55 protein-coding genes and 10 pseudogenes (2 of these 65 only partly in view) are annotated in these 54,929 nt (G+C 69.0%); 33 read left to right on the plus strand and 32 right to left on the minus strand.

Annotated elements, in window-relative coordinates; all coding sequences use genetic code 11:
• On the minus strand, positions 1-944 hold the 5' portion of the coding sequence (locus AB0H86_RS08650; protein WP_362434649.1) for a family 43 glycosylhydrolase. It extends 379 nt beyond the left edge of the window; the window shows 944 of its 1,323 coding nt (coding positions 1-944); its start codon is at positions 942-944; its stop codon lies beyond the left edge, outside the window.
• 294 nt (positions 945-1,238) lie between these two features.
• Here AB0H86_RS08650 and AB0H86_RS08655 point away from each other — a divergent pair, with 294 nt between their 5' ends.
• The 6 genes from AB0H86_RS08655 (at position 1,239) to AB0H86_RS08680 (ending at position 7,774) form a co-directional block, all read left to right on the plus strand.
• On the plus strand, positions 1,239-2,480 hold the full coding sequence (locus AB0H86_RS08655; protein WP_362435253.1) for an ROK family transcriptional regulator: 1,242 nt from the start codon (positions 1,239-1,241) through the stop codon (positions 2,478-2,480).
• A 19-nt stretch (positions 2,481-2,499) separates the two neighbouring features.
• Positions 2,500-3,315: an ABC transporter permease gene (locus AB0H86_RS08660; protein WP_362434651.1), complete on the plus strand. Its 816-nt coding sequence runs from the start codon at positions 2,500-2,502 to the stop codon at positions 3,313-3,315.
• Positions 3,312-4,091 (plus strand): ABC transporter ATP-binding protein, encoded by a 780-nt coding sequence (locus AB0H86_RS08665; RefSeq protein ID WP_362434653.1) that lies wholly within the window; start codon positions 3,312-3,314, stop codon positions 4,089-4,091. The genes AB0H86_RS08660 and AB0H86_RS08665 overlap by 4 nt, the downstream gene beginning before the upstream one ends.
• 56 nt (positions 4,092-4,147) lie before the next feature.
• A complete protein-coding gene (locus AB0H86_RS08670; protein ID WP_362434655.1) occupies positions 4,148-5,131 on the plus strand; it encodes an aliphatic sulfonate ABC transporter substrate-binding protein in 984 nt (327 codons plus the stop codon).
• A gap of 94 nt (positions 5,132-5,225) precedes the next feature.
• A complete protein-coding gene (locus tag AB0H86_RS08675; protein ID WP_362435256.1) occupies positions 5,226-6,764 on the plus strand; it encodes a sulfatase-like hydrolase/transferase in 1,539 nt (512 codons plus the stop codon).
• Positions 6,761-7,774 carry a formylglycine-generating enzyme family protein gene (locus tag AB0H86_RS08680; RefSeq protein ID WP_362434657.1) on the plus strand — a complete coding sequence of 338 codons (1,014 nt, stop codon included), beginning with the start codon at positions 6,761-6,763 and terminating at the stop codon, positions 7,772-7,774. Before AB0H86_RS08675 ends, AB0H86_RS08680 begins: the two co-directional genes overlap by 4 nt.
• A 428-nt stretch (positions 7,775-8,202) precedes the next feature.
• On the opposite strand, the gene AB0H86_RS08685 is transcribed toward AB0H86_RS08680, so the two are convergent.
• The gene (locus tag AB0H86_RS08685) at positions 8,203-8,637 is read right to left on the minus strand and encodes a transposase (RefSeq protein WP_362434659.1); all 435 of its coding nucleotides are present in this window, start codon (positions 8,635-8,637) and stop codon (positions 8,203-8,205) included.
• Between the two features lie 373 nt (positions 8,638-9,010).
• Here AB0H86_RS08685 and AB0H86_RS08690 point away from each other — a divergent pair, with 373 nt between their 5' ends.
• The 7 genes and pseudogenes from AB0H86_RS08690 to AB0H86_RS08720 all read left to right on the plus strand — a co-directional run bounded on the left by AB0H86_RS08690 (position 9,011) and on the right by AB0H86_RS08720 (position 15,736).
• Positions 9,011-10,351, plus strand: a complete 1,341-nt coding sequence (locus AB0H86_RS08690) for a sugar ABC transporter substrate-binding protein (protein WP_362434661.1) — start codon at positions 9,011-9,013, stop codon at positions 10,349-10,351.
• Positions 10,352-10,433: 82 nt separating this feature from the next.
• Positions 10,434-11,393, plus strand: a complete 960-nt coding sequence (locus AB0H86_RS08695; protein ID WP_362434664.1) for a sugar ABC transporter permease — start codon at positions 10,434-10,436, stop codon at positions 11,391-11,393.
• A complete protein-coding gene (locus AB0H86_RS08700) occupies positions 11,390-12,271 on the plus strand; it encodes a carbohydrate ABC transporter permease (protein WP_362434666.1) in 882 nt (293 codons plus the stop codon). The genes AB0H86_RS08695 and AB0H86_RS08700 overlap by 4 nt, the downstream gene beginning before the upstream one ends.
• Positions 12,268-13,003 (plus strand): annotated as a pseudogene (locus AB0H86_RS08705) (alcohol dehydrogenase catalytic domain-containing protein). Before AB0H86_RS08700 ends, AB0H86_RS08705 begins: the two are co-directional and overlap by 4 nt.
• A 29-nt stretch (positions 13,004-13,032) precedes the next feature.
• Positions 13,033-14,067 (plus strand): alcohol dehydrogenase catalytic domain-containing protein, encoded by a 1,035-nt coding sequence (locus AB0H86_RS08710; protein ID WP_362434668.1) that lies wholly within the window; start codon positions 13,033-13,035, stop codon positions 14,065-14,067.
• Positions 14,068-14,195: 128 nt separating this feature from the next.
• A complete protein-coding gene (locus AB0H86_RS08715; RefSeq protein WP_362434671.1) occupies positions 14,196-15,002 on the plus strand; it encodes a DeoR/GlpR family DNA-binding transcription regulator in 807 nt (268 codons plus the stop codon).
• Complete coding sequence (locus AB0H86_RS08720) at positions 14,999-15,736, plus strand: HAD-IA family hydrolase (RefSeq protein WP_362434673.1); 738 nt, start codon at positions 14,999-15,001, stop codon at positions 15,734-15,736. The genes AB0H86_RS08715 and AB0H86_RS08720 overlap by 4 nt, the downstream gene beginning before the upstream one ends.
• Before the next feature lie 201 nt (positions 15,737-15,937).
• On the opposite strand, the gene AB0H86_RS08725 is transcribed toward AB0H86_RS08720, so the two are convergent.
• From AB0H86_RS08725 to AB0H86_RS08740, 4 genes are all read right to left on the minus strand, one after another.
• Positions 15,938-16,411, minus strand: a complete 474-nt coding sequence (locus AB0H86_RS08725) for a hypothetical protein (protein WP_362434675.1) — start codon at positions 16,409-16,411, stop codon at positions 15,938-15,940.
• 628 nt (positions 16,412-17,039) lie between these two features.
• Positions 17,040-17,456: a hypothetical protein gene (locus AB0H86_RS08730; protein ID WP_362434677.1), complete on the minus strand. Its 417-nt coding sequence runs from the start codon at positions 17,454-17,456 to the stop codon at positions 17,040-17,042.
• 36 nt (positions 17,457-17,492) lie between these two features.
• Complete coding sequence (locus tag AB0H86_RS08735) at positions 17,493-18,368, minus strand: TNT domain-containing protein (protein WP_362434679.1); 876 nt, start codon at positions 18,366-18,368, stop codon at positions 17,493-17,495.
• Positions 18,369-18,826: 458 nt separating this feature from the next.
• A complete protein-coding gene (locus AB0H86_RS08740) occupies positions 18,827-20,242 on the minus strand; it encodes an MFS transporter (protein WP_362434682.1) in 1,416 nt (471 codons plus the stop codon).
• Between the two features lie 339 nt (positions 20,243-20,581).
• Here AB0H86_RS08740 and AB0H86_RS08745 point away from each other — a divergent pair, with 339 nt between their 5' ends.
• Positions 20,582-20,722: a hypothetical protein gene (locus AB0H86_RS08745; protein ID WP_362434684.1), complete on the plus strand. Its 141-nt coding sequence runs from the start codon at positions 20,582-20,584 to the stop codon at positions 20,720-20,722.
• A gap of 184 nt (positions 20,723-20,906) precedes the next feature.
• Positions 20,907-22,796 carry a propionyl-CoA synthetase gene (locus AB0H86_RS08750; protein WP_362434686.1) on the plus strand — a complete coding sequence of 630 codons (1,890 nt, stop codon included), beginning with the start codon at positions 20,907-20,909 and terminating at the stop codon, positions 22,794-22,796.
• A 172-nt stretch (positions 22,797-22,968) separates the two neighbouring features.
• On the opposite strand, the gene AB0H86_RS08755 is transcribed toward AB0H86_RS08750, so the two are convergent.
• Positions 22,969-23,463, minus strand: coding sequence for a PaaI family thioesterase (locus AB0H86_RS08755; protein WP_362434689.1), 495 nt, complete (start codon positions 23,461-23,463; stop codon positions 22,969-22,971).
• A 93-nt stretch (positions 23,464-23,556) separates the two neighbouring features.
• Between AB0H86_RS08755 and AB0H86_RS08760 the strand changes: the two genes are divergently transcribed.
• Complete coding sequence (locus tag AB0H86_RS08760; protein ID WP_362434692.1) at positions 23,557-24,024, plus strand: helix-turn-helix domain-containing protein; 468 nt, start codon at positions 23,557-23,559, stop codon at positions 24,022-24,024.
• Positions 24,025-24,058: 34 nt separating this feature from the next.
• On the opposite strand, the gene AB0H86_RS08765 is transcribed toward AB0H86_RS08760, so the two are convergent.
• The 3 genes from AB0H86_RS08765 to AB0H86_RS08775 are packed head-to-tail and all read right to left on the minus strand — an operon-like array spanning position 24,059 to position 26,469.
• Positions 24,059-25,132, minus strand: coding sequence for an NAD(+)/NADH kinase (locus tag AB0H86_RS08765; protein ID WP_362434694.1), 1,074 nt, complete (start codon positions 25,130-25,132; stop codon positions 24,059-24,061).
• 22 nt (positions 25,133-25,154) lie between these two features.
• On the minus strand, positions 25,155-25,538 hold the full coding sequence (locus AB0H86_RS08770) for a nuclear transport factor 2 family protein (protein ID WP_362434697.1): 384 nt from the start codon (positions 25,536-25,538) through the stop codon (positions 25,155-25,157).
• A complete protein-coding gene (locus tag AB0H86_RS08775; protein WP_362434700.1) occupies positions 25,495-26,469 on the minus strand; it encodes an aldo/keto reductase in 975 nt (324 codons plus the stop codon). The genes AB0H86_RS08770 and AB0H86_RS08775 overlap by 44 nt, the downstream gene beginning before the upstream one ends.
• Before the next feature lie 258 nt (positions 26,470-26,727).
• Here AB0H86_RS08775 and AB0H86_RS08780 point away from each other — a divergent pair.
• Together AB0H86_RS08780 and AB0H86_RS08785 are read left to right on the plus strand one after the other, a co-directional pair.
• Positions 26,728-26,868: pseudogene (locus AB0H86_RS08780) on the plus strand (transcriptional regulator); the annotation flags it as partial.
• Between the two features lie 48 nt (positions 26,869-26,916).
• Positions 26,917-27,324 (plus strand): alpha/beta hydrolase, encoded by a 408-nt coding sequence (locus AB0H86_RS08785; protein ID WP_362434703.1) that lies wholly within the window; start codon positions 26,917-26,919, stop codon positions 27,322-27,324.
• 118 nt (positions 27,325-27,442) lie between these two features.
• Here AB0H86_RS08785 and AB0H86_RS08790 read toward each other — a convergent pair whose 3' ends face one another.
• From AB0H86_RS08790 to AB0H86_RS08805, 4 genes and pseudogenes are all read right to left on the minus strand, one after another.
• Positions 27,443-29,707 carry an FUSC family protein gene (locus AB0H86_RS08790; RefSeq protein ID WP_362434706.1) on the minus strand — a complete coding sequence of 755 codons (2,265 nt, stop codon included), beginning with the start codon at positions 29,705-29,707 and terminating at the stop codon, positions 27,443-27,445.
• Between the two features lie 44 nt (positions 29,708-29,751).
• Complete coding sequence (locus AB0H86_RS08795; protein ID WP_362434708.1) at positions 29,752-30,078, minus strand: hypothetical protein; 327 nt, start codon at positions 30,076-30,078, stop codon at positions 29,752-29,754.
• A 37-nt stretch (positions 30,079-30,115) separates the two neighbouring features.
• Positions 30,116-30,295: pseudogene (locus tag AB0H86_RS08800) on the minus strand (aldo/keto reductase); the annotation flags it as partial.
• 58 nt (positions 30,296-30,353) lie between these two features.
• Positions 30,354-31,214: an SDR family NAD(P)-dependent oxidoreductase gene (locus AB0H86_RS08805; protein ID WP_362434711.1), complete on the minus strand. Its 861-nt coding sequence runs from the start codon at positions 31,212-31,214 to the stop codon at positions 30,354-30,356.
• 179 nt (positions 31,215-31,393) lie between these two features.
• Here AB0H86_RS08805 and AB0H86_RS08810 point away from each other — a divergent pair, with 179 nt between their 5' ends.
• On the plus strand, positions 31,394-32,263 hold the full coding sequence (locus tag AB0H86_RS08810) for a helix-turn-helix transcriptional regulator (RefSeq protein WP_362434713.1): 870 nt from the start codon (positions 31,394-31,396) through the stop codon (positions 32,261-32,263).
• Between the two features lie 88 nt (positions 32,264-32,351).
• Here AB0H86_RS08810 and AB0H86_RS08815 read toward each other — a convergent pair whose 3' ends face one another.
• On the minus strand, positions 32,352-33,008 hold the full coding sequence (locus tag AB0H86_RS08815; protein ID WP_362435259.1) for an N-acetylmuramoyl-L-alanine amidase: 657 nt from the start codon (positions 33,006-33,008) through the stop codon (positions 32,352-32,354).
• Between the two features lie 220 nt (positions 33,009-33,228).
• The gene (locus AB0H86_RS08820; RefSeq protein ID WP_362434715.1) at positions 33,229-33,609 is read right to left on the minus strand and encodes a peptidoglycan-binding protein; all 381 of its coding nucleotides are present in this window, start codon (positions 33,607-33,609) and stop codon (positions 33,229-33,231) included.
• A gap of 385 nt (positions 33,610-33,994) precedes the next feature.
• Here AB0H86_RS08820 and AB0H86_RS08825 point away from each other — a divergent pair, with 385 nt between their 5' ends.
• Entirely contained in the window at positions 33,995-34,393 is a 399-nt protein-coding gene (locus AB0H86_RS08825) for a hypothetical protein (RefSeq protein ID WP_362434717.1), read from the plus strand.
• A 94-nt stretch (positions 34,394-34,487) separates the two neighbouring features.
• Here AB0H86_RS08825 and AB0H86_RS08830 read toward each other — a convergent pair whose 3' ends face one another.
• From AB0H86_RS08830 to AB0H86_RS08840, 3 genes are all read right to left on the minus strand, one after another.
• Positions 34,488-35,492 carry a helix-turn-helix domain-containing protein gene (locus AB0H86_RS08830; protein ID WP_362434719.1) on the minus strand — a complete coding sequence of 335 codons (1,005 nt, stop codon included), beginning with the start codon at positions 35,490-35,492 and terminating at the stop codon, positions 34,488-34,490.
• A gap of 159 nt (positions 35,493-35,651) precedes the next feature.
• On the minus strand, positions 35,652-36,275 hold the full coding sequence (locus AB0H86_RS08835) for an NAD(P)-binding oxidoreductase (RefSeq protein WP_362434721.1): 624 nt from the start codon (positions 36,273-36,275) through the stop codon (positions 35,652-35,654).
• 55 nt (positions 36,276-36,330) lie between these two features.
• Positions 36,331-37,173 carry an inositol monophosphatase family protein gene (locus AB0H86_RS08840; protein ID WP_362434724.1) on the minus strand — a complete coding sequence of 281 codons (843 nt, stop codon included), beginning with the start codon at positions 37,171-37,173 and terminating at the stop codon, positions 36,331-36,333.
• Positions 37,174-37,287: 114 nt separating this feature from the next.
• On the opposite strand from AB0H86_RS08840, the gene AB0H86_RS08845 reads away from it, so the two are divergent.
• On the plus strand, positions 37,288-38,223 hold the full coding sequence (locus AB0H86_RS08845; protein WP_362434727.1) for a LysR family transcriptional regulator: 936 nt from the start codon (positions 37,288-37,290) through the stop codon (positions 38,221-38,223).
• A 118-nt stretch (positions 38,224-38,341) separates the two neighbouring features.
• Here AB0H86_RS08845 and AB0H86_RS08850 read toward each other — a convergent pair.
• Positions 38,342-39,178, minus strand: a pseudogene (locus AB0H86_RS08850) (EamA family transporter); the annotation flags it as partial.
• Positions 39,179-39,218: 40 nt separating this feature from the next.
• Here AB0H86_RS08850 and AB0H86_RS08855 point away from each other — a divergent pair.
• A complete protein-coding gene (locus AB0H86_RS08855; RefSeq protein WP_362434729.1) occupies positions 39,219-39,743 on the plus strand; it encodes a MarR family transcriptional regulator in 525 nt (174 codons plus the stop codon).
• A 111-nt stretch (positions 39,744-39,854) separates the two neighbouring features.
• Positions 39,855-40,388, plus strand: coding sequence for a GNAT family N-acetyltransferase (locus tag AB0H86_RS08860; RefSeq protein ID WP_362434731.1), 534 nt, complete (start codon positions 39,855-39,857; stop codon positions 40,386-40,388).
• Between the two features lie 408 nt (positions 40,389-40,796).
• On the opposite strand, the gene AB0H86_RS08865 is transcribed toward AB0H86_RS08860, so the two are convergent.
• Together AB0H86_RS08865 and AB0H86_RS08870 are read right to left on the minus strand one after the other, a co-directional pair.
• Entirely contained in the window at positions 40,797-41,114 is a 318-nt protein-coding gene (locus tag AB0H86_RS08865) for a hypothetical protein (protein ID WP_362434734.1), read from the minus strand.
• A 388-nt stretch (positions 41,115-41,502) separates the two neighbouring features.
• The gene (locus AB0H86_RS08870) at positions 41,503-42,096 is read right to left on the minus strand and encodes a GNAT family protein (protein WP_362434737.1); all 594 of its coding nucleotides are present in this window, start codon (positions 42,094-42,096) and stop codon (positions 41,503-41,505) included.
• 196 nt (positions 42,097-42,292) lie between these two features.
• Here AB0H86_RS08870 and AB0H86_RS08875 point away from each other — a divergent pair, with 196 nt between their 5' ends.
• The 3 genes and pseudogenes from AB0H86_RS08875 to AB0H86_RS08885 all read left to right on the plus strand — a co-directional run.
• Positions 42,293-42,484 carry a hypothetical protein gene (locus AB0H86_RS08875; protein ID WP_362434740.1) on the plus strand — a complete coding sequence of 64 codons (192 nt, stop codon included), beginning with the start codon at positions 42,293-42,295 and terminating at the stop codon, positions 42,482-42,484.
• Positions 42,485-42,601: 117 nt separating this feature from the next.
• Positions 42,602-43,243, plus strand: coding sequence for a DUF6461 domain-containing protein (locus tag AB0H86_RS08880; RefSeq protein ID WP_362434743.1), 642 nt, complete (start codon positions 42,602-42,604; stop codon positions 43,241-43,243).
• Positions 43,244-43,269: 26 nt separating this feature from the next.
• A pseudogene (locus tag AB0H86_RS08885) lies at positions 43,270-43,415 on the plus strand (HXXEE domain-containing protein); the annotation flags it as partial.
• 115 nt (positions 43,416-43,530) lie between these two features.
• Here AB0H86_RS08885 and AB0H86_RS08890 read toward each other — a convergent pair.
• Together AB0H86_RS08890 and AB0H86_RS08895 are read right to left on the minus strand one after the other, a co-directional pair.
• Positions 43,531-43,677: pseudogene (locus tag AB0H86_RS08890) on the minus strand (MFS transporter); the annotation flags it as partial.
• 41 nt (positions 43,678-43,718) lie between these two features.
• Positions 43,719-43,874, minus strand: a pseudogene (locus tag AB0H86_RS08895) (MurR/RpiR family transcriptional regulator); the annotation flags it as partial.
• A gap of 60 nt (positions 43,875-43,934) precedes the next feature.
• Between AB0H86_RS08895 and AB0H86_RS08900 the strand changes: the two are divergent.
• Both AB0H86_RS08900 and AB0H86_RS08905 read left to right on the plus strand, forming a co-directional pair.
• Positions 43,935-44,180 (plus strand): aromatic amino acid lyase, encoded by a 246-nt coding sequence (locus AB0H86_RS08900; protein WP_362434746.1) that lies wholly within the window; start codon positions 43,935-43,937, stop codon positions 44,178-44,180.
• A gap of 49 nt (positions 44,181-44,229) precedes the next feature.
• Complete coding sequence (locus AB0H86_RS08905; protein WP_362434748.1) at positions 44,230-44,775, plus strand: hypothetical protein; 546 nt, start codon at positions 44,230-44,232, stop codon at positions 44,773-44,775.
• Positions 44,776-44,781: 6 nt separating this feature from the next.
• Here AB0H86_RS08905 and AB0H86_RS08910 read toward each other — a convergent pair whose 3' ends face one another.
• The 3 genes and pseudogenes from AB0H86_RS08910 to AB0H86_RS08920 form a co-directional block, all read right to left on the minus strand.
• Positions 44,782-45,156 carry a hypothetical protein gene (locus AB0H86_RS08910; RefSeq protein WP_362434751.1) on the minus strand — a complete coding sequence of 125 codons (375 nt, stop codon included), beginning with the start codon at positions 45,154-45,156 and terminating at the stop codon, positions 44,782-44,784.
• A gap of 89 nt (positions 45,157-45,245) precedes the next feature.
• Positions 45,246-45,413 (minus strand): hypothetical protein, encoded by a 168-nt coding sequence (locus tag AB0H86_RS08915; RefSeq protein WP_362434753.1) that lies wholly within the window; start codon positions 45,411-45,413, stop codon positions 45,246-45,248.
• Positions 45,403-46,282: pseudogene (locus AB0H86_RS08920) on the minus strand (sulfite oxidase); the annotation flags it as partial. The pseudogene AB0H86_RS08920 and the gene AB0H86_RS08915, both read right to left, overlap by 11 nt.
• Before the next feature lie 34 nt (positions 46,283-46,316).
• Here AB0H86_RS08920 and AB0H86_RS08925 point away from each other — a divergent pair.
• Positions 46,317-46,919: pseudogene (locus AB0H86_RS08925) on the plus strand (zinc-binding dehydrogenase); the annotation flags it as partial.
• 36 nt (positions 46,920-46,955) lie between these two features.
• Here the strand turns inward: AB0H86_RS08925 and AB0H86_RS08930 are convergent.
• Positions 46,956-47,108 (minus strand): annotated as a pseudogene (locus AB0H86_RS08930) (GNAT family N-acetyltransferase); the annotation flags it as partial.
• 147 nt (positions 47,109-47,255) lie between these two features.
• Positions 47,256-48,392, minus strand: a complete 1,137-nt coding sequence (locus AB0H86_RS08935) for an LLM class flavin-dependent oxidoreductase (protein WP_362434755.1) — start codon at positions 48,390-48,392, stop codon at positions 47,256-47,258.
• A gap of 757 nt (positions 48,393-49,149) precedes the next feature.
• Between AB0H86_RS08935 and AB0H86_RS08940 the strand changes: the two genes are divergently transcribed.
• From AB0H86_RS08940 to AB0H86_RS08950, 3 genes are all read left to right on the plus strand, one after another.
• Positions 49,150-49,719 (plus strand): winged helix-turn-helix domain-containing protein, encoded by a 570-nt coding sequence (locus tag AB0H86_RS08940; protein ID WP_362434757.1) that lies wholly within the window; start codon positions 49,150-49,152, stop codon positions 49,717-49,719.
• Positions 49,720-49,732: 13 nt separating this feature from the next.
• Entirely contained in the window at positions 49,733-50,962 is a 1,230-nt protein-coding gene (locus tag AB0H86_RS08945; protein ID WP_362434759.1) for an acyl-CoA dehydrogenase family protein, read from the plus strand.
• Positions 50,963-51,269: 307 nt separating this feature from the next.
• The gene (locus AB0H86_RS08950; protein ID WP_362434762.1) at positions 51,270-51,728 is read left to right on the plus strand and encodes an Rrf2 family transcriptional regulator; all 459 of its coding nucleotides are present in this window, start codon (positions 51,270-51,272) and stop codon (positions 51,726-51,728) included.
• A gap of 12 nt (positions 51,729-51,740) precedes the next feature.
• Here the strand turns inward: AB0H86_RS08950 and AB0H86_RS08955 are convergent, their stop codons facing one another.
• The gene (locus AB0H86_RS08955) at positions 51,741-52,070 is read right to left on the minus strand and encodes a ferredoxin family protein (RefSeq protein WP_362434764.1); all 330 of its coding nucleotides are present in this window, start codon (positions 52,068-52,070) and stop codon (positions 51,741-51,743) included.
• A 160-nt stretch (positions 52,071-52,230) separates the two neighbouring features.
• On the opposite strand from AB0H86_RS08955, the gene AB0H86_RS08960 reads away from it, so the two are divergent.
• The gene (locus AB0H86_RS08960; RefSeq protein WP_362434766.1) at positions 52,231-53,490 is read left to right on the plus strand and encodes an MFS transporter; all 1,260 of its coding nucleotides are present in this window, start codon (positions 52,231-52,233) and stop codon (positions 53,488-53,490) included.
• A gap of 230 nt (positions 53,491-53,720) precedes the next feature.
• On the opposite strand, the gene AB0H86_RS08965 is transcribed toward AB0H86_RS08960, so the two are convergent.
• Both AB0H86_RS08965 and AB0H86_RS08970 read right to left on the minus strand, forming a co-directional pair.
• Positions 53,721-54,026 (minus strand): GNAT family protein, encoded by a 306-nt coding sequence (locus tag AB0H86_RS08965; RefSeq protein WP_362435262.1) that lies wholly within the window; start codon positions 54,024-54,026, stop codon positions 53,721-53,723.
• A gap of 36 nt (positions 54,027-54,062) precedes the next feature.
• Positions 54,063-54,929, minus strand: partial view of an alpha/beta hydrolase gene (locus AB0H86_RS08970; RefSeq protein ID WP_362434769.1) — the 3' portion only. Its footprint extends 687 nt past the window's final position; only the last 867 of its 1,554 coding nucleotides appear in the window; its start codon lies beyond the right edge, outside the window — the gene reads right to left on this strand; its stop codon occupies positions 54,063-54,065.

The following is a 54,929-nucleotide window of genomic DNA, read 5'->3' on the forward strand; positions in this document are numbered from 1 at the left end:
GCGCCTTCGAGGTACGGCTCCGGAGAGTAGGGCGACTGCCGGAACTCCGGGAGGTCCGTGGTGGGGACGATGTCCTCCATGTCGGCACGGAACTTGGCGTACAGGTCGTTGTGCAGCACGAGCCAGGCATCGTGGCCTTCGGCGTAGATGCTGCCGTCGATGTGGTGGTACGCGCCGGGCTCGATGAACGCCGGCCCACCGGTGAGCGCTTCGCCGAACGGCTTGGCGAGGTTGCCCTTGGCCAGCCGGTACGGTCCCGCGACCCCGCCCTCGCTCACCAGCAGGAACGAGCCGACCTTGCGGGAGTGGTCACCCATGCACGCGACGATGTACCAGCGGCCGCGGACGTAGTGCACCTCCGGCGCCCACACCTGGCCGCGCTTGCCGAACTCGTCGTCGTGCCAGTACTGCTGCCAGGGGGCGACGACCGTGCGCCCGGGCCGGTTCTCGCCGACGAACTCGGGCGACCACACCTTGCCCTTGGCGGCACCCGGGCGGATTCCGGTCGTGTCGGCCAGCCGCCACGGTCCGCGCAGCGACCTGGACACCCACACGAAGATCCCGTCGTTCCACGGGGCGGCCACGTCGAGGCCCGGCACCCGGGTGGTGCCGGTGGCGACGTAGAGCGGACTGCCCCCGACGACAAAGCAGTTGACGTAGGTGTCCCGCATCCAGACCACGCCGCGCTCCTTGTCCCGGGGGCGCAGTTCGAGCGGGAGAATGAAGGAGTTGTCGTCGCGCGGCCAGAGGTCCGGGCGGGTGTCGGCGAGGCCGTACGGTTCGGGATCGGGCCAGTTCGCCGGGTGTGCCGCGGCTTGTACGCGTCGCGTCGCCGGGTCCGCTCGTACGGAGGTTGTGGGCAGCGCCGCTGACACTCCCAGGGTGCCGGCGCCTGCCAGCAGGGCTCTCCGGCCGATGGGCGGCCGGTTCGTGTTGTCGGTCATCAGCCATGTCCTCCGTCGTCGGGCCGCCCGAGGGGCGGCATGACGAACAGGATGCGAACGGCCGCTGGATTTCGTCAACAGTCCGGAAAATTAATCCGGATCGGGCGTTCCGGGGAGTGGTTTCGGCCGGGGCGACACCAAAGGCCGTGCGTTACCGAAGCGTTACAACCCCGGACGACGGCGTGGATCTTGCAAGTAATACCAGGTCACAGGGGTTGAGGCCGACTACCCCCGGAGGGTGGAGGCGGCCAGGTGATTTCATCCGACTCATTGACGAAAATATTCGGCGCTCACATGCTGTCCGGCATGCACCCACACGACGGTCCGCTGACACGGCTCCGGCGCAGCCATGAGCAATCCGTTCTCGAGTTGCTCCGCAAGTACGGTCCGCTGAGCCGTGCCGAGTTGGGCACCCGCAGCGGGCTCTCCCGCACCACGCTCTACGACATAGTCGCCGGCCTGGTGACCAGTGGCGCGGTGGTCGTCGGCACGCCGTACATCGAGGCGCGCAAGCGGGGGCGCCCGGTGGAAAAGCTCAGCCTCAACCCGGCCGCCGGGGAGGCGGTGGGCATCGACTTCGCGCGCCGTGCCGTGCATGTCGCCGCGGTCAACCTCGCCCACGAAGTGGTCGGTTCGGCCAGCGAGGGGCATACGGCGGACCTGTCCTGGCCCGAGCGGGTGGACATCGCCGTACGACTGCTCGACTCGCTGACGACCGGTGCGCAGGGGGAATCGAGGGCCGGCGGCTCAGGGCGGGCGCAGGCCGTCCATCTCGGCGCGCTCCGTGCGATCGGCGTCGGCGTGGTCGGTCCGACCACCGACCCCGGCAGCGAGAGTGCCCACGCGCAGGGCATCGACGGTCTGCCGGACCTGCTGCGCGAGCGGTTCGGGGTGCCGGTGCTGCTCGACAACAACACCCGCCTCGCCGCGCTCGCCGAAGCAGTGTGGGGCGCGGCGGCGAACAGCAGCGACGTGCTCTACCTGAGGCTGTCGCACGGCGTGGGCGGCGGACTCGTCGTGGGCGGCGCACTGCACCGGGGCAGGCACGGACTGTCCGGCGAGTTCGGACACATCACCGTGGACCCGGCAGGCGAGCGGTGCGAGTGCGGCGGGACCGGCTGCCTGGAGACCCTCGCCTCACTCGATGCGGTACTGCGCCGCTACCGGGCGGCGGGCGGCAGGGCGGACAGCCCCGCGCGGTTCCTGGACGCCGCAACGGCAGCCGACCCGCCCGCCCTTGAGGTCCTTGCCCGCGTCGGCAGTGAGGTCGGCGGCGTACTGGCCGCGATCTGTCACGCCGTCGGCCCGGGCGTCATCGTCGTCGGCGGCGAGCTGGCGCAGGCCGGCGATGCCCTGCTCGAACCGGTCGAACGGGCCCTGCGGCAGCACCTGATGCCGCTCGCCCGCCACCACGTGGACGTACGGCGCGCCACGCTCGGCGAGGTCGGCAGCGCCCTGGGTGGCATCGCCCTCGTACTCCATGAAACCCCGCTGCTCACCCACTACCCGCAGCCCGTCTCCGAGGAGAACGCATGAGGCCACCAGTGAGGAACCCATGGCTGTGATCACGCCTCTCGACAAGACCGCTGCCCCTGCGCAGCGGCAGCGGCAGCAACCGCGCCGTACCGTCCGACCGCTGGTCCTTGGCGGACTGGCGCTCGCGGCGGGTGTCGCCGTGTGGGCCGTCGTGGCCGCCCTTGGACTGGTCGAGAACCTGCCCACACCGGCGGCGGTGGCGCGCAAGGCGGGCACCATGATCGCCGACGGCACGCTGGCGTCCGATACGTTCGCCAGCCTGCGCCGGGTCTTCATCGGCTACGCCCTCGGCGTGGTCGTGGCAGTCCCGGTCGGCTTCCTCATGGGCTGGTACCCGACGGTGCGCGCCATGGTCGAGCCGTACATCCAGTTCTTCCGCACCATCCCGCCGCTGGCACTGATCCCGCTGGCCGTGGTGCTGCTCGGTATCGGTGAGGTGCCGAAGATCGCCGTGATCTGTCTGGCCTCGTTCATGGCCTGCGTCGTGGCCTCCTTCCAGGGTGTCGTCGACGTGGACAGGACCCTGATCAACGCCGCCCGGGTGCTGGGCGCCTCGGACCGCGTCATCTTCGCCAAGGTGGTCGTCCCGGCGTCCACCCCGTTCATCCTCGTCGGCATGCGGATCGGTCTCGGCGCGTCCTGGGCCACCGTGGTCGCCGCCGAACTCATCGGTGCGCAGGAGGGGTTGGGCTACCGGATGCAGAAGGCGGCCACCTGGTTCGACATGGACGCGATCTTCGTATCGCTGATCACTATCGGAGTGCTCGGGCTCGTCATGGACCGGCTGTTGCTGCTGGCCGAGCGACGCCTCACCGGCTGGCAGGAGCGACGATGAACAGCAAGATCAGTTTCCGTGGCGTGGTGAAGACCTTCCCGCTGAAGGGCGCCACCTTCACGGCACTCGGCGGGGTGGACCTGGACATCGCGGACCAGGAGTTCGTCACCGTCGTGGGGCCGTCCGGCTGCGGCAAGTCCACGCTGATGAGCATGGCCGCGGGGCTGCAGGAGCCCGACTCGGGCAGCGTCCTGGTCGACGGGAAGCCGGTGTCGGGTCCCGGCCCCGACCGGGGTGTGATCTTCCAGCAGTACGCCCTGTTCCCCTGGCTGACCGTGCGGCAGAACGTGGAGTTCGGGCTCAGACTCGCCGCCGTACCCGCCGACGAGCGCAGGCGGCGTGCGGACGAGGCCATCGGCCTCGTCGGACTCGGTGAGTTCGCCGACGCCCTGCCCAAGACGCTGTCCGGCGGCATGAAGCAGCGCTGCGCCATCGCCCGCGCGTACGCGGTGGACCCTCAAGTGCTGCTGATGGACGAGCCGTTCGGCGCTCTCGACGCGCTCACCCGGGTGCAGTTGCAGGACCAGCTGCTGCGGACCTGGAGCCAGGAGAAGCGGACCGTGCTGTTCATCACCCATGACGTGGACGAGGCCGTCTACCTGGCCAACCGTGTCGTTGTCATGGCGGCGGGCCCCGGGCGCATCCACCGCGTCATCGACGTGGACCTGCCCTATCCGCGTACGGAGGAGATACGGCTGTCCGCGGAGTTCCGCCGCATCCGCAACGAAGTCTGGACGTCCGTCTACCACCAGGACGAAGCCACCTCGGCCGCATAACCGCCCGCCGGCTTCCGCCACTCACCCTCGTACCGCACCGAGAGGATCCATCCACCATGTACCGAAGCACGGTCAGACGCGCCCTCACGACACTTCCCGCCGTATTCATGATGTCACTGTCCGTGAGTTCGTGTTCCGGGAGCGGGTCCGGCGACGACTCCACGGTCAGGTTCGGCTACATCGGTGACTACAACGGGGCCAGCCTGCTGGCGATCGCCGAGAAGCAGGGGCTGTGGAAGAAGGCCGGGCTGACCGCGGAGGCGAAGGCGTTCAACAACGGCCCGGTGCAGATCCAGGCGCTCAGTGCCGGCGACCTCGACTACGGCTACATCGGCCCCGGTGCCGTATGGCTGCCCGCCTCCGGCCAGTCCAAGATCATCGCCATCAATACGCTCACGTACGCGGACCGGGTCATAGGCCAGCCCGGGATGAAGTCCATGAAAGACCTCAAGGGCAAGAAGATCGGCGTGCCCGAGGGCACTTCCGGCGACATGATCCTCAACATCGCGCTGGCGGAGGCCGGGATGACCGACAAGGACATCGCCAAGGTCAACATGGATCCGTCCACGATCGTCTCCGCCTTCTCCTCCGGGAAGATCGACGGCGCCGGCTTCTTCTATCCGGCCATCGACACCATCAAGAAGAAGGTGCCGGACCTGGTGGAGGTCGCCAGCACCAAGGACACCGGGGATTTCTTCCCCACCGCGTTCGTCGCCGGCAACAAGGTGCCGGAAGAGAAGAACAGCAAGGTGGTCAAGGTACTGCAGCAGGCCAACGACTGGCGCCAGGCTCACCCCGACGAGACCATCGCGCTGACCGCGAAGCTGCTGGAGGTCTCCGAAGCCCAGACGAAGGCCGACGCCTCCCACGTCCAGACCCTCTCCACCGCAGACCTGGTCGCCAAGTCGAAGAGCGGTGAAGTGGACAAGTGGCTGAAGACACTTGGTGACTTCTTCGTACGCAACAAGCAGCTGGACGAGAACCCCGATCCGGGTGAGTACTACGCGGGCGAGCTCTACGAGAAGGCGCGGGGCGAGTAGGGGGCGAAAGCGTCCTTCGGGACGGCGTCCTTACTGCTCGCCAGGCAATTCGATACGCCCGTACGACTCGAAAGGCACCGCCGTGCGCCACAACATGCTCTTTCTGATGACCGACCAGCACCGCGTCGACACCCTCGGCGCCTACGGCAACCCGCACGTGCGCACCCCCAATCTGGACCGGCTCGCCGCACAGGGCACCCGCTTCGACAGCTGCTACACGCCGACCGCCATCTGCACTCCGGCCCGGGCCAGCCTGCTGACCGGCGCGGCACCCTTCCGGCACAAGCTGCTCGCCAACTACGAGCGCAACGTGGGGTACTTGGAGGACCTGGCCGACGGCCAGTTCACGTTCGCCGAGCAACTGCGCGGCGAGGGCTACAACCTGGGTCTCCTGGGCAAGTGGCACGGCGGCGTCCGGCGCACCGCCGCCGACTACGGCTTCCAGGGCCCGGACCTCGCCGGCTGGCACAACCCCGTCGATCACCCCGACTACCTGGCCTACCTCAGGGAGAACGGCCTTCCCGAGTACGCCATCAGCGGCCGGATGCGCGGCACGACCCCCAACGGCAGCCCCGGCAACCTTCTCGCGGCCCGGCTGCACCAGCCCGTCGAGGCCACCTTCGAGTACTACCTGGCGACCCGCGCCATCGAGATGCTCCGCCGCTTCGCCGGGAACGAGCAGGCCGGGGAGGGTGTGCCGTTCTTCCTCGCCACCCACTTCTTCGGCCCGCACCTGCCGTACATCCTCCCCGACGAGTACTTCGACCTGTACGACCCGGACCTGGTGGAGCTACCGGCCTCCATCGGCGAGACCTTCGCGGGCAAGCCACCGGTGCAGAGCAACTACAGCAAGCTGTGGGCATTCGACACCATGCCGATCGAGGACAGCCGCAAACTCATCGCCGTCTACTGGGGGTACGTCACGCTCATCGACGAGCAGATCGGCCGCATCCTCGAAGCCGTACGGGAGTTGGGCCTGGACGAGCGCACCGCGGTGTGCTTCACCGCCGACCACGGCGAGTTCACCGGCGCCCACCGGCTGCACGACAAGGGCCCCGCCATGTACGAGGACATCTACCGCATCCCCGGGCTGCTGCGGGTGCCGGGCGCCGTACCCGGCCAGGTGCGCGAGGAGTTCGTCTCCCTCACCGACTACACGGCGACCATCCTGGAACTCGCCGGCAGCGACCCCGCCCCGGCCGTCGACAGCCGCAGCCTGCTGCCCCTTGCCCGCGGCGAACGGCCGGCCTGGGACGAGCACCACCTGGCCGAGTACCACGGCCACCACTTCCCGTACCCGCAGCGCATGCTGCGCACCCGGCGCCACAAGCTGGTCGTCAACCCCGAGTCGCGCAACGAGCTGTACGACCTGCAGACCGACCCGGACGAGCTCCTCAACCGCTACGACCACCCCGAACTCCGGTATGTGCGCACACAGTTGATGCACCGCCTGTACCGCCTGCTACGGGACCGCGGCGACAACTTCTTCCACTGGATGACACCCATGTACGACGTGCCGACCGACCACGACACCACCCTGTCGTCGTTCGAGACGGAGAAGGCCGACGGCGCGGGCTCCTCGACGGCGGTCGGCGGTACGGATGCCTCGACGGCGGTCGGCAGTACGCGATGAGCAGCCCACCGAGCGCAGGCCGGGCCCATCCCTCCTGCTGCGCCCCCTCCCGCGCCGGCGCCGATGCCGTCGGCGCCGATGCCGTCGGCGCGGGGCGGCTCACCCTCGTACCCGCGCCGCCCGCCGCCCGCACCCGGCCGCTCGGCTACGACACCCGTGTCGCCCTGCCCGGCGGAACCTTCCGTATGGGCACCGAGGACGCGGACGCGAACCCCGGCGACCGGGAGGGCCCCATCCGTGAGGTGGCCGTGGACGCGTTCGCCATCGACGCCTACGCCGTTACCACCGCCCGCTTCGCCGCCTTCGTCACGGACACCGGGCACCGCACCGAGGCCGAGCGCCACGGCTGGAGCTTCGTCTTCGCCCGCTTCCTGCCAGGCGACTTGAGACGCGTCTCCCCCCGCCCCGACGCCACCCCGTGGTGGTGCGGAGTTCAGGGAGCCACTTGGCGCACCCCGGAGGGACCCGGCAGCGACCTCGAAGGCCGCTGGGACCATCCGGTCACCCACGTCGGCTGGTCCGACGCCAAGGCGTTCGCCGAGTGGGCGGGAGGACGGCTGCCCAACGAGACCGAGTGGGAGTACGCCGCCCGCGGCGGCCTCGACCAGGCCCGCTACCCATGGGGCGACGAACTCACCCCCGACGGCGAGCACCGCTGCCACATCTGGCAGGGCACCTTCCCCACCAAGAACACCGCCGAGGACGGCTACACCGGCACCGCGCCCGTCCACGCCTTCCCGCCGAACGCCTACGGTCTCCACAACGTCTGCGGAAACGTGTGGGAGTGGTGCGCCGACCCGTGGGACACCAAGTCCCCGGAGCTGCGCGTCATGCGCGGAGGCTCGTACCTGTGCCACGACTCGTACTGCAACCGCTACCGCGTCGCCGCCCGCACGGCCAACACCGCCGACAGCACGACGGGCAACCTCGGCTTCCGAGTCGCCTACCCCACCCCGGTCAGCAGCCTCGGACCCTTGCCGATCGCTGCCCCGCAGCCTGGCCCCAACTGATCGGTGGATGGTTCCGAAACCCCCTCATCCAGCACGCCGAATTCCACCGCAAGGACTTCGTCAGGGCCGCCCGCGCCGCCAACATCACGACGAATATGTGGGGTTGCCAACGGCGGACAACTCCACCGATCCTCCGCCCTTGGCGCGCAGCCAAGGGAAACGCGCCGGTCGGCGGGAGGGAGCGTGGTGGTCGCATGTGGTCGCACGAGGCTGGAGGTGTCGGCCCTTCCTCCGCCTCCGGGAGGCGACTCGGGGATCGGGTCAGACCCTCGAGCGGTGCCTCCCACATCCTCACAGTCAGGGATCTTGGATGGTCGGGCTCAGCTACCGAGGGCTCGCCAAGACTTTGACCGGGGGATCTCGTTCTGGTCCAGGAAGGTCTGGAAGGCGGTCGGTGGTCTCGGCGAAGAGGGTTCCTCGGTCAGTTACTAGCCGCTGAGTCGTTCGAGTCCCACGGCGATGGCCGTGAGTACGTGTTGCAGATGGGCTTTCGGCTGTCCTCGGTAGCGGCAGTGGCGCATTCCGTGTCCGTGGGCGAACTCGTTGATGGTGCCCTCGACTCCGGATCGGACCGCGTAGCGGGTCTTCCAGTCGGGTGTCTGCTGCTCGGCGCGAACGCGGAGTTGCAGGTCGCGGAGTCCTCGTGGGCGGCACTGACTCTTGGTGAACCGGGCCACGATCAGCGGTGCGGCGGTGGGCGAGGAAGTCGGGTAGGGGCCGTGCCAGCCCCGGCTGACCTGGCCCAGGTCGACACTCGCCTTCACCACGCCGGCGACCGCTCCCCGCTCGGAGAGCAGCCCGAGATGGGCGGCGACATCGTGACGGCGGCGGGTTTGCGGCTGCCGAGCTGCGCGGGTCCGCACTCATGCCCTCCTCCGGGACGCCATGGACGTAGGCCGGAGCTGCTCGGTACACCACCCGTGACCTGGCCATTTGCCGCTGCCGCGACGGTTCGAAGCTGGAGGAGCCAGGACATCTCGCAGCTCCACCCGAGAGGCTCTGACGATAAGTCCGTGAAACTTTTATCGCAAGATGTGTTAACAATGACGCAGTCTGCTGATAATAATTTCGCCATCGACATCGCGCCCGACACCCCAGGGCCGCATCCACACCCCTCCCGGCCGAGCCTCGATCGAGGTCCCGACAAACCCGTCGAGCGGCTGCTCCCGACGAGCGGAGCCGCCGTGGGAGCCCCCTACGCCGTTTCCGAACCACCTGTACGAGAGGTCCCCCGTCATGCGCTCGACCAGATACGCCCTCATAGCCGGCGCCGCGGCCACCGCCCTGCTCGCCACCGCCTGTTCCGGAGCCGGCGGGTCGGACGGAGGCAAGAGCATCAACGTGCTGATGGTCGGCAACCCGCAGATGGAGGACATCGCGAAGATCACGAAGGACACGTTCACGAAGGACACCGGGATCAAGGTGAACTTCACGATCCTTCCCGAGAACGAACTGCGCGACAAGGTCACCCAGGACATCGCCACCCAGGCCGGCCAGTACGACGTCGCCACCATCGGTGCCTACGAAGTACCCATCTGGGAGAAGAACGGCTGGCTGCACGAGCTCGGCTCCTACGCCGACAAGGACTCCAGCTTCGACAAGGCCGACCTGCTGGGGCCGGTGGTGCAATCGGTGTCCGGCTCGGACGGCAAGCTCTACGCCCTGCCGTTCTACGGCGAGTCGTCCTTCCTCATGTACCGCAAGGACGTCTTCGCCGAGAAGGGCCTGGAGATGCCCGAGCACCCCACCTGGCAGCAGGTGGCCGACCTCGCGGCCAAGGCCGACGGCGCACAGCCCGGCATGAAGGGCATCTGCCTGCGCGGCCTGCCCGGCTGGGGCGAGCTCGGTGCGCCGCTGACGAGCGTGGTCAACACCTTCGGCGGCACCTGGTTCACCAAGGACTGGAAGGCGCAGGTCAACAGCGGCGGCTTCAAGGACGCCACGAAGTTCTACGTCGACCTGGTACGCGAGCACGGTGAGGCGGGCGCGGCGCAGGCCGGGTACACCGAGTGCCTGAACGCGATGAGCCAGGGCAAGGTCGCCATGTGGTACGACGCCACCGCCGCGGCCGGCGCGTTGGAGGACCCCAGCACCAGCAAGGCCGCCGGCAAGATCGGTTACGCGTACGCACCCGTGGAGAAGACGAAGAACAGCGGTTGGCTCTGGGCCTGGTCGTGGGCGATGCCCAAGACCACCAAGAAGGCTGACGACGCCTCGAAGTTCATGCTCTGGGCGTCCAGCAAGAAGTACGAGAAGCTCGTCGGCGAGAAGCTCGGCTGGGCACGGGTGCCCGCGGGCAAGCGGGCCAGCACCTACGAGATCCCCGAGTACAAGAAGGCCGCCGGCTCCTTCGGCGACATCACCCTGAAGTCCATCGAGCAGGCCGACCCGGCCAACCCAGGCGTGCAGCCGCGGCCCACCGTGGGCATCCAGTACGTCGCGGTCCCCGAGTTCCAGGACCTCGGCACCAAGGTGACCCAGGAGATCTCCGCCGCCATCGTCGGCAAGACCAGCGTGGACAAGGCGCTGAACGACGGCCAGAAGCTCGCGGAGGACGTCGCCAAGAACTACCGGTGATCCCCGCGAACCGCCCGGCCGGCTCTCCCCTCGGCAGGGCACCGCTTCCCCCTACCCGGCCGTCACTGGCGGAGGAAAGTCCATGACCACGCTCACCGCTCCCCCCAAGACAGCGCCCCCACCCGCCCGTACCCGGAAGTCCTCGGGCAACAGCAAGTGGCGGCGGCGCATCCCACTGCTGCCGGCGCTGGTCTTCACCATCATCGTCACACAGCTGCCGTTCGTGGCCACCCTGGTCATCTCGACGTTCCAGTGGAACATCCTGCGGCCGGACGACCGTCACTTCGCCGGCCTGTCCAACTACACGTTCGTCTTCACCGACGAACGGCTGCGCCACGCGGTGCTCAACACCGCCGTGCTCACCGCGTCCGTGGTCGTCCTCAGCGTGCTCTTCGGACTGGGCCTGGCCCTGCTGCTGGACCGCCGCTTCCTCGGCCGGGGCCTGGCACGCACCCTGCTCATCGCGCCGTTCCTGGTGATGCCGGTGGCCGGGGCGCTGCTGTGGAAGCACGCCCTCTACAACCCCGACTACGGGCTCCTCAACGGCACCCTGAACGCCGTGTACCGGTTGTTCGGGGCCGAGAACGGCCCCACGGTCGACTGGGTGTCGAACTTCCCGATGCCGGCCCTGGTGATCGCGCTGGTGTGGCAGTGGACGCCGTTCATGATGCTCATCCTGCTGGCCGGTCTGCAGGCCCAGCCGGGCGACGTCCTGGAGGCCGCCAAGGTCGACGGGGCCTCCGCACTGCAGACCTTCCGACACCTCACGCTGCCGCACCTGCGGCAGTACATCGAACTGGGCGTCGTACTGGGCTCCATCTTCGTGGTGCAGACCTTCGACGCGGTCTTCACCATCACCCAGGGCGGGCCCGGTTCCCAGACCACCAACCTGCCCTACGAGATCTACCTGACCATGTTCCGCAAGTTCGAATACGGCCAGGCCGCGGCTGCGGGTGTCGTCGTGGTGATCGGCTCGATCGTCATCGCCACGTTCGCCCTGCGGGTCGTCGCCTCCCTGTTCCGTGAGGAGGCGTCCCGATGAGCGCCCAGGCAACCCCCCTCGTCGGACGGATACTCCGTCGCCGCGCAAACACCGAGGACCCCGGGCAGGCGCCGCGCCTGTCCCCGCTGTGGACCTTCGTCGCCTGGCTGGCCACCCTGGCCTTCTTCGCCCCGGTCGCCTGGATGGTGCTCACGTCCTTCCACCAGGAGGCCGACGCGGCGACCAACCCACCCAGCCTGCTGGCGCCGTTCACCCTGGACCAGTACTCGCTCCTGCTGGAGCGTGATATCACCCCCTGCCTGCTCAACTCGTCTATGGCCAGCATCTTCTCCACCCTGCTGGTCCTCCTCCTGGCGGTGCCGGCGGCGTACGCGCTGTCCATCAAGCCGGTCGAGAAGTGGACCGATGTGATGTTCTTCTTCCTGTCGACGAAGTTCCTGCCGCTCATCGCGGCGCTGCTGCCGATCTACATGATCGTCAAGGACATCGGCATGCTGGACAACGTCTGGACACTCGTCCTCCTCTACACCTCGATGAACCTGCCGATCGCGGTGTGGATGATGCGCTCGTTCCTCGCCGAGGTGCCCAGGGAGATTTTGGAGGCAGCAGAGGTCGACGGCGCCGGACTGCCCACCGTGCTGCTTCGGATCGTCGCGCCGGTCGCCATGCCAGGACTCGCCGCCACCTCGCTGATCTGCTTCATCTTCAGCTGGAACGAGTTCATGTTCGCCGTCAATCTCACCGCCACGCAGGCGTCCACCGCGCCGGTGTTCCTCGTCGGCTTCATCACCAACGAGGGCCTGTTCCTGGCCCGGCTGTGCGCGGCGGCCACGCTCGTGTCGCTGCCGGTACTCATCGCCGGTTTCGCCGCCCAGGACAAGCTGGTGCGCGGCCTGTCCCTGGGAGCCGTGAAGTGAGGGCCGCCGTCATCACCGCTCCGGGCAAGGTGGAGCTCGACGACTCGGTTCCTGGGCCCCGCGGTGTCGTCATCCCGGTCGCCGCGACCGGGCTGTGCGGCACCGGCCCGCACATCCTGCACGGCGAGCACGCCCCGAGCCTGCCGTCGCCCCCGGCCACGAGTTCGCCGGAGAGGTCGTCGCGGTCGGTACCGAGGTGAGCGAGGTGACCGAGTGCGAACGGTACGCGGCCATCGGGGTCACCCGCCCCGGCGCCGCCGCCGAGTTGGTCGAGGTCAACGCCGAACGGCTCGCCACCGCCGTGCAGTTGGGGTGCTCTGCGTCCGCCGCGTCCGCCGCGTCCGCTGACGGGCTGACGCCGCCGCGGCACGGCTGGGACGTGGTCATCGACGCCACCGACAACACGAGCGCCATCCAGGACGCGCTGGGCCGGGTCGGCAAGGGTGGTACGTACCTGGTGGTACGTACCCGCAGTTCGGTGTCGCCTCGCCCACCGCCCGCGTCACGTTCGAGCCGTACCGGATCTACCACCAGGAGATCACCATCACCGGCTCCATGGCCGTCCTGCACCGCTTCGAACGCACCGCGGACCTCTTCGCCACCGGGGTCACCGACCCGGACGTCTTCATCAGCGACCGCCTCCAGCCGGCGACGTTCCCGGACGCGATCGCCCGCTTCCAGGCGGGCCTCGGCCGCAAGATCCAGATCCAGACCGGCCTCGCCACCACGTGAACGCCCGAACCGAACGGAACTTCCCCACCATGACCGAGCAGATTCGCCGCGTCCTCGTCCGCTCCCTCGATGACATCACCATCGAGCACGTCCCCGCCCCCGTAGCAGGGGACGACGAACTCCTGGTGCACGCCACGGTCGTCGGCGTGTGCGGCTCCGACACCCATGCGGCGGCCGGCCACCATCCCTTCATCGACCTGCCGTACCGCCCGGGGCACGAGGCGGTGGGCGTCGTCGCCGCAGTGGGCAAGGGAGCCGAGAACTTCGCCCCCGGCGACCGGGTGATCATCGAACCCAACCTGTACTGCGGCCGGTGCCCCCAGTGCCGCTCCGGCCGCTACAACATCTGCCAGGAACTGAAGGTCTTCGGCTGCCAGACACCCGGCGCCATGGCCGACCGGTTCACCATCCCCGCCGACCGCGTCCACCGCGTCCCCGACGGCATGACCGACATCGAGGCCGCCCTCGTCGAGCCCCTGTCCACGCCGGTGCACGCGGTGGCGAAGACCGGCGACCTCACCGGACGCACGGTCGCCGTGCTCGGCGCCGGCCCCATCGGCCTGCTCACCCTGCTCGCCGCCAAGCACGCGGGCGCCGCCCGGATCGTCGTCACCGACCTGCTGGACGGCAAGCGGGAGAGGGCGTTGCGCCTCGGCGCCGACATGGCCCTGCCCGCCGACGCCCTCGATCTGGTCGAGCAGGCGCACGCCGCGCTCGGCGGTCCGGCCGACGTCGTCTTCGACTGCGTGGCCCGCGAGCGGTCCATGGCGCAGGCCACCGATCTGGTGGCCAAGGGCGGTCACGTCGTCGTGGTGGGCGTGGGCGCAGCCGGCCCGACCCCGGTCCGTCTGGACCTGGTCCAGGACCGGGAGATCCGTATCGAGGGCACCCTGATGTACACCGGCGAGGACTACCGCACCGCCATGTCGCTGATGGCGTCGGGCGCCGTGGACACCGCCGAGATCGTCACCGCCACCTACCCGCTGGAGGACGCCGCCAAGGCTTTCGCCGCGTCCGTCGACCCCGAACAGGTCAAGGTGCTGGTCACGGCGGACAGTCCGTAGGCCCGCGGCCACAGGGCACAGGCCGGGGCCCGTACGCGTACGCCTCAGCCATCGCCGTACGGGCTCCGGCCACGTCAGGGCCGTATGGGAAACTGCGAGACCGGAGCAACGGGGAAGGAAGGAACGCTGTGACCGCCCGTACGCGACTGTCGCAGGCCGCCGTCGAGGAGCGGCGCCAGGCCGTGCTGCAGTACGTCGCCGAGCACGGCGAGACCCGCATCGACGACCTCGCCCGGCGCTTCGACGTCAGTCTGATGACGATGCACCGAGACCTGGACGACCTCGCCGGGCGTCATCTCCTGCGCAAGGAACGCGGCCGGGCCGTCGCCTTCCCCGCCCTCACCATGGAGACGGCCACCCGCTTCCGTGAGAACAGCGCGCTCGCGGCCAAGAACGCGCTGTGCGCGGCCGCCGTCGAACGGATCAGGCCCGGCAGCACGATACTCATGGACGACTCGACGACCCTGTTCCCCCTGGTCCCCGCGCTGGCCGGACTGGACCAACTGCACGTCGTCACCAACTCCGTGGGCCTCGCGCAACGCCTCGGGTCCGCGCCCGGCGTGAGCGTCACCCTGCTGGGCGGCAACTACCGCGGCGACTTCAACTCCTGCACCGGACCCACGGTCACCCGCGCCCTGTCCCGGATCCGGGCCGACCTCGCCCTGATGTCCGCCACCGCCGTCCTGGAAGGCCGGCTCTTCCATCCCCTGAACGACTACGTCGAGGTGAAGCTGGCCATGCTCGCCTCCGCGGAACAGACACTGCTCCTGGCGGACCACTCGAAGTTCGGCAAGACCGCCACGTACGCGTACGGCACCGTCGCCGACTACGGCGCCGTCATCACCGATACCGGAACCCCCGACGCGGAACTCGCGGCCATACGCGACCTCGGAGTCCTCGTCGAGACGGTCGAACCCGAAGAGCCCTCCCCGTGATCCACACCCTGTTCGAGACACCGAGCACCTACCACCCCACCGACGTCGAGATGGCCGCGCCCGTGCTCCCGGTCCAGGCCGTACTGTTCGACTTCAGCAACACCATCTTCCAGATGATCGACCTGGAGACCTGGCTGCGCCGGGTCGGTGCCGCCTGCGGCCGCCTCGCCGAGCTGGACGAACCCGGCGCGGTGGCCGAGATCTCCGACCAGTTGCGCGCCGCCTTCCGGCTGCCCTCCGTCGTCGCCCTCCAGGAAGGCCGGGACCTCTCCCCTGAGCGGCACCACCGCGCCATGCTCGGATGGTGGGAGCAGGTGGACTTCCTGCGCGGAGCGGAGGAAGCGGCCTACCGGGAACTCACCGCCCCGGACGCCTGGGTCCCCTACCCCGACACCGAACCGGTCCTGCGCGCTCTGCGCGAACGCGGGCTGCGTATCGCCATAGTCAGCGACTTCGCCTGGGACCTGCGCATCCACCTGGCCCACCACGGGCTGGACGCCTTGATCGACACCTGCGTCATCTCCTACGAGCAGGGCCGCGAAAAGCCCGACCCGCACCTGTTCCTCAAAGCATGCGCCGGCCTCGGCACCGACCCCCGCGCCACGCTCATGGTCGGCGACAACCCGGTCCGCGACGGCGGCGCGACCGCGTGCGGCCTGCGTTCCTACCTCCTGCCGGCGGAACACCGCACCGGTGAGCGCGGCCTTGCGGACGTGCTGCGGTTGGTGACCTGACACTCGCGTCCCCTCAGCGGGCGCAAGAGCCGACAAGGCAGCAAGTCGTCCTGGCTCCGCGCCTCATCGAGGAGAATCCGAGTTCTCAAGCTGCGGGTGGGCGACGGCTTCCACCTGGCGACCTCGACGTTCGAGTGGCACCCCGGTGTGCGAGTGCACCACTTCCGGGACCGGCTCTGAGACGGAACCCGCAATGGGTGATCAGGAATCCGCACCGGTCTCGACCTCCGTGGCGGACAAGCCTTCCAGGAGCTTCAGGCCGTCCTCGGGATTGCTCCCGGGTTCGGCGCTGCAGGTGCACACGGTCAGACCGTCGTTGCCGGGCAGCGCCATCACCTCGTGCGCCAGTTCCAGCTCGCCGACGTCGGGGTGCCGGAGTCGTTTCAACCCGCCCTGATAGACGTGCACTCTCGTGGTCGGCCCACAGGGTGCGGAAGGCGTCGCTGCGGGTGGCGAGCTGGCCCGACGAAATTGGACAACTCGCGGTCGTGCAGGTTCCTGGCCGCCGCGTTCCATGCAGGTGCAGTACTCGACGCTGACCCCGGCGAGCATCGCGACCTCGCCCCTGCGCAGACCGGTCACCCGACGCTCGCCGCCGATCAGGCCGGCCTGATCGGGCGTGATGCTGGCGCGCCGAGAGGTGAGCAACGTGCGGGTTTCAGCACGGTGGTCCATCAGGCCAGCGAAGGTGCTCCGCAGCGCGGCTGGGGTGCACCAGCTGTGACTCCGACACCACGGTCGGGGCGGGTTGCATGGCGACAGCCCGTTTCAGGGACCGACCGATACCGAAACCGTCCTCGGCGCTCGGCGCTGGCCTCGCTCACGGCGCTCACCGTCGTACTGATCGCGCTGAACGTGCTGGAGGAGCGGACCGTCTCTCGCACAAGGCTGTCGGCGAACGCCCGTCCCGCGGCCATCCCACGCCCGACTGGCCCGACCCCTCGGTTCGTAGACACCGCCCAGGGCGGCCACGCATGGCACGGGCGAGTCGACGTACCAACTACCGGCGTGCTCGACCACTTCCCGCACTCCCCCGGCTGGGAACCGTACGTCGGCCGCAGCATGTTCTGGTGCATCACCTGTGACGGGTACGAGAATCGCGGGCGCACCATCCTCGTGGGCGGCCACACCGACGCCGCCGCCGGCAAGGCGACGCAACTGCACAACCCGACCGGCCGGGTCCGATTGCTCACCAACACCAAGACCAAGACCAGCAAAATCAAGCGCACCCGTAGGTCCGCCACGCCGGTCCGCGTGGCGAAGGGCCGCAGTCATGAGCGGGGCCGCGTCCCTCGTCGTGCGGTCAGCGGCCTCGGTCACCTCGGGAATGCTGTCCGGCATCGCCCTGCGGTGGCTGTCGGGCGGCTTCCAGCGCCCGCGCCAGCTGCTCGCGGGCACGGCGCTGGATGCCCTCGCTGTCGTGCAGGAGCTCCTCGGTCTCCTCGGGCGTGAGCGGCGAGGGCGGCGAGGGTGGCGAACTGCTGTCGGTCAGCTCGGCGTAGAGGCTACGGCAGGCCCGGTCCTCGTCAGGGAAACGCTCCAGCACCGTGCGCATGCCCCGCTGTTGAACGCCCACCACCCACTCACCCGCCTGTTCCTCCAGGTAGAGGCGGTCCTCCGGCCTGGGGCCGCCGGGGGAGCCGGGGCAGTCGGCGATCTCGTACAGTCCTGCCGGGACCCCGGCCGCGCTCAGCGCCTCGCACAGCTGGTGACGGTCCATGTCCCGATCCTGCTCCTGCCCTCGGCCCTTCGGCGATCAGTTCGCCCGCTCCAGGTTGCGGCTGAACACCAGGGAGTTCACTGTCGCATCGGACTTCACATGTGGGCAGTACTTGGTCTGTTTGGTCGAGACCGAGGTGACGTACTGCACGCCCAGGCCAGGTTGCTCGAACGCCGGGGCGACAGGCCCGGTACACACGAGAGTGTCCTTCTTCACCCGGTACAGGCGGTAGTCGTAGGGGTACCGCGGGTCCTGGGTGTTGAGATTGGACGGCGGAATCGAGCGTTCACCGTACTTGGCACCGGCCGGCGCGAGGAACTTGCCGAACTCATTGCCGAAGCGGTCCAGGAGCTGGCCGGGCTTGAGGGTGATCTCGGCCGCGATGACATCCCCATTACTGTCGTGGGCGAAGCCGTCGTCCGGAACCAGCGAGTAATTCCAGTCTCCCTGCCCTCGGTTGGCAATCGGGTCCCACCATGTGTTGAGGAACTCCACCGGGGTGAGGCTGCCGAACCGGTCGTAGCCGCTGAGGATGTTGCCGAGGATCCCGGTGCGCGGCAGCTTGGCCGGGCCGAACCGCCAGTCGTTGCACTCGAATTGTGTGTGTGCGTAGGGGTAGGGCGACGGCACCAGCCCCAGGCAGCGCGTCTTCTGGTCGTCCGCTCCGGGCCGGAGGTCCTGTTGCCGCTGCTTGCCCTTGTCGGTCACCCGGCCACCCGTCGCCGGCGGAGCGGGAACCGCCGGTGTCAGGGAGCGATCGACGGTGGATGTCTGCGTGTCCACGGCAGCGGACGGGGGAGCACTGAGCAGAAGGGAACCGGCAAGGCCGGCCGTCGCGGCCACGCTCGCACTCCATCGACGGATTGCCACTGATACCTCCGAAAGATCGAGTTCACAGGGCGTCAGGAGCACCCCGACCCATCACAGAAGCCCCGCCGAGGCACAGCAACACGGGCGGTCCGAACGGGCGCACCCGCCACTCGATTGCCAGCGGCGGCCCGGCATCACATGGAGCGGCCGCACACCACCCATCAGCCAACGGACCCGAGCCGGGCACGCTCCCTACCCCGCTGTCGCCAGCTACGCGGGTCGCCCCAGCGCCACCGCGGTCGAGCGGTGCCCCAACGTGCTCAGCATCCGGATCCGCTGCGGTGTGCTGGTGCCGCTGACCCGGATCGCGGAAGTTTCCGGCCGGAAGGCCGGGGGCTCGGCTGGCGGTCCGCCTCGGTAGGCCGGTGGCCAGACCTTGGAGAACCCGGCCACCGCGCCGGGACTCGGCTATGACCAAGCAGCGAAAACACCACTCCCGCCCAACGGTTGACGATCAGCGACATCTCGTCACCCCCAACCGAAACGGCGAGGTCAGGTCGTCACTGTCCTGGCTTCGAAGTGAATACGGACGCCCCCCTACCGTCTTCTGGTGTGCCCCGTCGGCGTCGCAGCGCCCACAACGCGACGGGGGCGCCCATCCCGACCAGCACGGACGCCAGACACAGACCGGCTTGGTAGCCGGAGAGAAAGGCATCCGAGTCATTGGCTCCCGCGGCGGCCGCCGCCTGCTCCACGAACGACACCATCGCACCCACGAAGGCGATCCCGACTACTCCGGATGCCTCACGGATGGCACTGAACAATCCGGCGGCGATGCCGGAAAGGTGATCGGGCGAAGATTCCAGAGCACGTGTGGTCAGCGGAACAGCGAGTGCGGAGCCGAAGCCGACCGTCGAAAGGCCGGGAAGAATATGGACGAGACTTCCTCCAGAGCTTCCCAGGGCGACCATCAGCAGTCCCAGGCCCACCATGAGCAGGCCCACAGCGGAGATTCGCCCGTCTCCCCATCGGCTCGCCATCCGGGCAGTGAAAGGGGCGGCGGCCAGCACGGAAAGTGCCACGGGGAGAAACGTCAGCCCGGCTGACGTCGGGGTGAGGTCGAGACCGATCTGCAGGAATTGGGACGTGAAGAAATAGACCCCGCTCACGCTCAGGCCCCACAGCAGCTGAGTGATGACTCCACCCACGAATGGGCGTTGCCGGAAGAGGAGACGCAGCGCTGTGTTCCGGCGGAGCTTCAGCTCGTACGACAGGCCGACGGCCGAAACCGCGAACACAACTCCTGACATGACGACGGGAACGCCGGCGAACCCGTATGCAGGTCCTTCGATCAGGCAGTGGGCGAGGGCTGCCAACGAGCAACACGCCAACGCGACGACGCGGAGGGAGAGGGTGGCCGATCGTGTGGGCCAGGAGGAGGTCGAGGGGTCACGCCGGGGGACGACGAAACCCACCAGGAGACTCGCGCACCCAAGTGGCAGGTTCATGGCGAATACCGACTCCCAGCCGAGGTGCTGTGTCATCACACCGGAGACAACAGGTCCGCAGGCCAGTGCTGAGGCCAACGCGGCGGTGGTGGCGCTGAACGCGGCAGTGCGTGAGCGAGGTGGAAGGTCGTGCGACAGGACCGCCAGCGACGCCGGCAGGATCAGCGCCGCGCCGGCTCCCTGAAGTCCTCGAAAAGCGATCAGAAGCAGTCCTGAGGTCGCCATGCCGCACCCGGCCGAGGAGATGCTGAAGAGGGCGACACCCAGCAGGAGCGTCGCACGCCGCCCGACGGTGTCGGCCAGATGTCCGCCCAGCAGGAGAAGGCTTGCGAGCGTGAGTGGATAGATGACTGCCACCCACTTCAAGTCGGCGTCGTCCAACGCGAGTTCGGCTCGAATTTGAGGCAGTGCCACATTGACGATGGTGTTGTCCAGGGCCGTCATGAATGACGGCAGGAGAACGGCCATGAGAATCGTGATGACACGCAGTCGACTCACGCTACCTGCCTCGTGCGAGGGGAGAGGGCATGGATGGGCAGCCACGCCCTTAAGTCCCCTCCTGCATACGCTGCCCTCTGGGTGGATCAAGCGCGACTCGCGGACATTCCTCTGGCCGGCTCCCCGACGTGGCCGCGAATCTGTCGGGGTGGGTGGCCGCCGACGACGAGGTTTTCACCGCCCCCGAGATCAGCATCGCGAACGCTGACCTGAGCGGCCTGCCTGCCTGACCGGCCTGCCGCCCACGATCGTCTACTACGGCGAGTAGGAGACCCAGGCCGACACGGGGCCCGGCTCGGACGCCGTCTCGTGGACCTCAAGGTCACCACCGAGGTCCACTCGATGCCAGAAGGGCAGCACTCGTTCGTCCTGGGCGCGGGGCGGGTACCCGAGGTGGACCAGACCATCGGGCAGCTGGTCCAGTGGCTCCGCAAGCACCTCGGCGCGTGAGCGGAAGCTGCACCTGACGGCGGGGCCTGTCGGCCCGGCCGCCGCACCACCGCGATGCGGGTGATCGTTCCTCCGGTTTCCGGCATCCTGCTCGCCCATACCGGCCGACATGCGGTACGTGTGTCTGACACGGGTTCCGCAGGCCGCAACACCCCCGCCCCTCGATGCCACAAAGGAGTGCGCGATGGGAACGTACGAGGATGTCTTCCGCGCCAGTACCGAAGACCCGGAGAGCTTCTGGCTGAAGGCGGCGGAGGCCATCGACTGGGATGTCACCCCGCATCGCGCCCTCGACTCCTCGGGCGCACCCTTCTACCGCTGGTTTCCCGACGGGCGGCTCAACGTCTGCTTCAACGCAGTCGACCGGCACGTCGAAGCCGGCCGCGGCGAGCAGCCCGCACTCAGCTACGACTCCCCCGTGACCGACACCCGGCGCACCTACACCTACGCACAGCTGAGGGACGAGGTGGCCGCCTTCGCCGGAGCCCTCGCGCGGCTCGGCGTGGGGCGCGGCGACCGTGTCGTCATCTACATGCCGATGGTCCCCGAGGCCGCGATCGCGATGCTGGCCTGCGCGCGTATCGGCGCGGTCCACTCGGTCGTCTTCGGCGGGTTCGCCCCGCACGAACTCGCTCTCCGCATCGACGACGCGGCCCCCAAGGTGGTCGTCTCCGCCTCCTGCGGCATCGAGGGCAAGCGTGTCATCGCGTACAAGCCCCTGCTCGACCGGGCGATCGACCTCGCGGTCCACAAGCCGGAAAAGCGTGTGATTCTGCAACGCCCGCAGGAACGTGCCGAGTTGGGGACCGACGATCTCGACTGGGGCGACCTGGTCGCCGCCGCGCCGCCGGCCGACTGCGTTCCCGTCCCCGCCACCGATCCCCTCTACATCCTCTACACGTCGGGAACGACCGGAAAACCCAAGGGAGTTGTGCGTGACTGCGGTGGCTACGCGGTCGCCCTCCATTGGTCGATGGGCGCCGTCTACGACGTGGGCCCGGGCGAGACGATGTTCACCGGTTCCGACGTCGGCTGGGTCGTCGGGCACTCGTACATCGTCTACGCGCCCCTGCTGGTCGGTGCCACGACCGTGCTGTACGAGGGCAAGCCGGTCGGAACCCCGGACGCGGGCCAGTTCTGGCGTGTTGCCGCTGACTACCGGGCCAAGACCATGTTCACAGCGCCCACCGCATTCCGGGCCATCCGCAAGGAGGACCCGAAGGGAACGCTCACGGCGGACCACGACCTGACCGGCCTGCGCCATCTCTTCCTCGCCGGTGAGCGCCTCGATCCCGAGACCTATCACTGGGCGAGCGATCTACTGGGCATCCCGGTGATCGACCACTGGTGGCAGACCGAGACGGGCTGGCCCATCGTCGCCAACCCCATGGGCATCGAAGCCGCACCGGTCAAGCCCGGGTCCCCCACCCGCTCACTGCCGGGCTGGGACGTCCGCGTCCTCGACGCTTCGGGCGAGCCGGCACCCCCGGGCATCGACGGCGCCATCGTCGTGAAGCTCCCCCTGCCGCCCGGCGCGCTCCCCACCCTCTGGAACGACGACGACCGCTACGTCTCCTCCTACCTCTCCGCCTACGACGGCTACTACCTCACCGGCGACAGCGGTCACATTGACGACGACGGCTACGTCTTCGTCATGGGCCGCACCGACGACGTCATCAACGTCGCCGGACACCGGCTGTCCACCGGCAGCATGGAAGAGGCCCTGGCCGCCCATCCCGACGTCGCCGAATGCGCCGTCATCGGTGTCGCCGACGCCCTGAAGGGGCAGGTACCGCGCGGCTTCGTCGTCCTGAAAGCCGGCGTCGACCGCGAAACGGGCGAGGTCGAGGACGAACTCGTCCAGCTCGTACGCGACCGTATCGGCGCCGTCGCCTCCCTCAAGGACGTCACGGTCGTGGCCGCCCTGCCCAAGACCCGCTCGGGGAAGATCCTGCGCAAGACGATGCGCGGCATCGCCAACGGCCACGACGAACCCATCCCCTCCACGGTGGACGACGCCGACGTCATCGAGGTCCTGCGCCCTGTTCTCCGCCGTGCCGGTCACACCCCGTGAAGGCTTGCCCAAACAGCCTGAGCCACAGAGCCTGAGCCAGAGGGTGAGCTCGTCCCACATCCACGGGGCACGGCCCACCGATGCTCTTCGTCTGCGATGAGCCCGATGCCGCACCGAGCGTCACCGCGTTCGGCGTCTCAGCAGTCGGTTGCCTCCTTGTGACCGTCCGGCATCACCGGGCAGGCACCGGGAAGATCATGCAGCTACTGGTGGCGTGGGCGAGCAGACGGTCCTTTCCGTCAACCAACTGCGCCTGGGCGAGGGCTGTTTGACGGCTCTTGCTGACAACCGTGCCAATGGCGCGCACCGTGCCCGTGTCCACGGTGATCCGCCGCAGGAACTTCACCGTCAGGTCGAGTGAGGTGTACGCCATGCCCTGCGGGAGGGTCGACTGGACGGCGCACCCCGCCGCCGAGTCGAGCAGGGTGGCGAAGATGCCGCCGTGCACGCTGCCGATCGGGTTGTAGTGCTCCTCACCCGGCATGAGCGAGAAAACCGTCCTGCCTGGCTCCACCTCGTCCAGGGCGAAGTCGATGGAGTAGCTGATGGGCGGTCCCGGCAGTCGCCCCGCCTTCAGCTCGCGCAGGAAGTCGATACCGGCCATGTGTCCGGCGGCTTCCGCCAGGATCTCGGGATCTTCCCATTGATACGTACGTGTTCGTCCCACGACCGATTGCCTTCCCGTCTGACTTTTACGAGTGAAGCTAGCTTCCGGCCCGCCTGACTGTCAATGTCGAAGCCAGGCCCTTAGGATGGTGGGATGGAGTGGCTTGAGGCGAGCACGGAGAACTGCCCCGTCCAGCGCACGCTCGACGTGATCGGAGAGAAATGGACGTTGTTGATCCTGCGTGACGCCGTCAACGGAGTCCGCCGCTTCGACGACTTCCACCGCCACATCGGCCTGTCGGAAGCCGTCCTCAGTGACCGCCTCCGAAAGCTGATCTCGGCCGGCATCCTCAAGACCGTCCCCTACCGGGAGCCGGGCAGCCGCTCCCGCAACGAGTACCGCCTGACCCGCAAGGGCTGGGATTTGTGGCCTGTCCTGATGGCGCTGACCCAGTGGGGCGAGATGCACGCTCTCGGCCCCGAGGGCCCTGTACTGGACGTCCGTCACACCGACTGCGACGCTCCGGTCCGCGTCGTCGTCGAGTGCTCCGCGGAGCACTCGGCCCTCACCCCTGGAGATGTCACCGCCCGGCTGGGACCTGGCGCCCGTCTCCGGTCGTGAGCCATCCAAGCAGTCCGCCGCCCGTCCGGGCCGCTCACCTCGGCGTTCCGGGGCCGTCCGGGACCGTCAGCAGGGTCAGATGGGCGAGGTCGACGGGCGGAGGCGTCGTGACCGACCACAGTGGGGCGGGGGAACCGTCGGCGATCGCGGCCGGGGCGTCGGTCAGGTTCATCCGCTCGCGCAGCCGACCGTAGAAATCCATCGGGCCCAGCCGGACGGCCCGTAGGCGGCGCGAGGCGGCGTACACGCCGATCCAGTCCCCCGGATCGAGCACGCCCCGCAGCTGGCCGTCGATGCTGACCGCGGCCTGTCCCGACCGTTCCAGGAGGCGCAGTCCGACGGGCTCGTCGGGGGCTGTGACCACCGAGCGGTCGAAGGCCATGTGCGGGGCGACCGGTGTGAAGACGAGGGCCTCCGCGCGGGGCGAGACAACGGGCCCGCCCGCGGCGAAACTGTAGGCCGTCGAGCCGGTCGGCGTGGCGACGAGCAGCGCGTCGGCCGAGTAGGAGGCCAGGAGCCTGCCGGAGACGTAGACCCCGACAGACACCTGCCGGTCCCGGACCAGTTTCTCCAGCACGATGTCGTTGAGCGCGGTGACGTTCAGCGGGATGCCCCAGTTCTGGTCGACCCCGCAGTCGGGCCGCACCTGCGGAGGCGGCAGGAGCGGCCCCCGGCCGTACCCGATGAGGGATTCCATGCCCGTGGGCACCTCCAGCCGGCGCGAGGCACGCAGGGCGAGCAGCATGCGGCTGTCGATCTCGAACCGGTCCTCCCGCACCGCGTCCAGTGCCGAACGCACCGCGGAGGCCGACACCTCCGTCAGAAAGCCCACCCGGCCCAGGTCGACCCCCAGGACCAGGGCGTCGATCGCCGCGGCCAGCCGGGCGCCGCGCAGGAAGGTGCCGTCGCCGCCGAGGGTCACCACGAGGTCGGGGTCACCCGCGATCTCGACCTCCTCACGGGCGCTGCGTCGCCCGCCGTCCTGCCACACGTCGATGTCCGTGCACCGCACGGCGTGTTCCTCGCACCACGCGCGGACGACGCCGGCCGCTGTCACGGCTTCCGGGCGTCCGCCGTGCACGACCAGGCCCAGCCGGTTCACTGTCACATCCGCCTCCGGACGATCTCGGTCACCAGGTGGTGGCCTCGGTGCGCAGCACGACCCAGGTGTCGCCCTTGTGGGCGTACTCGGTGGCCAGTCGCGGCGGCCAGTTCGCCCGGGTGCCGTACACGGTCGCGTCCGTGACGGTCCGGACGACCAGGCGGGCCGTGTCGCCGTCGATCTCTATGGTCGCGCTTTTCCCGTCGATGGTGTGGTAAACGAACCGGCCTTGTCTCGTCTGTGCCAGCCATTCGGCCTTCGGCTGCACGTATCCGGTCACGTGGGTGCGGGTGAAGCCGTGGTCGGGCAGGTCGTCGAGTGCCGAGGTGTCGCCCTCATGCGTGGCGTCCAGGAGGGCTGTGGGCCTGTCACCGGCCGAGCAGACGCGTGCCCGCCTCGTCGTGGTGGTCACCGGCGGCCGCGGGCAGCTGGTCGAGCTTCTCGATCTGCTCGGTGGTCAGGACGATGCCGTCGGCGGCGATGTTCTCCTCGACCCGCTCCACGCGCTTGGTGCCGGGGATGGGGGCGATGTCGTCGCCCTGGGCGAGCAGCCAGGCCAGGGACACCTGGGCGGGCGTCCCGCCGACTTCGTCGGCGACGGCGCTGACCTCGTCGGCCAGACGCAGGTTGCGCTGGAAGTTCTCACCGGTGAAGCGAGGGTTGTTCTTGCGCCAGTCGGTGTCGTCGAAGTCGTCGGTCGAGCGGATCTGCCCGGTGAGGAAGCCGTGACCCAGCGGCGAGTAGGGCACGAACCCGATGCCCAGCTCCCTCAGGAGCGGCAGCACCTCCGGCTCCGGATCACGTGTCCACAGGGAGTACTCCGACTGCAGGGCCGCCACCGGGTGGACGGCGTGGGCACGCCGAATGGTCTCCACACCGGCCTCGGACAGCCCGATGTGGCGGACCTTGCCCTCGGCGACCAGTTCCGCCAGGGTTCCGACGGTCTCCTCGATCGGAGTGTCCGGGTCGACCCGGTGCTGGTAGTAGAGGTCGATGTAATCCGTGCCGAGCCGCCTGAGGGAACCTTCGACGGCGACGCGGATGTTCGCCGGGCTGCTGTCGAGGCCGCCTTCGCGGCCCGTGTGCGACATGAATCCGAACTTCGTGGCGAGCACGACGCCTTCGCGGCGCCCCTTCAGCGCACGGCCGACGAGTTCTTCGTTGGTTTTGGGCCCGTAGACCTCGGCTGTGTCGATCAAGGTGACACCCAGGTCGAGTGCTCGGTGGATCGTACGGATCGACTCCGCGTCATCGGTGCCCGCTCCGGTGTAGGCGTGGGACATCGACATCGCGCCGAGACCGATTCGGGAGACCTCCAGGTCTCCCAGTTTGATGTGCCTCATCGTCCGCTCCTTGCCTTTCGGATTCGTGGGTACAACCGCTGTTGCCCTCGTCAGGAGCACCTGATCTTCGAGCTGTACGTCAGCCTGCTGCTGATCCTCGCCGTCTGGCAGACCGCGCTGTGCCGGGGAGCGGTGTTCCAGGGTGTGACAGAGCCCCTCTTGCACCCTTCACCCTGGTCACCCGACTGCCAGACTGGACCGCATGGCAGGTAAGCAGCGCAGCGGCAAGAACGGTGGCCGTGAGCTGGGGACCTTTCTCAGATCCGCGGCTGCGTCGCCCGCCTGCGCACCCTCGCCGGCGTCGAACCGGATGCCCCGGACCTCACCGGCCTCGTCGAGGAACTCCTCACCAAGAGCCCGGACTTCGTCCGCCTGTGGGAGCGCTACGACGTCAAGGGCCACAGCCACGGCACCAAGACGTACCCGGTTCCGTACCTGGGGGCGGCCGTGTTCTGCGGGGACAGCCCCAACCCGCGTAACCCTCGCCTCTACCACCGCTACGAACAGGCAAGCGCGGCCCGTACCGGTGACGCCGGACGCTACTGGACCTGGGCCGCCGAACCCTGCGCCACCTGGCCGGCCGTGGCCGCGACACGCTACTTCGGCCCGTGGAACAGGCCGACCGCGCCGATCCTGGTGGTCGGCACGGCGTACGGCCCCTCGACCCCGTACTCCAACGCGCGGGCCATGAGCGAGGAACTGGCCAACGCCCGCCTGCTCACCAACACCGGGTACGGGCACACCGCGCTGCTGAACCCCAGCCGCTGTGTCAACGCGCACGAGAGCCGCTACTTCATCGACGGCACCCTCCCGCGCCGCGGAACGAAATGCGCCGAGGACACTCCGCCGTTCTGAACACCTGGCACACGAGGTCGCGCGGCGCGTCCGGAGTTCCGGACTTCCGGTCGACCGTACGCCCCGGGCTGCGCCGACCGCTTCGCCGGCCTGACACGCGGGTACGGCACCGGGCGGGTCAACGGCCGGTGCTCCCCTGGGCCGCCGCAGCGAGGTTGGGCTGGAGGCGGCGTGCGACGTCGACGTGGTCGCCGGTCCAGATGATGCGGACGGCGGTGGTCGTGGCCTGGCCCCGGTCGTCGACGAAATCGGTGCGGACGGACTCGACGAGCCGGGATGCGGTCTCGGGACGAAGCCGGACGGCGTCCGGAATGGGTGCGTTGCCGCCGAGGCCGGCCGCGAAGCCCCAATACCACCGCGTGACGCGGAACGCGGCGCCGAGGATGGCACGGTGGGCATCGGTCTGATCTGCCGGCCCACGCTCCGGACCGACGCCCTGCCACAGGGAGACGACGGCGTCGGCGGCCAGGCGCAGGGCGGCCACGCCGGTGACCAGGGTGGTCATGTCGGCCAAAGGCCGGGGCTTGGCGCCGAGTTCGGCCAGGTAGGTGCGGAAGGCATCGTCGAGGCGGCGGGCGGAAGCCGCTGCCTCGCGGCTCTGCTGCACCGGTTCCCCGACAGACGCGGAGGAGTCCGGCGACCCGTAAGGGCCGAGGGCGTAATGCACGGCGTCGGCGAGATAGCGGGCGCTGTCGGTGTACGCCTCGGCGAGCGCCTTGTGGACGGCGGCTGCGGCGCCGCGGGGCCAGAAGAACAGCGCGACGACGATGCTGACCGCACAGCCCAGGGCGATGTCCTGCACGCGGAGCAGGACGATGTGCCAGTCGGGGTTCTGGTTGATGTTGAACAGCACGACGAGGGTGACGGTGAAGGCAGCCTGCCCCGCGGTGAAGGAGATGGCGGCGGGAGCGATGCCGGCCATCAGGATGGCCAGAGGAAGCAGGAACCACAGGACGGTGCCGTGGTGCCCGATCAGATGCAGCAGCCCGGCGCCGATGGCGGAGCCGACCACGGTGCCGAGGACGGCCCGCAGGGCGTTCTCGCCGGTGTTGAGAGCATTGGAGCGCAGCACGGACAGAATGCCGAGCAGCACCCAGAAGGAGTGCTGGACGCTGGTCAGATCGGCGAGCAGCACCGCGATGCCGAGTCCGACGGCGCCCCGCAGGCTGTTGCGCAGCCACACCGACCTGAGTCCGAGATGCGCTGCGGCCCTGTCTCGGGCCGAAGCCAGCGGTTCGGTCAGCGCGCCGGGTTCACGGCCGAGGAGCCTGTCGGGCCAGTGACGCTGCCATGCCGTGGCAGCCAGTTCCACGTTGCCGACGATCTGCAGGACGGCGAACCCCAGCTCCTTCGCGCGGAAGGACAGGTCGAGCGTGGCGATGAACCCGTAGATCTCCACCGCGCTGTCGCCGACCGGGTGGTCGGCGGGCAGACGGGCCGTAGAGCTCTCCTCCATCCCTTTCATGGTCGCCCGCAAATCCTCCACGCAGGCACGCAGCGGGGCGATGTCCCGGTGCAGGTCCGTCAGGACGTATGCGGCGTTGTCGAGGACGTCCGCGGCGGCCAGCCGCACCGTACGCGCGGCCGGGTCACAGGCCGGGGGCTCGTCGGTGTAGGCGGGCCGGTCCGTGAGGATGGTGCTCAGCCACATGAGCTCGTCGACCAGACGGACCAGGGCACGTGACGCCGTGGACAGGCCGGTGGGCCGGTAGGGGGTGGCGTCGAAGGTGTTCCGCAGGTCCGTGCCGGCGTCTGTGGTGCGGTCGGCTACCGCCCGGCGCTGTGCGGCGTCGGCTGCCGGGCCTTGCCCGCCCAGACCGGAGGCGTCCGCGCGCAGGTGTGCGGCAGCGGCACGGCAGAGCCGGGCCGCGGGCGCGCTGAGCGGATCGGCGACAGGGCGCGGCCACAGCAGACAGACGGCCGGCAGTGCCGCCGCGGCCGCCAGGGCGGCGCCCGCCAGCCGGTCGGGCAGGTGGGACAGCGGCACCGGGGTCGTGACCGGCAGGACGAAGCCCAGCAGGAGCGCGGTCGAGCTGCCCGCCAGAACCGAGCTGACGACGCCGGAGAACAGGACCACGAAGCCGACCAGCAGCATCGTGACGACGGCGAGCCAGGTCAGGCGTGCGACCAGCGTCCCCACGCAGATCAGCACAGCCCAGGCCACCGCGAGCCCTGCCTGCGCCCGCAGCCGCTCCACCATCGAACCGCTGAAGTCGACCAGCAGCAGCATCGAGAAGGATCCGAACGCGGCAAAACTCGCCATCGTCGACGAGTGGAACACCTGGCTGCACAGCGCGAACAGGGCGGGCATCACGATCGCGGTCCGCCCGGCCCGCCGCGTCGCCGCCAGATCCGGATCGCGGCCACGCCACCACGTCGTCAAGCGAGAGGCGGGTGGCATCCGCCCTGCGACCTGCACGGCCATACTCACCTCCCGGCGCCGCGACGACGGCCGGCCACGACGCGCCACGTCACACCCTTCATATGCGGACATGGAGCGGGCCTCCGCAACTCAATGACCACAGGTCCCGCCTCCCTCGGATGCGGGACCCATCGTCGTCGGATACGCCGGTGCCGACACCTACCTGGTGCCGTTGCGGCGTACTTCTCGATGGCGGCGATGTTGGACTCCGGCTCCGGGTAGGGCTGCTGGTCAACGGGGAACCGCAGGGTGCCGCCCTTGATGGCGGCGACGACCTGCTTGTCGAGGTCGAAGGCGGTGACCATGGCCTTGCTGCTCGCGTCAGCGATCATCGACACCATGGGCCACGATCTGGACGCCGCCGCCATTCGTTGCGACGGTCAGTTCGTCAGGGCGGCCTTTCAACGCCCGCCCGAGCAGTTCCTCGCCGCTGAAGGGTCCGTACATGTCCGCGGTGTCGAACTTCGTGACGCCCAGCTCGATCGCGCGGTGCACCGTCCTGATCGCCTCGGCCTCGTCCGAGGTGCCGTACATCGCGGTCATGCCCATGGTGCCGAGGCCCTCCACTCAGGGTGGTCGGCGGCCTCCAGGCAACCCTCCAGGTAGCTCATCGGGCGATCGCCCCGACCAGGTCGGCGGTCACGTCCCACAGCCGGCCGGCCATGGCCGGGTCGAGGCCGGCCTTTCCCGGCTTGCGGATGGCCGGGGAGCCCCGGAAGCCGCCCAGGCCGTCCGGCCCGACGTAGGCGTTGCCGGGGACGTCCTGGGTCGCGGCGTAGAGCAGCGACAGCGCTCCGCGCTCGGGGTCGTTGGTGAGGAACGTGAACCGGTTGATGACGTTCGACCGGGAGTGGGCCGCCAGCGAGGTGCGGGCGATACCCGGGCTCGCGAGCACGGAGCGTACCGGGCTTCCGGCGGCGGTCAGTCGGCGCTGTAGTTCCAGCGAGAACAGGACGACGGCGAGCTTGGACGCCTCGTAGGCACGCATCCCGTTGTGCCTACGCGTCCGCCAGTCGAGGTCGTCCAGGTCGATCTTGCCCTGCTTGTGCAGCTCACTGGTGACGTGCACCACGCGGTCGGTGATGTGCTCGAGCAGCAGGGTGGTCAGCAGGAAGGGGCCGGTGTAGTTGGTGGTGGTCTGCAGATCGAGGCCGTCGGCGGTCCGGGCGGCGGGGATGTCCATCACGCCGGCGTTGTTGATCAGGATGTCGATGTCGCCGGACCAGGAGTCGGCGAAGGCTCGCACCGAGGTCAGATCCGACACGTCGAGCGGTCGGATGTCGAAGGTGCCGGGCAGGTCGGCGACGGCGCGGCGGGCCTTGTCGGTGTCGCGTACCCCCAGCACGACGAGGGCACCGGCACGGGCGAGTTCACGTGCCGTGATCAGGCCGAGGCCACGGCCGGCACCGGTGACCAGCACCGTACGGTGGGTGAGGTTCGGGAGGTCGTTCGCTGTCCAACTGGTCATGGTCCTGGCTCCGTGGTTCGCGGTTCGCGGTTCGCGGTTCGCGGTTCGCGGCGACCGGTGATCGGTGATCGGTGATCGGTGATCGCAACGCCAGTGAACTCGCCGCACCACGGCCGCTGGAAGGGCACGCGCAACCACTGAATGGCAGGTCGTGGATAAGCCGCGCGGGATGGCCAACGATGGGGGCCATGGACCATACGTTCGACCGCTCGTCCCTGGGCGCCTTCCTGCGCACTCGACGTACGGCACTGCACCCGGAGGACGTCGGGTTGCGCCGCGGGCAACGTCGGCGCGCTCCGGGCCTGCGCCGCGAGGAGGTGGCGGAGCTCTGCACCATGTCCTGCGACTACTTCGCCAGACTGGAACGGGGCGACGGACCACAACCGTCGGAGCAGATGGTCGCTGCCATCGCCCGCGGCCTGCGGCTGACTCCGGACGAACGCGACCACCTGTTCCTGCTCGCCGGCTACCGAACCGCCCGCCGTGACCTGCGGCTTCAGCACGTGAGCCCCGGGCTGATGCGGGTCATGGACGGCTTGGCCGACAACACCGCACAGGTCATGGGCCCGCTGGGCGAGACGTTGCTGCAGACGCCGTCCGCGGTGGCACTGCTCGGCGAGCAGACCCAGTACACCGGCAACGCCCGCAGCGCGACGTATCGATGGTTCACCGATCCGGCGGCCCGTGAGCGGTACGACCCCGAGGAGCACTGCGACAACAGCCGGACCAGTGTCGCGCTGCTGCGTGCGGCTGTCACCCGGGACGGGCCCGGCTCCCCCGCGGCGGACCTGGCGGACGTCCTGCTGCGCACCAGCGACGAGTTCGCCCGGTTGTGGGAGCGCCACGAAGTGGGCCTGCGGTGGAGCGAAACCAAACGGTTCGTCCATCCCCAGGTCGGACGGCTGGACCTCTACTGCCAACTCCTGCTCGAACCGGACCAGGGCCAGTCCCTGCTGATAGTCACCGCCACCCCGGGCACGGAGAGCCACGAGAAACTCGCCCTGCTCACCGTACTGGGCACCGACCAGTTCGCCCCCGGCACCCAGTGACGCCACCCGCGACGCCGACGCTTCCGAACAGGAAAAACACTTTGGACAGCAGACGCCTCACCCAGCGCCAGAAGCTGCGGACCGCACCTCACTCCCCGATCAGACCGGCGACCTCGTCACGGATCGACGGCATGTCGGCGTACAGCGTCCCGGGGCAATCGGTGTCCGCCCAGTGGCGGTGCCCGCCTATGGCAGGGACGATCCGGCTGGTTCCGTTGACCGGATTGCGGTAGGCCACCTTGCCGAGAGGGTTGATCCCATGCTGCGCGGCGAGTTCAGCCAGAAGCAGGACCAGCGTGCCGCGTGCGTCGGGCGACGCGGGGGTGTCGATCAGCGACCCCAGAAGGGCTATGCCGACATTCCCTGTGTTGTACCCGAGGACGTGTGCGCCGGTTACCAACTGCCCAGCGCCGTCATGCGCGACCGTGCCATCGGTGCCGGACCAGCGGCCCTCGTACACCCGGCCGTCCATGTCGATCAGGTAGTGGTAGCCGATGTCACCGTAGCCCTTGTCGACCGTGTTGCCCCGGTAGATCGCACGTACCACTGCGGCGGGGTCCGGGTCGTCGCTGCCGTCCTGCGTGTGGTGAACCGTCAGCGTCTGGACGGGGAAGTACTGCGGCGGCCACAGTTCGGTGCCGCCGGCGGAAAAACGCAGCGTCTCGTCCGCGCCCCAGTCCGCACGAGACAGTAACGGGTACGCGGCGCGGGTGGCAGCCGCCGCCGAGAGCGGCGGGGGCAGCACCGCGCTCAAAGCGGCAGCGGCTCCAAGCGCCCCCAAAAACGCCCGTCGATGCAACTGGGGGGCCGCTTGTCCTGCGGTCCGGGGTTCGGGTTCGGGGAGATCCGAACGTCTCATCGGGGTTGGTCCTTCCTGTTGGATTCCCAGGCTGCGCGATGCTGCTGACCGGTCCCCGCAAAGGGGACCAGGAAGGCATCGGATCCGCGGAATACGGCCTCATCCGCTACGACGCTCCGAAGGCACAGGCGGGCTTGGGGGCGTAGAGCCGGGACCAGGTGCTGGCGCCGACGATGCCGTCCGCACCGCCCGTCGTGTCGTTGCAGGTCTGCACCCAGCGCACGCCCTGCAGGGTCCTGGAGCCGTACTCTCCGTCCATTTCAAGCCAGTTGGGGTAGCCGCTGTAGTAGTTGATGAGACATTGCACCTGGCGAACCTTGTCGCCCGAGTCACCCTGGTTGACCGTTGGCCGTTCCGATTCCCCGATGTAAGGGCAGTCGGTCTCGGCCACCGCGGCGCTCGCCGTGGGCGCTGTGGCGAGGAGCCCTCCGGCGACCAGTACGGCGGTGCCGCAGACGAGGGCAAAGCGGTGGGTGCGAGTGCTCATCATTCTCCCCCAAGGTCCGTGACAGTCGTGTCGAAGGCAAGATTGCTCGCGACTCGACCACGCGTCCAGGGCTTTCAAGCGTGATGAAAAACAGCAGGCCAGACGACTTCGTCGGTAGGTGAGGCCCTGGGGTAACTGGCCGAAGGGCGGCTGGACTTGCTCCCGATGGCCCCGGTCCGCCGCGCGTTCCACGCGTTCCGCGGGTTCGGCTCACACCACACCTGACCCGCGTTTTTACACCACCACGAAAGACTCTGGCACCTCGTCAGCTGTCCGGCCATCCTCCTTGAAGCACGGCGAACAGGGGAAAGTCCGGCCGGTGGGAACGCGATCCAGCCGTCGGACCAGACGACCATTGCCAGTGGAGACCCGGGAAGTGAAACCAATGCCCATACGTTCTCGCACCATCACGGCCCTTGCGGCCGCTGCTCTCGCCGCCGGCGCGCTGACCGCCGCAACCGCCACGTCGGCCACCGCGGCACCTGCCACAGCCCAGTCCTGCTACGGCAGCGCCAAGAGCTACACCACGGACCCGACCTACGACTTCTGGCCCCAAGGCTCTGCGTTGGCCACCACCACATCCAACTGCGGCGACATCAACGTCAAGCCCAACAGCGACGTCAAGGTGCACACCTGCTTCAGGAAGAGCGACGGCACCGACTCCTGCAACGCCGACCGCACGATCAAGGGCGGAACCTGGGGACTGGCGGCCACCGCAGTCCTGGACGGTACCAAGTTCTGGCTGGTCTTCAGTGGCTCCAGCAGCGGTCTCGTCGCCTACTGACGCGACTCACTCACGCGATCACCTGGGGGCTCCGGCGCGAGTGATGCGCCGGAGCCCTTCCGTCTGCCAGGAACGCAGGGCTGGGAGGCCGCCCTCAGGATGTGCGCTGCCGCTTTGCGCTCGTGCGGAGGAGGGCCGCGCCCGCAGGGGTGAGGGTGTGCAGGACCGAGTTCGCGTGTCTGCGGCTGGCAATGAGCCCCGAGTCACGCAGCACCGCCGTGTGGTGACTGACGTTTGCGGCAGACACAGAGACAGCGCGGGCGAGTTCACCGTTGGTGGCACCGGTGGCGACGGCCTGGAGGATGGCGGCGCGGGTGGTGCCCAGGAGCGCGGCGAGGGGGGCCTTGGCAGCCCGAGCATCGCGGCCCACGGGATCCGGTGTGGTGTGGTGCAGCGAGTAGGTGAGGACAGGAGGCAGGGTCGGGTCGGCCAGTGAGACGGGGCCGCCCCAGGAGAAGTACGAGGGGACGAGCAGCAGACCGCGGCCCGCCAGATGCAGGTCGCGGTCATCCGCGAGGTAGTCGACCTCCAGGATGGGCCGCCGCCAGTGCATCCAGGGCTGGAAGCCCGTCAACAGCCCGTCGACACCTCCTTCGAGCAGAGCACGGGCGCGCAACGACCGATCGGCGTCGACGTGGGCCTGCATACGCTCGCCGTAGGGTGCGACAGCGGTCGCGTGGTATGCCCGGATCATGTCCACGAGCTCGCGGCGCCCGTCCGTGCCGACCAGCCGGGCGGCGTCGGCCGGAACGCCGGCGACACGGTCCAGCGTGCTCAGTTCGGCCCGGACCCGCTCTCCGGACGCACTCATGATCGCGTCCAGGCCTGCGTCGAGGCCCTCGTCCGCCTCGGCCGGGGTGAGGAAGTCGGGGAAGTACGAGCCGCGCGGGAACAACGGCATCAGCAGACCGCGTACGGCGGCTGCGAGGCCTTGTCGGTGCAGATCCTCACGGGCCGCGCGGTGCCAGTCGGCGAACGCCCCCAGCCCGCGTCGGGACTGGAAGCGGTACAGAGTGGAGGCAACCTCCCAGAGCGGATCCGGCTTGGAGGCGACTCTGACGCTCGCCAAGTCGGCATCCGTGAAATGGATTCGCAGCATCGGCGCTCCTCCCCCGACGCAAGAGTGTTTCGGACTTGCGTGTCGGCCCACAAGGCGCACTTCGGCCGATCCGCCACTCGCGCCAAGGACGACACGCACTGCCGCCTGATATCGAACGCGTAGAGGAGGGCGGAACCGAGCCGGGCAGCGGACAGCAGCTCAGCCGCTCTCGAACAGGGCGATGGTGTCGGCGTCGGCGAAATGCGGCGTCTCCGCTTCCGCGACCATAAGGGCGGCGATTCCGGCGCGCGGTGCCATGGGCGGGAGCACTCGAGGCTTGAACTCCTCGGCGCGGATGAGGCGCCCGTCGTCCTGGTAGGGCTTGTTGGTCAGCGGCCCGGCATAGACGGTGGTTCCGCCTGCGTCACGGACGGCACGGCCGGCGGCATCCTTGGCGTCCCACTCATGGCGCAGGATGCGCTTGAGGAGAGCACCGTTGACGGCGCCGAGCGCTCCTTCGGTGGCACCCATGCCCAGAGAGGTGAGCCAGATGACGCGGGGCGCGGCCGAGGCGATCTGATGGGCGCCTTCGATCAGAATCGCGGAGTCCTGTTTCTTGGTGATGCCCAGGCCGCTCACCACGACGTCGGCGCCCTCAACAGCGGCGGTGACACTGCCGGGATCGGTCACGTCCGCGCGAACCACACGCAGGTTTCCGGAGGCAGGCGCCTCGACCTGGTCCGGCCGACGGGCCAGGGCTATGACGTCATGCCCGCGCTCCAGGGCGCGCGCAATCACCAGTCGGCCGGTCTGTCCGGTGGAACCGAGTACGGCGATCTCCACGATGGTCTCCAGTCGGGGTAGCGGGGAGGGAGGAGGGATGGAAAGGGATGCGCGGTCAGCTCAGGTCGGACAGGACGTCAACTGCCTGGGCGTGCAGGCCGGGAGCGGAGGCCAGGAAGTCGTCGCTGGCCAGACTCCACGGTTCTCCCCGGGTGTCGGTGACCGTGCCGCCGGCTTCGGAGACCAGCAGCGCGCCGGGCAGGAGCCCCGAGCGCACGTCGGAGAACTGCCAGAAGGCGTCCATGCGGCCGGACGCGACATGGATGAGCTGCATCGTGGCCGGCACCGAGACCCGCACGACCAATGCGTTGATCAGCATGGCGGTCACCGTGGCGCCCATACGGCGGAGGGCTTCCGCATCCTCACCGGGCTTGGCCTGACCGGTGCCCACCAGAGCCGCCCGCAGGTCGGCCTTGGCGGACGAGCGCAGCGGCTCACCGTTGAGGAGCGCTCCCCTGCCCCGCAGAGCCGTGTAGGTGTCGCCGGTCAGCGGCAGGTAGACCACGGTCAGCAAAGGAGCGTTGTCGCGCACCAGCGTGGCGGTCACCCCCCACTCGCCCATGCCATGAATGTGGTTGATGTTTCCCTCGGCCGTGTCCACCACCCACCACTCGCCCTCGGGCAGCACGCCACTGGCCAACTCGTCCTCCACCCACTGGGACCCGGGACGCGCCTTGAGCAGCGGCTGCTTGATGAGCGCCAGGACTGCCTCGTCATTGGCGTAGATGGCACGGACGATCCCATCGAGGTCACCAGGGCGCGCGCCCACGTCGTAGCGCTCCCGCAGATGTTCTCCGGCCCCCTTCACAGCAGTCACGGCGCGCTCCAGGACCGCTTCGAACTCAGTGCTCTCGGCGGTATCGGCGGAGACGGTACGGGAGTTGGAGAAGGCGTTCATGATCGCTCCTAGCGCGGAAAGGGAGATTCACAGCCTCTCGGCCGTTCGCCTTCGACGTTAAGACCAGGCATCATTAACAGCAAATGCAATCTAGTTACGACTGGATTTACCCTCATGCAACTGGATTTGAATCTGCTTACAGCGCTCGACGCTCTGCTCGAAGAAGGCAGCGTGACGGACGCCGCCGCCCGCCTCCATGTCTCAGCACCTGCGATGAGCCGCACCCTGGGCCGCATCCGCCGGGCCACCGGGGACCAGATCCTTGTGCGCACCGGCCGAACCATGACTCCCACACCCCGTGCCCTCGCATTGCGCGCGACCGTGCACGACCTGGTCCAGCAGGCCCAGTCGGTCCTCTCCCCTCACACAGAAGTCGAACTGGCAGCCCTGGAGCGGACTTTCATCCTGAAATGGCACGACGCCCTGGCGGCGGCAGCCGGCCCCGCCCTGCTCCACTCCTTGCGCACCGAGGCACCCGGTGTGCGTCTGCGCTTCCTGGCCGAAGCCAGTACCGACACCCATGACCCACGGCGGGGAGACATCGACCTCGAAGCCGGAGCCAGCGAACCCTCCTCGCCCGAGATGCGCCACGAGGTCGTGGGCCACGACCGGCTCATCCTCGCCCTGCGCCCGGCCCATCCCCTGTGCCGCGGCCCGCTCACCCTCGAGAACTACGCGGCCGCCGAACACATCACCGTCTCTCGCCGAGGACGACTGCGTGACCCCATCGACGACGCGCTTCAGTCCCAAGGCATGAGTCGACAGGTAGTGGCCGCCACCCCCACCAACGCCACAGCCCTGCAGTTCGTCCGCCACCACAACCTTGTCGTGGCAGTCCCCCAACTCATCAGCCGCGCCCTCCTGAACGACCTCGGCCTGCACACCCGGCCCCTGCCACTGACCATGCCCAGCATCCCCATCTACCTCGCATGGCACCAGCGCTACGACAACGACCCTGCCCACGCCTGGCTGCGCGCGCAGGTCCGCACCGCTTTGCACCACGCATGCAACCCAACCCACGACGCCACCGAGGAACACACGAGCCCCTGAAGCCCCAACTGAACACCGCCGGCGCCCCCGGACCGGATGAGGCAACTCGGCCGTTTGCTCCTGGCCCAGATTCAAGATGCTCGGATGCCTGATCACCGATACGTCGGCCGGCACGTGTGGGCCGACCGAGGGTGACGCCGGCCAGGACCAAGGCCAGTCCGCACAGTTGCTGAATCGTCAGCACTTCTCCGGCGAGCACCGTGCCGAACAGCACGCCCGTGACGGGGTTGAGGAGTCCGATCAGTCCCACGGTGCCTGCGGGCAGGTGTCGCAGTCCGGTGAACCATGCGGTGAATGCCAGGGCGGTGGCCACCAGGGCGACGTAGCAGAAGGCGAGGAGAGTGGGTGTGTCGAGCGCGGGCGGCGTGCCCTCTACCGCTACGGCGACCGGAAGCAGGAACAGACCTCCGGCGGTGAGCTGCCAGGCGGTCGTGGCGATCAGGTCGACGTCGCCACTCCACCGCTTGGCAAGGATGTGGCCGAAGGACGACACGAGAACGGCCGCCGACGCGGCGAGGATTCCCGGCCCGCTCGTCGCTCCTACCCCCGTGAGCAGCATGAGACATACGCCGGCGAGCCCGACTACCCCACCGGCCAGGTGCGCGGTCCGGGGCCGCTCGGCCACCAGGGGCCAGGCGATGAACATCATCGTCAGCGGAGACACCGCCATGACAGTCGAGGCGACGCTCGTGGGCAGCAGCTGGGAGGAGGCGTAGACGAGGACGAAGAACACGCTCACGTTGACCACGCCCAATATGGCGGATCGCCACCACCACGGACCATGGGGCCGTCGCCTGCGGAAGGCCAGCAGGGCGAGGCCGGCGGGCAGCGCCCGCAGGGCAGCCCCGTACAGCGGGCGGTCCACCGGGAGGAACTCACGGGTGACGAAGTAGTTGGCCCCCCAGGCCACCGGCGCGACTGCGGTCAGCGCCACCCAACGCGCATTAGCTTCCATGGAAGACAATATAACTTCCCGGGAAGCTAATATGGCGGTTATGGAAAACCGGCAACCGATGGACCGCGTAGCACGCATCCAGGACGAGTGGCGGCGCGAACGACCCGAGGTCGACATCACGCCACAAGGAGTGATCGGCCGACTGCACCGGCTGGCAGACCGCCTCAGTGAAGAACTCCGCCTCGTCTACGGCCGCTTCGGCCTGAGCGAGGGAGAATTCGACGTCCTGTGCGCCCTGAGACGCGCGGGCGAGCCGTATGAACGGGCACCCGGCGAGCTCGCCGCACACACCATGGTCACCACCGGCGCGATGACGAAGAGAATCGATCACCTGGAACGAGCCGGACTCGTCACCCGCCGCCGCTCCGACGACGACCAACGGGGGCGGATCGTCGCCCTCACCAGACCCGGACTGGAACTCATCGACCGAGCGTTCACCGACCACATGCACAACGAGCGGCGTCTGCTGGATCTCCTGACGCCCATCGAGGCTTCGGCACTCGAAACACTGTTGACGGCGTGGCTCTCCCACATGGAGCATCCGCGCCCTACCAGCGACGACTGACCGACCGCCTCTTCCGACTACGCCCTGCACTTCGGCGCGTGACCGAGCGCTTCGATCGGCCGCTTCGGGCTCGAAGTCGGCCGACAGCGACCCTAGAAGGATCACGCCCAGATGACGGATCACCTGCCTTCCGAATCACCGACCGTAGAGCGACTCACGCGGTACACGATGACCGAACAGAGCGAAATCCTCGGCGACAGCACCGACCCGTTCGGTGTGGCGGACACCGGTTTGGTCTGGCTGCCCAAGGAAGACCACTTCGGCGTCAGAATGGCCGGCCGACTTGTCGCACATACCGGCCTGCTGCGACTGCCCATAGCGATCGGCCGTGTCCGCACCGACGTCGTGGGCGTCGGCGGAGTAGCCGTGTCCCCCGATCTACGGGGGAACGGGCTCGCGCGGCTGGCCATGACGGCAGCACTGCAGCATGCCCGAACGATGGGGCCGCAGCACGGACTTCTCTTCTGCCGACCTCCCCTCGTGCCTCTCTACCAACGGCTCGGATGGCGGACCCTGGACCAGGACGTCCAAGTCCAGCAACATGAAGGCCCCGTGACCATGCCCCTGCGGACCATGTGGACGCCCTTGCATCACGGTGTGCACTGGCCGACCGGAACAGTGCGTCTGCTCTCACTTCCCATGTGACGGACACACCTGGTGGCTTGAGCCGGTTGAAGCACCGCTCCACCACGTTGCGCCGCTCACGCACCACTCCCGTGGTGTACGTGGCGTCGCGGAAGACTAGGGATTGATCCTCGTGCGGGGCCCAACCGCCGTTACTGGCGTCCCATTCGTTCGAGGCGATAGTCGGCAGCGGGACCATCCCGGCGCCACGGGCGGCGCAGAATCGGGCGACGGGATCGGCGAGGCCCCACGGGGCCAACAACCGACCTTCCAGCCCGGAGCGAGAGACAGCTCGCTGTCGTAGAGCTCCTCCGGGTACGGAGCGTAGGAGCTGTCCACGCCGGCGTCGGCCGCCTGCCACCTCGCCACCACCCGCGCCCGAGCCGAACAGCAAGCCGCCGGCTGATCCACCGCTCGCACCGCTCGGCGCTACCGGGCGTTGGCGTTTCCGAGCTCGGCTGCCAACGCAGCCATGTCCCGCAAGCGCTTGTAGTACTCGATCACGCCGCCCTCATCTTCGATCGACGGCAGGACATTCTCAACGGCCGCGAGGCGGCTGAGCAGGATCGTGCGGCGCTTCTCATCAAGGGGCCCTGACAGCGACGAGGAGACGCAGCCGGCGATGTCGGCGTCGAGCAACACCATGTCTTCGCCTTCGATCTCTCGACCGCGCATGTGTGGCGGGAAGGGTGCGCGCATGTGCTCTTCCCACAGCCGTGAGAGCAGGTCCAGTTCCGGTTCGCTCATGCTCGAGATCATGCCTCACAGATCAGGCTCGACAACATTTTCCCGGCGCCAGGTCATCCTCCGCTCTCGGAACCTGCCGACAAGCGCGTTAGTTCGCCACGGCCGTCGTAGGGATGGCCCTGGTGGTAGCCGCTGCTGCCGACGGGCACCGCACGGGTGGTTGCTCCGGCATATATCAAGGGGCTCTCAAGGATTCGGGCTGCACGCCCTGGTGTATCTGGCCCAGGCCGCCGCCATCCGTGGATTGGTTATGTGCGTGACTGCGGGAGCCGGACCGCCTCGCCCACACCAAAGCCCAAGCCGAACAAGCCCAGGCCGGCTGAGCTGACTCTCAGCAGCTCTCTCCTCCGTCACGCCGATGGCCAGGCGCTCCTGCATGGCCGAGTTCTCAGAGGCGAGCAGCCAGGCGTTCCTTGGCCGCAGGCCACTCGTCGGCGAGGATCGAGAAGTACACCGTGTCCCGCCAGGTACCGTCCGGGCGTCGGCGGTGGCGGCGGAGTACTCCTTCTCGGCGTGCCCCAATACGTGAGATCGCGGCCTGTGAGCGGTGATTGAGGTGATCGGTCTTCAACTGTACGCGTCCCATGCCCAGGTCTTCGAAGGCGTGGGTGAGCAGGAGCAGCTTCGACTCGGTATTGACGACGGTGCGCCAGTACGCGCGCCCGTACCACGTCCAGCCGATCTCCAACCATTCGTCGGCCACGTTGATGTCCATGTACGTTGTCCAGCCGATGGCCTGGTCGGTGGCACGGTGGATGGCCGCAAAGGGAACGTATACGCCCTGCTCGGCGGCCTTGAGCAGCGTGGCAAGCTTGCCGCCCAGTTCCGCCTGTGTCTGCGGCGCCGGCCCGCCCTGCCACCGCCACACCTCCTCGTCACCGCCTCCCGCCTCGAAGAGTTCGCCGAGATGCTTCACCGCGAGCGGCTCCAGGCGTACTTGACGGCCGGTGAGCGTAATGGGCAGCGGAGTCTGAGCAGGCATGGACCGGAAGGTATCGGGGTGTCGCGCTAGGAACAACTCAATTCTGCCCTAGTGCAATCTCGCTGCACCGGGGCAATGCCCCATGCGGCGCCCTCCGGTGATCGAGCGATCAGCCCAGCCAAGAGATGGAAGCACCCTTGACGCGATATTCCGGCTCTCATCATGACCAAGACCGATGCGGTGTTGGGACTCGCTGGTGTTCGACGGGATCGACGACGTGGACGTCGAGGCGGTGACCGTTGCCTTCGGCACGGTCGACGTGGTGGCCAAAGGCCGGGCGGCCGGGGCGGCGTGTCCGGACTGCGGTCGCTTCTCCGACCGGGTGCACGACTGCTATCAGCGGAGGTTGAAGAATCTCCCGCTCGGTGGGCAGATCCTGCTGCAATAGCCTCCTCGGCCATCAGGCAGCATGAGCCTGGCTCCCGTCGCGCCACGCGCATGGCCGGGAACACGGCGGCCCTGCAGGGCCGGCGAGAGGTACCGAAGTGAACGACGGAGGCAAGACATGAGGACAGACGCGGACATCGATTCGCTCCGCTGGGCGGTGGCCTGGATGTGCGTCACCTTTACCCGCGGCCTGAGCTCCGAGGAAGTCTTCACCCGGTACGGGGCTGACTCGGACCAGGCACGCCTGCTCGACTGGGACACAGCCTCGGACCTGGTCTCGGGCGACTCCGGTGACGGGATGGTCTCGCTGCTGCGGTCCGGGAGGATCGGTGAATGGGCCTTCTGCGTCGAGGAGGAAGGTGGCATCGGCTTCGGGAAAGAAGCGCTCGCGGAGTTGTCTCGGGGCACTGAGACGTACAGCCTGGCGACGACCGAGGGGATCGACGTCTTCCAGTACTGGCGTGACGGCGAGTGCGTCGAGCACTTCGAGCCCGATATGGAGCACACCCGGTCCGAATCGCTCGGCCCCTGGTGGGATCGGGTGGAAGCGGCGCTCGCCGCGCACGAAGGTGAGGATGCCGGGATGGCACCTGTGGTGGCCCTCGTACTGGACCACCTCGGCATCACCCTGGACGACGCCACCCTCGCCGGGCCCTGGCCCAGCCTGACGCTCGCCGAGGACGACGCGCCGTCGGGGCCACTGGGCAACAGCTACGCGGGCGAGGGACCGGTTCCGCCCGGGACTGTCGAGATCCGGTAAGACCCCACGGTCCGACCACGGCCAGTGGATAAACGCCCGGATCTGTCGCCTCACCGCTGGTGGTCATCCCCTTCACGCTGTGGGCTCGCGGCCGACTGCGGCGAGCCGATGTCTGCGTCCCACGCGTCCACGCGATGCGCTGCAGGGGCTGGCGCCGGCCACGGCGGCCACGACGGCCACGACGGCCGCAGCCGGAACGCACACGGTGGCGCGACGGCTTCTGCGCTCGGGGGGGGCGAACACGACCGAACTTGATCACTCACTTGGGGATTCGCCGGACGCGCATCCTCGGTGCGCTCGACGCGAGGCACGCCGAACCAGGTGGTCACGGCGGCGATCACGATGATGGCGGTGCTGGCGGTGATGTTCCAGAACGCCGCGCGCCAGCCGAAGTGCTCGCCGACCAGGGTAGAGATGGGCAGTCCGAGCAGGGTGGAGGTGCCCGTCCCCTTCGGTGGTTCCGGGTCCTCTCGGCTCAGTCGACGAACAGCCCCCGCGCCGCGGCCCGCGCGTCGAACTCCTCCAGGTGGGCCTGGGCGTCCGGCAGGGCGTCGCACATCGCTTCCAGGAGGACCTGCCCCAGCAGCATGGGGGCGCTCACGGTGTCGAACACCAGGTCAGTCCCCACGGCCCCGTCACTCTGGAACAGCCCACCAGCGCGATCGCGGCCGGCATCGAGGACCGGATCACGATGGCCCCGACCGCGGCCCGCCGCCTCCACGAAATGGCGGGCCTGGCGCTCCGGTTGGCCGCCGTCGAGCTGATGTGCGGCGCCCAGGCAGTCGATCTCCGCGGGCACGCCGGGGAGTTGGGCGAAGGAACCGGACGCGCCTATGCGGCGGCTCGGCGCTCGGTCCCTTTCGTCGGCGCGGGCGAGGCACCGGAGGGCGACCTCGACGCGCTCGAGGATTGGCTCGCCGGCGACGACGTCCCGTAACCGACCCACCCATGACAGTCCCGCGACGTACCCGCACCCGAGGATGACCATGAACGCGACGAACGCCACCCCGATCGACACGACCGCCCTCGCCGAACTCGCCGTGTCCGACCGCCCGTTCCTGCCCGAGGAGTGTGCGGACCGGGCCCGCCGCGCGGCGGCCTTCGTCGACACCACCGCGCTCGACCGCTCCGGCCCCGGCTCGTATCTGCTGCTGTGGCGGAACGACCACTCGGAAGCGTGGCTGAACACCTGGTGGGAAGCGCGCGACACCGGCTACCACGACCACCAGGGTTCCTGTGTCGGTGTGCACGTCCTGGAAGGCACCGCCTGGCAGGAGGGGTTGCCGGTGGCCGGCCCGCGCCGTTCACGCCAGTACGGCCCGGGCGAGTCGTTCTCCTTCCCCGGCTCGGGCGTCCACCGGATGGACCACGACGCCGGCGCGATCACCATCCACGTCTACTCGCCGCCCCTGCAGGCCATCGGCCACTACGAGATCATCGACGGCGAGCTCCATCGCACACCCGGCCTGCCCGACGAGGGCTCACCCGCGAGCCCTCGACTGCTCGACGCCCTGAACGCGATCGACCGGTGACCTGCCTCATGCCCTCACTGTGGTGCGGGTGCACGTACCGTCTTCGTAATGATCGCCGTGCTTCAGGCAGATACCCAAAGTCAGCTTCTTTCCCTCAGGGAAGTCGAGGTTGAATTCACGACCTGAGGGCCCGTCCGGATCGTAGTACGAGAAGTCCTTGCCGCCGAGGGACACCGAGACACTGCGACCATCATCGACATAGTCGATGACGGTCAGCCGATCGCCGTTGCTCTTGAATATCGCACGGCCGGCGCCTGCTTTGTACTCACCCCACTTAAGGGTCCGCACCGTACCGTCTGCATGGGCTGGAGAGGCGAACGTCAGAGCCAGTAGGGCGCTCGAAGCCAAGACACCGATGACGGTCCGCTTGCGTTTTGCCATGCGAATTCACACCTCGTTTCGTGATGCACTGGAACGCCAGATCGATCAACATCACGCTAAAGAAGATCCGTAACGCCTGTCAATGATTGTCAGTTCATGCTGGTGCGCTCGCTGTTGGCGGACAGGGGGACGGCGGGCGAGGCGTGCCGCAGCAGATGGTCGAGCAGCACCTTGAACGGCTCGGACCGGTCTTCGTACGCAGCCTGAAGATCGGCCCTGTTGAGGCTCGGTCGGGACGGCTGGCCGTCACACCACACTCACCGGATGCCGCACCACCGCGTCGAACAGGTAGCCCTGGGTGTTGGGCACGGCGGTGTCCGGCTGAGTACGGCCGGCCGTGTCCGTGGCGCGCGCCAGCAGGTGTGTGGCGCCGGGTGCGTCGGGTTGCCAATCGAGGGACCAGCGGGTCCAGGTACCGGCGCGGGGCCGGTCGTGCAGGTGGGCGTGCCGCCAGTTCGCCCCGCCGTCGGTGCTGACGTCGACCCGGGCGACGGCGCCCGCGCCCGACCACGACCGTCCGTGCAGTACGTGCCTGCGGCCCGCCGTGAACGTGGCCCCGCTCGCCAGCTCGAAGGCGCTCTTCGTGGCCTGCCGGGTGAGCGGCGCACTGCCGCCCTCCGGGTAGGAGGGACCGAACAGCCGGTAGAAGGTCGTGTTCCACGGCGAGTAGAGCGGCTGCGCGGACACCTCGATGTCGCCGACCCACTTGATCGACGCGATCCCCACCCAGGACGGCACCACCACCCGTACCGGATACCCGTGGTCGTACGGAAGCCGCTCACCGTTCATCTCGTACGCGAGCAGTACGTCGTCCAGCGCCTTGGCCAGCGGCAGCGGACGGCGCACCCGGCCCAGACTCTCCCGCCGCTGACGTACTCGGCGTCCAGTCCGCGCGGCTGCACGTCCACGGCGTACGGGGACAGCCCGGCCCTGCGCAGCACGTCGGACAGGCGCACCCCGCGCCAGCGGGCGACGCCGATCGCTCCCAAGGTCCAGGCGGTGCCGGTGACCGTCTCGCCCTGCTGGGTCGTGTAGTAGGAGCGGCCGTTTCCGGCGCACTCGACGAAGGCGGTGCGGGTGACGGCCGGCAGGCCCGCAGATCGTCGTAGCCGAACTCCACCGGCCGGTCCTCGCCGGGGGAGCCGCGCAGGCCGCTCCCGCGCACGCTGATCGGCGGGCAGGCCCACGGCGTACCGCTGCCCCGTATCCACGTCGGCGACGCGTTGTTCGGTCCCGCTGTCGGTGAGGTCGTCGCGGCCGCGCCCGGCGGTCCGTTGCGTCCCGGGGACACGGTCGCACACCTGCTCGGGTGGCGTGAGCACGCGCTCGTGGCGGCAGCCGACCGCGCTCCCCTGGGCGATGTCCTGCCCGATCCGGTGGCCCACCTGTCGTCCGGGTCGGCCGCCTACGGAGCACTGACCCGACTCGCCGAAGTCCGCCCCGCCCACACCGTGTTCGTCACGGGCGCGGCGGGAGCCCTGGGAACTCTGGCAGGCCCCGTCGCACGCCTCCTGGGCGCCGCGAGGGTGATCGGCAGCACCCGGTCACCGGACAAGGCCGCGCGGCTCCGGTCCGAACTGGGCTACGACGCGGTCGTGGTGCCGGGGCCCCGGCCGATCGACGAGCAGTTGGCCGCGGCGGCGCCGGACGGCATCGACGTGCTGCTGGACACCGTCGGCGGCGAACAGCTGACCGCGGCTGTTCGCGCCGCGCGTCGGGGGGCCCGCTTCGCACTGGTCGGCGCGCTGGCAGGACAGTTGTCGCCGCACCTGGACGGTGGCAGCGCACCCGCGGAGGGTGAACGGGGAGACGTCCGTCGGGTAGCGGGCGGCGCGGCCGACGCGCTCGGCGAGATGGGCGTGCGGGCCCGTCAGCGCGGCCCAGGCGGAGTTGTCGAGGATGTGTGGTTCCGTCAGTCTCGGGGACGGGACGGGGTGGACGCTGGTGGACATGTCGGTGCGAGGTCTCCGTATCTGGAACGCGGCGAGGGCCTTTGACCTGGCCGGCGGGCAGCCTGTCCGACCCGCACCCTCGGGTCGGACACGGTCACGTGGATGACCGCCGGCGCGACCGCGTGGGTGGTGGTTGTGCGACGGATGTCATCCAGGCACCGCGGCGAGGTTGTGCGTGCCGCGCACCGCCCGCTCGGCGTCGCGCTTGGCGACCTCCTCGCGGACGATCGGGATCACGTGCCTGCCGAAGTCGATCGCGTCGCCCAGCAGGTCGTAGCCGCGGGCGGAGAGGATGTCGACGCCGAGGTCGTAGTAGTCAAGGAGGGCCTGGGCGACCGTCTCAGGGGTTCCGACCAGGGCGTTGGAGTTGCCCGCGCCCCCGGTGGCGGCGGCTGTCGGGGTCCACAGGGCGCGGTCATAGCGCTCCCCCGCCTCGGCGATGGCGATCAGCCGCTGCGAGCCGCTGTTCTGCGGCTGAGCATGCCCGTTGTGGCGTTTGGTGATCGCCTCGCCCTTCTCCTTGCGGGCCTTGATGGCGCCGACCGTGCGATGGGCCTTCTCCCAGGCCAGTTCCTCGGTCGGGGCGATGATCGGGCGGAACGCCGCCTGGATGCGGGGAACGTCGGTGCGGCCCGCGGCCTTCGCGGCGGCCTTCACGGCCTCAATCTGTTCGGCGGTCCTCTCAAGGGGCTCGCCCCACAGGCAGTAGATGTCTGCCTCGGCGCCCCCTGCGGCGTACGCGGCGGGCGACGACCCGCCGAACGACACGTTGGGGCGCGGCTGCTGGACGGGGAAGACGTCGCTGACGAAGTCGTGGAAGCGGTAGTGCTCGCCCTCGTGGTCGAAGGGCTCGTGGCTGGTCCAGATCTTCTTGACGATCCGGATGTACTCGCGGGTGCGGGTGTAGCGCTCGTCCTTGGTGAGGGTGTCGCCCTCGCGGCCCTGCTCCCGGTCGTTGCCGCCGGTGATGAAGTGCACTGCCAGCCGGCCCTCGCTGATCTGGTCGAGGGTCGCGAAGGTCTTGGCGGCGAAGGTCGGGTACGAGACGTTGGGCCGGTGGGCGAGCAGGATCTGGAGGTGCTCCAGCCTGCTCGCGATGTACGCGGCGGCCGGCGCGGGATCCGGCGATCCGGAACCGTAGGCGAACAGCACCCGGTCCCAGCCGTGGTCCTCATGCGCGCGGGCGAGCCGGAGCGTGTACTCCTTGTCGAAGGCGGCGCCGGAGCGCGGAGTCGTTTCGGAGCCGTCGTGGGTGGCGGCGATACCAAGGAACTCCACTGGCATGGGAGATGGCCTTTCCTCAAGTCCTCTGGGTCCGTGCCGTGGGCAGCACGGGGGCACAGCTGAGCAGCGCTGAACGCGGCCGGGTGTGACGGCGCTTCAGGGTGCTGGCGACCAGGTGGTGAGCAAGTGTGACGACGCCGGGGCACAGGCCTCGGGCGAGGTCGGGGCGGCGGCAGCGGCAGCGCGTGTCAGGGGGAGGCGCTCGGCACCCGACGGGGTCGTCGAGGTGGGGAGGGCGGGCGGGTCAGACGGCCCGCTGCCGCATCAAGCGCAACATGCGCAACACGCGGCGGACCACACCCGACCGAAGTCGATGTGGTCACGGGTGACCAGGTGCTGATCCGCGTTCATGTGATTGATTGAGCAATAGTTTTCGCTTCCCGTCAACCGCGACGTGGATGCCGGACCGGCCTTGAGTAGCTCGTAGGCAGGTGGTCGACGGCGACCGGTGAGCCCGCCCGCGGTGTTGCGTTCCCTACATTTCCTATCGATTTACTAGGAAAGCATTGACGGCCCGCCCAGCGGGTGCGCAGGATGGTTCACATGTCCCACACGCAGCAACGACTCGTTCGTCGTCGGCATGTCGACTTTGGTCACGTCGTCAGCGCCGCCTGCTGTCGCGCGTAGGGCACGCCGCTCACACGGTGCGCGTGCCGCTCCGCTCCTTCTCTCTCATCCCAGGTGATCAGGTCCCAGGTGATCAGGCGAACCATCCACCGCGCCTGATCACCCGACGTACTTCTGAAGGACGACCGCCATGACCACGGTACTTCCGGCCCAGGCCACCCCAGCGGATCCCATGCTCCCCGACATGCGCCATCTCCGCCTCGTGGGCGACACCGCGCAGAGCCGCACCGAGGAACACGGTTCCGCACCCCTCGTCGGCTACCTCGTGCTCGTTCCCGAGGGCACCGATCCCGCGCAGCTCTTCGCCAAGGACGTGCCGCGACCGGAGATCCGACCGGTTGCCTACACGGACTCACCTCCCGTGCGGCAGACGGGAGGCATGGGCGTCCGCATCGATGCCGTGCGGCATGTCGCAGAACTGGACGGACGCGAACTCGACCTCACCTACCTGGAGTTCGGGCTGCTGGCGCATCTCGTGCTCCATCCCCACCAGGTCCACTCGCGCGACCAGTTGATGGCCGGCATCTGGGGCTACGACCACATCGGCGACGGCCGCACCGTGGATGTCCACATCGCGCGGCTGCGCCGCAAGCTGGGCACGGCTCACCGGCACAGCATCGTCACCGTACGGCGGGTGGGCTACAAGTACGTGCCCGACCAGCAGCAGAGCCCCAACACCGCACCCTGCCATCGATTTTGAGGAGACCACCGCCATGGGCGTGGCCACTGCGCCGTCCGAATCCGCCTCGGAATCCGACCGGACCGGGCCCGGCCGTGCGCACTGGCTGCGCGTGGCCCGCGAGACCGCGGACGACCTCGCGACGGACGCGGTGGCCAGGGAGCAGGCAGGCAAGACCCCGTTCGACGAGGTGTCCGGACTGCGTGAAGCGGGACTGCTGACGCTCCTCATACCGGCCGAGCTCGGGGGAGGCGGTGAGGACTGGCTCACGGCCTACGCCGTCGTCCGGGAGATCGCCGCCGCCGACGGCGCGATCGGTCAACTGCTCGGCTGTCACTACTTCCTGTCGTGGAGCGCCGCCTTCTTCGCCGAGCCCGCTCCAGCCGCTCAGGTCGAGCGGCAGTCCGCGGCGGAGCAGTGGTGCTGGGGTGGTGGTTTCGCCCGCCAGGAAATGCCTCTGACGCTGGCCAGGAAAGCCGGTGGCTATGTGCTCGACGGCCGGCAGAGCTACGCCACGGGGGTCCTGGTCGCCGACCGCCTCGCCGTGCGGGCCGAGCGGGCCGACACCGGTGAGCCGGTCGCCGTCGTCGTCGATCCCGCCCGTCACGGGGTGCGGGTCGAGGGCGATGCCGACACCTTCGGCCAGCGGCTCGCGGCGGGCGGCAGCGTGGAGTTCGACGCCGTACCGGTCGCCGCCGAGGACGTGCTCTGCTCACTGTCCGCGGACGAGGACGTCCTGTCGCCCCTGGCCGCTCTGGCATCGCCGGTCGGGCGCCTCCTCTCCGTCCAGCTCCTTCTCGGCATGACCGACGGAGTGCTCGCGGAAGCGCGTGAGTACAGCAGGGCGGGCCAGTCACCCTGGCATCCCGCCTGGCCGGTCGGCTCTCGCCAGGACCCGCATGTGCTGACCGCCTACGGAGAACTCACCGTCCTCGCCCGCTCCGCCTCCGCACTCACCGATCAAGCGCTGGAAGCCGTGCACGGCGGGCTGGCACGCGGCGAAGGCCTCAGCTACGACGAGTACGCGGACATCTCGGTCCTCGTGGCCATGGCCGAAGCCGCCGCCTCCAGGGCGGCGCAGGAATCCACCACCCGCGCCCTCGACATCCTCGGCGCCCGCGCCGCGTCCTCGCGGCTGGGCTTCGACCGCTTCTGGCGCAATGCGCGGACCCACACCTTGCACGAGCCCGTCGCCCACCGACTCCGCGACGTCGGGGACTACTTCCTCAACGGTGCGCACCCTCCATTCGTCCTGCCTGTCTGACCGAGAGGCCTGGAACGCCGGATCAGCCACGGGCCGCGCACGCTACGGAATGAATGAGGCCCCGGTATCTCCCAGCCGGCTCGGCGTGATGAGCGCTCACCGCGAACATGAGCGCCAGCGCCCCGGCAGGCGCGGTCGGTGAGTATCGTCTCCGCCGGCGGTGACGGCACTTTCAGCCACTTCATCGAGGGCGACGGCACCCTCACCAGGCGCCCGCCGCGCCCGCCGCGGCCTCAGCGCCTTGGCCTCCGGACAGGGGACAGGGGACAGGGGACACTCGACCAGAGCACGACGGGATAATGCGCACATGCGGATTTCAGCCAGGGCGGACTACGCGGTACGTGCCGCGCTGCAGCTCGCCGCGTCACGGGACGCCGGGCCACTGAAGGCGGAGGCCATCGCCGACGCCCAGGTCATCCCCCACAAGTTCCTCGAAAGCATCCTGAACGACATGCGCCGCGGTGGTCTTGTCCTCAGCCAGCGCGGCGGCAACGGCGGCTACCGACTGGCCAGGCCCGCCGAGTCCATCAGCATCGCCGATGTCATACGCACAGTGGAGGGACCGCTGGTCTCGGTGTGCGGGGTCCGCCCCCCTGAGCTGTCCTACACCGGCCCCGCCGAGTCGCTGCTCCCCCTGTGGATCGCGCTGCGGTCCAACGTGCGCGAGATCCTCGAAGGCGTGTCGCTCGCCGACGTCGCATCCGCCCAACTGCCCGCCGCTGTATCCGCGTTGACCAACGCCCCGGACGCCTGGGTGAACCCCTGACACGCTCATGGCTCAACCGGGGTACTCGGCCCCTACCGCGGTACGGGCGCCCAACGCCCTTCTGCCCCAGCCCAGTTGGCGGCCATACCCGCCGAGCAGACCGGACTCCTCGAGCTCCCGCACATCATGACAGCGCGAGCCGGAAGCGACCGCGGTCACGAGCGGTGCGACCAACAGCGCGTCGGTCGGGCAGTACGCCTCGCACTGGAAGCAGGTCTGGCCGCTGTCCTGTCGCGCGATCACCGGGACGCCGTCGGGCCCCCGGTCGAACACGCTCGTCGGGCACACGTCGACGCACATGTCGCATCCGATGCAACGGTCCCGCTCGACGATCTCGATCATGCGGCTCGGCCTCTTCCGATTCCGACGACAATGGACTGCGGCACCGACTCCGGACGGCTCCAGACCTCGTCGAGCCCACCCGTGAGCAACCGGTAGAGCACGCCCGCCGAAGCAGTTCTCCTGAGCCCAGGTGACGACCTCGGCGCGTATCGTCCTGAAGGTGAGCGACGCCGGCGGAATTGAGATAGCCACCGAAGTGCCACGGCAGGTTCCGCTCCGGCGCAACAAGGGCTTCCGGAAGCTGTGGATCGGCCAGCTGCTGTCCGATACCGGCACGCAGATCAGCGGGATCGCCTACCCGCTGCTCATCCTGGCCCTGACCCACTCGGCGGTGCTCGCCGGGGTGGTGGGTACGGTGCGGGCAATCACCCTGCTCTGCCTGCAACTGCCCGCCGGTGCGCTGTCGGACCGGTTCGACTGGCGGCTGACGATGATCATCTGCGACATCATGCGCGCCGTGCTGCTGGCTCTGCTCGGCATCCTGATCGTGCTGGATCTCGCGTCCTGGCCGGTGGTCCTGGCCGTGAGCCTGGTCGAGGGGGCCGCCGGTGCCATCTTCGACCCGTCCGCCGCCGCCGCGCTGCCGGGAATCGTGCCGGACGGGCAGCTCGAGCAGGCGTGGGCCGCCACCGAAGCCCGGACGTACGGTGCCGGCCTGGCCGGCCCGGCGCTCGGCGGGGTGCTGTTCGGGGTGGGCCGGGCCGTCCCGTTCCTGGCCGACGCCGTCTCCTTCGTGGTCTCGTTCGGCATGGTGAGCCGGATCCGCGGGCGGTTCCGCCCCGAGAACGCGGCCGGGCGCAAGGCGTTGTGGCGTGAGGTGACCGATGGCCTGCGGCTCGTCTGGCAGGTTCCGATTCTGCGCGCGGCGGTGATCCAGACACCCCTGTTGAACTTCGCCTTCAGCGGCGTGATCTTCAGCATCATCCTCGCGATGGAACAGCACGGTACCTCCACCGCGGTGATCGGCCTGGTGCAGGCAGCCATCGCGGCCGGCGGGCTGCTCGGCGCCGTGGTCGCACCCCGGTTGCAAGGGCGCATGCGCCTGGCAACCTTGGCCACCACGATCACTCTGGCCGGGGCCCTGCTGTTCGGCGCCGCGGCCTTGCTCGTCCCGTCACCGCTGGTGGCGGCGCCGGTCGCCCTGGCGCTGCTGCTCGCCCCGGCCGCGAACGGCGCACTGGTCGCCGTGGTGCTCCGCAGCGCGCCGGAGGAGATGCGCGGCCGAGTCATCAGCACCGTGATGATGGCGGCCACCGCGCTGGCGACGCTGGCGCCACTGATCGCCGGCCTGATCGTCCAGCACGTGTCCGGCGCCTGGGCGGTGGCCGCCTTCGCCGCCACGACCGCCGTCGCGGCCGTGCTGTGCCTGATCCTGCCGGGTTTTCGACACGCGGAGTCCCCGGCGGCAGCACCGGGCTGAGTGGCTGAACGAACAGTCCGCCTGGGACGGTGCCCAGCTTTCGGGCAAGGACTGAACCCGCGTCCTCGCATACGCGCCGCCAGGGACGCTATCCACGCCCCAATTCCCGCTCAACAAGCGGGAGTTGATTGCCGGGCATTGCAACGACGGCTTCGTGTATCCGCCATGCGCCAGTTACCCGAGGGGCCCAGCAACGAATACATGAACATGTCCCGGCGCTCCTCGCCCACCTACTGCCACCTGCGGAGCAGGCCCTCACACTGGAAGCCGACGCGCTCAGCCGTTCGCACAGAGGCCGTATTCCACGGCTCGACATACAGCTGAAGACGGGGAATCTGCAGGTCATCGAAGGCCCAACGGACAACCGCCGAGAGGGCCTCCGCCGCAGCCCCTTGGCCACGAGCCGCCCCGGCCAGCCAGTGCCCCAGCGATGCCCGTCCCTCGCCCCGGTCCTTCAGCCAGAGTCCGACCATTCCGAGCGGGCGCCCGTCCTCGATCCGCACGATGACAACGGGATCGTGGTTGCGGCGGTGCAGCGCGGCGAGGACGGCGTATGCGGATCCGTACGGGCCTCAGGACATGCTGCCCCGGCACACCGTCCCCGGGGCCGGGGTGCGGCCCGTGCGGAGGTATTGGTCGACCGTCTTCGTGACGCAGCGGTTCTGCGGGTATGTGCCGTGGCCCTCCTCCTCGGCCGTCAGGAGCACGCCGACACCGTCGCCCAGGGCGCGGGCCATGTGGCGGGCGCCGGGGTATGGGGTAATTGGGTCGCCGGTGCCGCCGACCACTAGGACGGGGGCCGCGCCGTCGGCGTTCACCTGGGGCGTGGCGCGCTCGCCGTCGAACGGCCAGTCGTAACAGAGGTAGACGCCGGTGGACCAGGCCGCGCCGAAGACGGGTGAGGCGGCTTTGATGCGGGCCGCGTCTCTGTCGAGGCGTTCGAAGCCGGGGCGCAGGCTGGAGTCCGCGCAGGTGATCGCGGTCTGGGCGGCGCGGCTGCTGTCGCGCGGGGTCGCCGCGCGGTCGGCGGAACCGATGTCGTCCGCGCCCTTGCTCAGCGGACGGCCGTCGTTGTGGTCGATCAGCGCGGTGAGGGCCTTGGCGAGCGGCGACCAGCCGTCTGTGCCGAGGTCGAGATGGTCGCTGACGGCGTACGCGAGGTCGTCGGCGTCGAGGTTCCTTCCGCCGCCGGCCGGGGCGGGCTTCTTCTCCAGGCGGTCGGCCAGGCGCGCCATGCGTCGCGCGGCCTCCTCGGGCCCGTCGCCGGTCGGGCAGTGGCGGATACGGGCCGCGCAGTGCGCAGCGAACCGGTCGAACGCCGCCTGGACCGCCTTGACCTGCGACACCTGCTCCTCGTCGAGGTCCTCGGTCGGATCGACGGATGCTTCGAGGACGAGCCGTCCGACGTGCGACGGGTACAGGTGGGCGTAGACCGCGCC

Source organism: Streptomyces sp. NPDC050997 (assembly GCF_040660135.1).
In the GTDB taxonomy this organism is placed as follows: domain Bacteria; phylum Actinomycetota; class Actinomycetes; order Streptomycetales; family Streptomycetaceae; genus Streptomyces.

Coding starts and splice junctions, on each gene's coding strand:
- AB0H86_RS08825 (WP_362434717.1), top strand. CDS start 33,995: ATGCCCATACGTTCTCGCACCATCACGGCCCTTGCGGCCGCTGCTCTC.
- AB0H86_RS08670 (WP_362434655.1), top strand. CDS start 4,148: ATGTACCGAAGCACGGTCAGACGCGCCCTCACGACACTTCCCGCCGTA.
- AB0H86_RS08955 (WP_362434764.1), bottom strand. CDS start 52,070: ATGATCGAGATCGTCGAGCGGGACCGTTGCATCGGATGCGACATGTGC.
- AB0H86_RS08860 (WP_362434731.1), top strand. CDS start 39,855: ATGACGGATCACCTGCCTTCCGAATCACCGACCGTAGAGCGACTCACG.
- AB0H86_RS08845 (WP_362434727.1), top strand. CDS start 37,288: ATGCAACTGGATTTGAATCTGCTTACAGCGCTCGACGCTCTGCTCGAA.
- AB0H86_RS08880 (WP_362434743.1), top strand. CDS start 42,602: ATGAGGACAGACGCGGACATCGATTCGCTCCGCTGGGCGGTGGCCTGG.
- AB0H86_RS08840 (WP_362434724.1), bottom strand. CDS start 37,173: ATGAACGCCTTCTCCAACTCCCGTACCGTCTCCGCCGATACCGCCGAG.
- AB0H86_RS08935 (WP_362434755.1), bottom strand. CDS start 48,392: ATGCCAGTGGAGTTCCTTGGTATCGCCGCCACCCACGACGGCTCCGAA.
- AB0H86_RS08805 (WP_362434711.1), bottom strand. CDS start 31,214: ATGACCAGTTGGACAGCGAACGACCTCCCGAACCTCACCCACCGTACG.
- AB0H86_RS08660 (WP_362434651.1), top strand. CDS start 2,500: ATGGCTGTGATCACGCCTCTCGACAAGACCGCTGCCCCTGCGCAGCGG.
- AB0H86_RS08725 (WP_362434675.1), bottom strand. CDS start 16,411: ATGGACCACCGTGCTGAAACCCGCACGTTGCTCACCTCTCGGCGCGCC.
- AB0H86_RS08865 (WP_362434734.1), bottom strand. CDS start 41,114: ATGAGCGAACCGGAACTGGACCTGCTCTCACGGCTGTGGGAAGAGCAC.
- AB0H86_RS08690 (WP_362434661.1), top strand. CDS start 9,011: ATGCGCTCGACCAGATACGCCCTCATAGCCGGCGCCGCGGCCACCGCC.
- AB0H86_RS08680 (WP_362434657.1), top strand. CDS start 6,761: ATGAGCAGCCCACCGAGCGCAGGCCGGGCCCATCCCTCCTGCTGCGCC.
- AB0H86_RS08795 (WP_362434708.1), bottom strand. CDS start 30,078: ATGATCGCTGACGCGAGCAGCAAGGCCATGGTCACCGCCTTCGACCTC.
- AB0H86_RS08830 (WP_362434719.1), bottom strand. CDS start 35,492: ATGCTGCGAATCCATTTCACGGATGCCGACTTGGCGAGCGTCAGAGTC.
- AB0H86_RS08900 (WP_362434746.1), top strand. CDS start 43,935: ATGGCCCCGACCGCGGCCCGCCGCCTCCACGAAATGGCGGGCCTGGCG.
- AB0H86_RS08750 (WP_362434686.1), top strand. CDS start 20,907: ATGGGAACGTACGAGGATGTCTTCCGCGCCAGTACCGAAGACCCGGAG.
- AB0H86_RS08950 (WP_362434762.1), top strand. CDS start 51,270: ATGCGGATTTCAGCCAGGGCGGACTACGCGGTACGTGCCGCGCTGCAG.
- AB0H86_RS08855 (WP_362434729.1), top strand. CDS start 39,219: ATGGAAAACCGGCAACCGATGGACCGCGTAGCACGCATCCAGGACGAG.
- AB0H86_RS08740 (WP_362434682.1), bottom strand. CDS start 20,242: ATGGCCGTTCTCCTGCCGTCATTCATGACGGCCCTGGACAACACCATC.
- AB0H86_RS08905 (WP_362434748.1), top strand. CDS start 44,230: ATGAACGCGACGAACGCCACCCCGATCGACACGACCGCCCTCGCCGAA.
- AB0H86_RS08710 (WP_362434668.1), top strand. CDS start 13,033: ATGACCGAGCAGATTCGCCGCGTCCTCGTCCGCTCCCTCGATGACATC.
- AB0H86_RS08870 (WP_362434737.1), bottom strand. CDS start 42,096: ATGCCTGCTCAGACTCCGCTGCCCATTACGCTCACCGGCCGTCAAGTA.
- AB0H86_RS08655 (WP_362435253.1), top strand. CDS start 1,239: ATGCTGTCCGGCATGCACCCACACGACGGTCCGCTGACACGGCTCCGG.
- AB0H86_RS08910 (WP_362434751.1), bottom strand. CDS start 45,156: ATGGCAAAACGCAAGCGGACCGTCATCGGTGTCTTGGCTTCGAGCGCC.
- AB0H86_RS08665 (WP_362434653.1), top strand. CDS start 3,312: ATGAACAGCAAGATCAGTTTCCGTGGCGTGGTGAAGACCTTCCCGCTG.
- AB0H86_RS08695 (WP_362434664.1), top strand. CDS start 10,434: ATGACCACGCTCACCGCTCCCCCCAAGACAGCGCCCCCACCCGCCCGT.
- AB0H86_RS08775 (WP_362434700.1), bottom strand. CDS start 26,469: ATGAGGCACATCAAACTGGGAGACCTGGAGGTCTCCCGAATCGGTCTC.
- AB0H86_RS08760 (WP_362434692.1), top strand. CDS start 23,557: ATGGAGTGGCTTGAGGCGAGCACGGAGAACTGCCCCGTCCAGCGCACG.
- AB0H86_RS08810 (WP_362434713.1), top strand. CDS start 31,394: ATGGGGGCCATGGACCATACGTTCGACCGCTCGTCCCTGGGCGCCTTC.
- AB0H86_RS08730 (WP_362434677.1), bottom strand. CDS start 17,456: ATGGACCGTCACCAGCTGTGCGAGGCGCTGAGCGCGGCCGGGGTCCCG.
- AB0H86_RS08700 (WP_362434666.1), top strand. CDS start 11,390: ATGAGCGCCCAGGCAACCCCCCTCGTCGGACGGATACTCCGTCGCCGC.
- AB0H86_RS08675 (WP_362435256.1), top strand. CDS start 5,226: ATGCTCTTTCTGATGACCGACCAGCACCGCGTCGACACCCTCGGCGCC.
- AB0H86_RS08940 (WP_362434757.1), top strand. CDS start 49,150: ATGACCACGGTACTTCCGGCCCAGGCCACCCCAGCGGATCCCATGCTC.
- AB0H86_RS08945 (WP_362434759.1), top strand. CDS start 49,733: ATGGGCGTGGCCACTGCGCCGTCCGAATCCGCCTCGGAATCCGACCGG.
- AB0H86_RS08820 (WP_362434715.1), bottom strand. CDS start 33,609: ATGAGCACTCGCACCCACCGCTTTGCCCTCGTCTGCGGCACCGCCGTA.